The 56651-nt window shown below is 65.1% G+C and carries 53 protein-coding genes and 1 pseudogene (2 of these 54 only partly in view); 30 read left to right on the forward strand and 24 right to left on the reverse strand.

Features of this window, described 5'->3' with window-relative positions; translation table 11 throughout:
- Positions 1-1643, forward strand: partial view of a RelA/SpoT family protein gene (locus tag HZS63_RS10195; RefSeq protein WP_246316289.1) — the 3' portion only. 583 nt of this gene lie to the left of the window's left edge; only the last 1643 of its 2226 coding nucleotides appear in the window; its start codon lies off the left edge, out of view; it ends in the stop codon at positions 1641-1643.
- Here HZS63_RS10195 and greB read toward each other — a convergent pair.
- On the reverse strand, positions 1618-2178 hold the full coding sequence (gene greB, locus HZS63_RS10200; protein WP_180683933.1) for a transcription elongation factor GreB: 561 nt from the start codon (positions 2176-2178) through the stop codon (positions 1618-1620). The genes HZS63_RS10195 and greB overlap by 26 nt on opposite strands.
- Positions 2179-2292: 114 nt before the next feature.
- Here greB and HZS63_RS10205 point away from each other — a divergent pair, with 114 nt between their 5' ends.
- Both HZS63_RS10205 and HZS63_RS10210 read left to right on the forward strand, forming a co-directional pair.
- Positions 2293-3120 (forward strand): proteasome-type protease, encoded by an 828-nt coding sequence (locus HZS63_RS10205; RefSeq protein ID WP_180683934.1) that lies wholly within the window; start codon positions 2293-2295, stop codon positions 3118-3120.
- Between the two features lie 11 nt (positions 3121-3131).
- The gene (locus HZS63_RS10210) at positions 3132-3989 is read left to right on the forward strand and encodes an alpha/beta fold hydrolase (protein ID WP_180683935.1); all 858 of its coding nucleotides are present in this window, start codon (positions 3132-3134) and stop codon (positions 3987-3989) included.
- Here the strand turns inward: HZS63_RS10210 and HZS63_RS10215 are convergent.
- From HZS63_RS10215 to HZS63_RS10225, 3 genes are all read right to left on the reverse strand, one after another.
- Entirely contained in the window at positions 3976-5262 is a 1287-nt protein-coding gene (locus HZS63_RS10215; protein ID WP_180683936.1) for an MFS transporter, read from the reverse strand. The two genes, HZS63_RS10210 and HZS63_RS10215, sit on opposite strands and share 14 nt — an antisense overlap.
- Before the next feature lie 16 nt (positions 5263-5278).
- Entirely contained in the window at positions 5279-6109 is an 831-nt protein-coding gene (locus HZS63_RS10220; protein WP_180683937.1) for an undecaprenyl-diphosphate phosphatase, read from the reverse strand.
- 126 nt (positions 6110-6235) lie between these two features.
- Complete coding sequence (locus HZS63_RS10225) at positions 6236-6592, reverse strand: hypothetical protein (protein ID WP_180683938.1); 357 nt, start codon at positions 6590-6592, stop codon at positions 6236-6238.
- 164 nt (positions 6593-6756) lie between these two features.
- On the opposite strand from HZS63_RS10225, the gene HZS63_RS10230 reads away from it, so the two are divergent.
- From HZS63_RS10230 to HZS63_RS10240, 4 genes are read left to right on the forward strand one after another with little or no spacing between them, the layout of a single operon-like run.
- Entirely contained in the window at positions 6757-8124 is a 1368-nt protein-coding gene (locus HZS63_RS10230) for a M48 family metalloprotease (protein ID WP_180683939.1), read from the forward strand.
- The gene (locus tag HZS63_RS14145) at positions 8121-8252 is read left to right on the forward strand and encodes a hypothetical protein (RefSeq protein ID WP_281364040.1); all 132 of its coding nucleotides are present in this window, start codon (positions 8121-8123) and stop codon (positions 8250-8252) included. The genes HZS63_RS10230 and HZS63_RS14145 overlap by 4 nt, the downstream gene beginning before the upstream one ends.
- Before the next feature lie 25 nt (positions 8253-8277).
- Positions 8278-10101 carry a glutamine--tRNA ligase/YqeY domain fusion protein gene (locus HZS63_RS10235; RefSeq protein WP_180683940.1) on the forward strand — a complete coding sequence of 608 codons (1824 nt, stop codon included), beginning with the start codon at positions 8278-8280 and terminating at the stop codon, positions 10099-10101.
- A 42-nt stretch (positions 10102-10143) separates the two neighbouring features.
- On the forward strand, positions 10144-10731 hold the full coding sequence (locus HZS63_RS10240) for a plasmid pRiA4b ORF-3 family protein (protein WP_180683941.1): 588 nt from the start codon (positions 10144-10146) through the stop codon (positions 10729-10731).
- 155 nt (positions 10732-10886) lie between these two features.
- Here HZS63_RS10240 and HZS63_RS10245 read toward each other — a convergent pair whose 3' ends face one another.
- Entirely contained in the window at positions 10887-11174 is a 288-nt protein-coding gene (locus HZS63_RS10245) for a hypothetical protein (RefSeq protein WP_180683942.1), read from the reverse strand.
- 153 nt (positions 11175-11327) lie between these two features.
- Between HZS63_RS10245 and HZS63_RS10250 the strand changes: the two genes are divergently transcribed.
- Positions 11328-12860, forward strand: coding sequence for a protein adenylyltransferase SelO (locus HZS63_RS10250; RefSeq protein ID WP_180683943.1), 1533 nt, complete (start codon positions 11328-11330; stop codon positions 12858-12860).
- 111 nt (positions 12861-12971) lie between these two features.
- Here the strand turns inward: HZS63_RS10250 and HZS63_RS10255 are convergent, their stop codons facing one another.
- The 5 genes from HZS63_RS10255 to HZS63_RS10275 are packed head-to-tail and all read right to left on the reverse strand — an operon-like array spanning position 12972 to position 17598.
- Positions 12972-13931, reverse strand: a complete 960-nt coding sequence (locus HZS63_RS10255) for a branched-chain amino acid ABC transporter permease (RefSeq protein WP_180683944.1) — start codon at positions 13929-13931, stop codon at positions 12972-12974.
- A gap of 5 nt (positions 13932-13936) precedes the next feature.
- Positions 13937-14821 (reverse strand): branched-chain amino acid ABC transporter permease, encoded by an 885-nt coding sequence (locus HZS63_RS10260; protein WP_180683945.1) that lies wholly within the window; start codon positions 14819-14821, stop codon positions 13937-13939.
- A 33-nt stretch (positions 14822-14854) separates the two neighbouring features.
- The gene (locus HZS63_RS10265) at positions 14855-16072 is read right to left on the reverse strand and encodes an ABC transporter substrate-binding protein (protein WP_180683985.1); all 1218 of its coding nucleotides are present in this window, start codon (positions 16070-16072) and stop codon (positions 14855-14857) included.
- A 46-nt stretch (positions 16073-16118) separates the two neighbouring features.
- Entirely contained in the window at positions 16119-16829 is a 711-nt protein-coding gene (locus tag HZS63_RS10270; protein ID WP_180683946.1) for an ABC transporter ATP-binding protein, read from the reverse strand.
- Complete coding sequence (locus HZS63_RS10275) at positions 16822-17598, reverse strand: ABC transporter ATP-binding protein (protein ID WP_180683947.1); 777 nt, start codon at positions 17596-17598, stop codon at positions 16822-16824. Before HZS63_RS10275 ends, HZS63_RS10270 begins: the two co-directional genes overlap by 8 nt.
- A 160-nt stretch (positions 17599-17758) precedes the next feature.
- On the opposite strand from HZS63_RS10275, the gene HZS63_RS10280 reads away from it, so the two are divergent.
- The 5 genes from HZS63_RS10280 to aroQ are packed head-to-tail and all read left to right on the forward strand — an operon-like array spanning position 17759 to position 20506.
- Entirely contained in the window at positions 17759-18229 is a 471-nt protein-coding gene (locus HZS63_RS10280) for a YeeE/YedE family protein (RefSeq protein WP_180683948.1), read from the forward strand.
- Positions 18226-18654 (forward strand): DUF6691 family protein, encoded by a 429-nt coding sequence (locus tag HZS63_RS10285; protein WP_180683949.1) that lies wholly within the window; start codon positions 18226-18228, stop codon positions 18652-18654. The genes HZS63_RS10280 and HZS63_RS10285 overlap by 4 nt, the downstream gene beginning before the upstream one ends.
- Before the next feature lie 16 nt (positions 18655-18670).
- On the forward strand, positions 18671-19153 hold the full coding sequence (locus tag HZS63_RS10290; protein WP_180683950.1) for a tellurite resistance TerB family protein: 483 nt from the start codon (positions 18671-18673) through the stop codon (positions 19151-19153).
- Between the two features lie 4 nt (positions 19154-19157).
- Positions 19158-20054, forward strand: a complete 897-nt coding sequence (locus HZS63_RS10295) for a DMT family transporter (protein WP_180683951.1) — start codon at positions 19158-19160, stop codon at positions 20052-20054.
- Positions 20051-20506 (forward strand): type II 3-dehydroquinate dehydratase, encoded by a 456-nt coding sequence (gene aroQ, locus HZS63_RS10300; protein ID WP_180683952.1) that lies wholly within the window; start codon positions 20051-20053, stop codon positions 20504-20506. The genes HZS63_RS10295 and aroQ overlap by 4 nt, the downstream gene beginning before the upstream one ends.
- Here aroQ and HZS63_RS10305 read toward each other — a convergent pair.
- The 3 genes from HZS63_RS10305 to HZS63_RS10315 are packed head-to-tail and all read right to left on the reverse strand — an operon-like array spanning position 20466 to position 23284.
- Positions 20466-21662, reverse strand: a complete 1197-nt coding sequence (locus tag HZS63_RS10305) for an MFS transporter (RefSeq protein WP_180683953.1) — start codon at positions 21660-21662, stop codon at positions 20466-20468. The two genes, aroQ and HZS63_RS10305, sit on opposite strands and share 41 nt — an antisense overlap.
- A gap of 26 nt (positions 21663-21688) precedes the next feature.
- Positions 21689-22786 carry a chorismate synthase gene (aroC, locus tag HZS63_RS10310; protein ID WP_180683954.1) on the reverse strand — a complete coding sequence of 366 codons (1098 nt, stop codon included), beginning with the start codon at positions 22784-22786 and terminating at the stop codon, positions 21689-21691.
- Positions 22787-22825: 39 nt separating this feature from the next.
- Positions 22826-23284 (reverse strand): CBS domain-containing protein, encoded by a 459-nt coding sequence (locus tag HZS63_RS10315; protein WP_180683955.1) that lies wholly within the window; start codon positions 23282-23284, stop codon positions 22826-22828.
- An 82-nt stretch (positions 23285-23366) separates the two neighbouring features.
- Here HZS63_RS10315 and HZS63_RS10320 point away from each other — a divergent pair, with 82 nt between their 5' ends.
- Genes HZS63_RS10320 through amt form a run of 4 tightly spaced genes read left to right on the forward strand, consistent with a single transcriptional unit; the run spans position 23367 to position 30235 of the window.
- A complete protein-coding gene (locus HZS63_RS10320) occupies positions 23367-24668 on the forward strand; it encodes an O-acetylhomoserine aminocarboxypropyltransferase (protein WP_180683956.1) in 1302 nt (433 codons plus the stop codon).
- 2 nt (positions 24669-24670) lie between these two features.
- Positions 24671-25477, forward strand: a complete 807-nt coding sequence (locus HZS63_RS10325) for an alpha/beta fold hydrolase (RefSeq protein WP_180683957.1) — start codon at positions 24671-24673, stop codon at positions 25475-25477.
- 4 nt (positions 25478-25481) lie between these two features.
- Positions 25482-26786 carry a cytochrome P450 gene (locus HZS63_RS10330; RefSeq protein ID WP_425505950.1) on the forward strand — a complete coding sequence of 435 codons (1305 nt, stop codon included), beginning with the start codon at positions 25482-25484 and terminating at the stop codon, positions 26784-26786.
- A gap of 47 nt (positions 26787-26833) precedes the next feature.
- Positions 26834-30235, forward strand: coding sequence for an ammonium transporter (gene amt / locus HZS63_RS10335; protein WP_180683958.1), 3402 nt, complete (start codon positions 26834-26836; stop codon positions 30233-30235).
- Here the strand turns inward: amt and HZS63_RS10340 are convergent.
- Positions 30222-31508: a YihY family inner membrane protein gene (locus HZS63_RS10340; RefSeq protein WP_180683959.1), complete on the reverse strand. Its 1287-nt coding sequence runs from the start codon at positions 31506-31508 to the stop codon at positions 30222-30224. The two genes, amt and HZS63_RS10340, sit on opposite strands and share 14 nt — an antisense overlap.
- Before the next feature lie 31 nt (positions 31509-31539).
- Here HZS63_RS10340 and HZS63_RS10345 point away from each other — a divergent pair, with 31 nt between their 5' ends.
- The 4 genes from HZS63_RS10345 to HZS63_RS10360 all read left to right on the forward strand — a co-directional run bounded on the left by HZS63_RS10345 (position 31540) and on the right by HZS63_RS10360 (position 35233).
- Positions 31540-31989 carry a DUF2069 domain-containing protein gene (locus HZS63_RS10345; protein ID WP_180683960.1) on the forward strand — a complete coding sequence of 150 codons (450 nt, stop codon included), beginning with the start codon at positions 31540-31542 and terminating at the stop codon, positions 31987-31989.
- Positions 31986-33410, forward strand: a complete 1425-nt coding sequence (locus tag HZS63_RS10350; RefSeq protein WP_180683961.1) for an FAD-binding oxidoreductase — start codon at positions 31986-31988, stop codon at positions 33408-33410. Before HZS63_RS10345 ends, HZS63_RS10350 begins: the two co-directional genes overlap by 4 nt.
- A gap of 85 nt (positions 33411-33495) precedes the next feature.
- Positions 33496-34326, forward strand: coding sequence for a thymidylate synthase (locus tag HZS63_RS10355; protein WP_343039979.1), 831 nt, complete (start codon positions 33496-33498; stop codon positions 34324-34326).
- Between the two features lie 13 nt (positions 34327-34339).
- Complete coding sequence (locus HZS63_RS10360) at positions 34340-35233, forward strand: DMT family transporter (protein ID WP_180683962.1); 894 nt, start codon at positions 34340-34342, stop codon at positions 35231-35233.
- A 13-nt stretch (positions 35234-35246) separates the two neighbouring features.
- On the opposite strand, the gene HZS63_RS10365 is transcribed toward HZS63_RS10360, so the two are convergent.
- The 8 genes from HZS63_RS10365 to HZS63_RS10400 all read right to left on the reverse strand — a co-directional run bounded on the left by HZS63_RS10365 (position 35247) and on the right by HZS63_RS10400 (position 43052).
- Positions 35247-35618 (reverse strand): cupin domain-containing protein, encoded by a 372-nt coding sequence (locus HZS63_RS10365; protein WP_180683963.1) that lies wholly within the window; start codon positions 35616-35618, stop codon positions 35247-35249.
- A gap of 10 nt (positions 35619-35628) precedes the next feature.
- Positions 35629-36195 carry a dCTP deaminase gene (gene dcd, locus HZS63_RS10370; RefSeq protein ID WP_180683964.1) on the reverse strand — a complete coding sequence of 189 codons (567 nt, stop codon included), beginning with the start codon at positions 36193-36195 and terminating at the stop codon, positions 35629-35631.
- Positions 36196-36234: 39 nt separating this feature from the next.
- The gene (locus HZS63_RS10375; RefSeq protein ID WP_180683965.1) at positions 36235-37281 is read right to left on the reverse strand and encodes an adenosine deaminase; all 1047 of its coding nucleotides are present in this window, start codon (positions 37279-37281) and stop codon (positions 36235-36237) included.
- Between the two features lies 1 nt (position 37282).
- A complete protein-coding gene (locus HZS63_RS10380) occupies positions 37283-38257 on the reverse strand; it encodes an aromatic ring-hydroxylating dioxygenase subunit alpha (RefSeq protein WP_180683966.1) in 975 nt (324 codons plus the stop codon).
- A 91-nt stretch (positions 38258-38348) separates the two neighbouring features.
- Positions 38349-39491, reverse strand: coding sequence for a BMP family ABC transporter substrate-binding protein (locus HZS63_RS10385; protein WP_180683967.1), 1143 nt, complete (start codon positions 39489-39491; stop codon positions 38349-38351).
- Between the two features lie 41 nt (positions 39492-39532).
- Positions 39533-40453 carry an ABC transporter permease gene (locus tag HZS63_RS10390; protein WP_180683968.1) on the reverse strand — a complete coding sequence of 307 codons (921 nt, stop codon included), beginning with the start codon at positions 40451-40453 and terminating at the stop codon, positions 39533-39535.
- A 3-nt stretch (positions 40454-40456) separates the two neighbouring features.
- The gene (locus tag HZS63_RS10395) at positions 40457-41521 is read right to left on the reverse strand and encodes an ABC transporter permease (protein WP_180683969.1); all 1065 of its coding nucleotides are present in this window, start codon (positions 41519-41521) and stop codon (positions 40457-40459) included.
- Entirely contained in the window at positions 41508-43052 is a 1545-nt protein-coding gene (locus tag HZS63_RS10400; RefSeq protein ID WP_180683970.1) for an ABC transporter ATP-binding protein, read from the reverse strand. The genes HZS63_RS10395 and HZS63_RS10400 overlap by 14 nt, the downstream gene beginning before the upstream one ends.
- 120 nt (positions 43053-43172) lie before the next feature.
- On the opposite strand from HZS63_RS10400, the gene xdhA reads away from it, so the two are divergent.
- Positions 43173-44735, forward strand: a complete 1563-nt coding sequence (gene xdhA / locus HZS63_RS10405; protein ID WP_180683971.1) for a xanthine dehydrogenase small subunit — start codon at positions 43173-43175, stop codon at positions 44733-44735.
- Positions 44732-47044, forward strand: a complete 2313-nt coding sequence (gene xdhB, locus HZS63_RS10410) for a xanthine dehydrogenase molybdopterin binding subunit (RefSeq protein WP_180683972.1) — start codon at positions 44732-44734, stop codon at positions 47042-47044. Before xdhA ends, xdhB begins: the two co-directional genes overlap by 4 nt.
- A gap of 54 nt (positions 47045-47098) precedes the next feature.
- On the opposite strand, the gene acs is transcribed toward xdhB, so the two are convergent.
- Positions 47099-49093: an acetate--CoA ligase gene (gene acs, locus HZS63_RS10415; protein ID WP_180683973.1), complete on the reverse strand. Its 1995-nt coding sequence runs from the start codon at positions 49091-49093 to the stop codon at positions 47099-47101.
- A 147-nt stretch (positions 49094-49240) separates the two neighbouring features.
- Between acs and HZS63_RS10420 the strand changes: the two genes are divergently transcribed.
- Positions 49241-50131 (forward strand): ion transporter, encoded by an 891-nt coding sequence (locus HZS63_RS10420; protein WP_180683974.1) that lies wholly within the window; start codon positions 49241-49243, stop codon positions 50129-50131.
- Positions 50128-51678, forward strand: a complete 1551-nt coding sequence (locus HZS63_RS10425; protein ID WP_180683975.1) for a fumarate hydratase — start codon at positions 50128-50130, stop codon at positions 51676-51678. The genes HZS63_RS10420 and HZS63_RS10425 overlap by 4 nt, the downstream gene beginning before the upstream one ends.
- A 63-nt stretch (positions 51679-51741) precedes the next feature.
- Here HZS63_RS10425 and HZS63_RS10430 read toward each other — a convergent pair whose 3' ends face one another.
- Positions 51742-52365 carry a DUF6806 family protein gene (locus HZS63_RS10430; RefSeq protein WP_180683976.1) on the reverse strand — a complete coding sequence of 208 codons (624 nt, stop codon included), beginning with the start codon at positions 52363-52365 and terminating at the stop codon, positions 51742-51744.
- 304 nt (positions 52366-52669) lie between these two features.
- On the opposite strand from HZS63_RS10430, the gene HZS63_RS10435 reads away from it, so the two are divergent.
- The 5 genes and pseudogenes from HZS63_RS10435 to HZS63_RS10455 all read left to right on the forward strand — a co-directional run.
- Entirely contained in the window at positions 52670-53875 is a 1206-nt protein-coding gene (locus HZS63_RS10435; RefSeq protein ID WP_017677008.1) for a tyrosine-type recombinase/integrase, read from the forward strand.
- Positions 53872-54991: pseudogene (locus HZS63_RS10440) on the forward strand (PDDEXK nuclease domain-containing protein). The gene HZS63_RS10435 and the pseudogene HZS63_RS10440 overlap by 4 nt, the downstream one beginning before the upstream one ends.
- Positions 54992-55316: 325 nt before the next feature.
- Positions 55317-55823: a RadC family protein gene (gene radC / locus HZS63_RS10445; RefSeq protein ID WP_017677010.1), complete on the forward strand. Its 507-nt coding sequence runs from the start codon at positions 55317-55319 to the stop codon at positions 55821-55823.
- Between the two features lie 281 nt (positions 55824-56104).
- Positions 56105-56455, forward strand: a complete 351-nt coding sequence (locus HZS63_RS10450; RefSeq protein ID WP_017677011.1) for a DUF2958 domain-containing protein — start codon at positions 56105-56107, stop codon at positions 56453-56455.
- A gap of 65 nt (positions 56456-56520) precedes the next feature.
- Positions 56521-56651, forward strand: the beginning of a protein-coding gene (locus tag HZS63_RS10455) for a hypothetical protein (RefSeq protein ID WP_017677012.1). Its footprint extends 148 nt past the window's final position; 131 of the gene's 279 nt are visible here — the first part of the coding sequence; it begins with the start codon at positions 56521-56523; its stop codon lies off the right edge, out of view.

The raw sequence follows: 56651 nt of genomic DNA on the forward strand, positions 1-56651 counted from the left end.
TGGCCTTCAAACACCTGCACCCCTGGCGTTACAAAGCCCTGTCCAAAGCCCTGGAAAAATCGCGCAGCCGCCGCAAAGACCTGATTGCTCGCGTGCAAGGCGAAGTGGAATCGGCCTTTCGCCGGCACGGAATCGAGGTGCGCATCCTCGGCCGCGAAAAGACGCTGTATTCCGTGTACCGCAAGATGGACCAGAAACACCTGTCCTTTGCGCAGGTGACCGACATCTACGGTTTCCGCATCATCCTGCCCGACCTGCTGGACTGCTACCAGGCGCTGGGCATTTTGCATCAGCTCTACAAGCCGCTGCCGGGCAAGTTCCGCGACTACATCGCCATTCCGAAGATGAATGGCTATCAGTCGCTGCACACCACGCTGGTGGGACCGTTCGGCACCAACATCGAGTTCCAGCTCCGCACCCACACCATGGATGTGGTGGCCGAGTCCGGCGTGGCCGCGCACTGGCTCTACAAAGCGAGCGATCCGAACAGCCCCGCCTCGCAAGACCTCAACACCCAGTGGTTGCAGTCGCTGCTCGACATCCAGCAGGAAACCCATGACGCCGCTGAATTCTGGGATCACGTCAAGATCGACCTTTTCCCCGACTCGGTTTATGTGTTCACGCCCAAGAGCCGGATCATGGCCCTGCCGCGTGGGGCCACGGCGGTCGATTTCGCTTATGCCATTCACAGTGACGTGGGCAACCGCGCCATCGGGGCCAAGATCAACGGCGAACAAGCGCCGCTGCGCAGCGAACTCAACAATGGGGACGTGGTGGAAATCATCACTTCGCCCCATGCGCGACCCAACCCGAGTTGGCTCGGCTTTGTCAAGACCGGACGGGCCCGCTCGAAGATACGGCACCACCTCAAGACGCTGGCCGAGGAAGAGTCCCTCGCTCTTGGTGAGCGGCTGCTGCGTCAGGCCCTGCGCGCCGAGGGCATCGCGGCGCTCCCGCCCGACGACGAGGCCCACCAGGAAGTCTGGGAAAAGCTGCTGCGCTTCACCGGCAACCGGCACCGCGGCGAATTGCTGACCGACATCGGGCTGGGCCGGCGCATCGCCAGTATGGTGAGCAAAAAGCTGGCCTCTTTGCTCAGCGAAATGGGGCAAAAACCCGATCTGCTGCTCATCAGCCAGGAGCGTTTCGGCGCGGCCACCGAAGACCAGCCGAGCCAAGGCGTGGTCACGCTCGATGGCAGCGAAGGCACTTCCGTCCAGTACGCCACCTGCTGCCACCCCATCCCCGGCGACCGCATCATCGGCTACCTGGGCAAGGGTGAAGGGCTGGTGGTCCACACCGACGACTGCCCTCACGGCGTCAAGCTGCTGCATCGCGATGCGGAGCGTTTTATCGAGGTGGAATGGTCCGAGGAGCCGACCCGCTCGTTCGAATCCGCCGTGGTGGTCACAGTGAACAACGGCAAGGGTGTCCTGGCCAAGGTGGCCGCCGCGCTGGCCAGCGCCGAAGCCGACATCAACCACATCTACATGGGCGACGAGCCAGCCCAATCCACCACCGAGCTGCGTTTCGTGCTCGCGGTGCGTGACCGCGCCCACCTGGCTCAAGTGTTGCGTCAGCTCAAACGCACGCCTTCGGTGATCCGTGCCCAGCGCGTCAGGCCGACGCGGCCGGGTAGCTGACCTCCAGTATCTCCAACGTCTCCCAGCCGGTAGGGGTGAGCAGGCGCACCTCGTCGCCCTCGCGTGCCTTGAGCAAGGCCTGTGCCACCGGCGACACCCAGCTCACCTGCCCCTGGGTGGTATCGGCCTCGTCGATGCCAAGGATGGTGACCGTGGTTTCGCTGCCGTCCTCACGCGCAAACCTGACCGTGGCACCGAAGAACACCTGGTCCTTGCCGTGGTGTTGCGAAGGGTCCACCACCACGGCGGCATCGAGTCGCTTGGTCAGGAAGCGGATGCGGCGGTCGATTTCGCGCAGGCGCTTCTTGCCGTACAGATAGTCGCCGTTTTCGGAGCGGTCGCCGTTGCTCGCCGCCCAATGCACCACCTCGACCACGCGCGGGCGCTCCACATCCAGCAGATGCAGCAGTTCCGCCCGCAGGCGGTCATGGCCGGCCTGGGTCATGTAGTTCTTGCCCCCGGCCGGCAGGGCCGGGCCATCGGGCACATCGTCGTCTTCGGGGGTATCGGTTTCTCGGGTGAATGCTTTGCTCATGGGTTGCGTGTGGCTGCCGTCAGGGTGTCCAGAGGGGTCGATTGTCCAATATCGTTCAGGACTCTGGGGCCGGGTCTGCTAGCATCGGTGTCCCCATATTCGCCTGTCCCCGCCATGACCTACTGCGTCGCCGTGAAACTCAAGGCCGGCATGGTCTTTCTGTCCGATTCCCGCACCAACGCTGGATTGGACCAGATCAGCACCTTCCGCAAGATGATCGTTTACGAAAAGCCGGGCGACCGCTTCATGTGCCTGCTGTCGGCCGGCAACCTCAGCATCTCGCAGTCGATCCGCGAAATCCTGCAGGTCGAACAGCTCAAGGACGCCGACAGCGGCGAACCCATCACGATCTGGAATGCCAAAAGCATGTTCGACGCGGCGCGGGTACTCGGTTCGGCCGTGCGCCATGTGTACCAGCGCGACGGCGAATCGCTCAAACGCGCGGGGGTCGAGTTCAACGTGAGCATGATCTTTGGCGGTCAGATCGCCGGTGAAGGCATGCGCCTGTTCCAGGTTTATTCACCGGGCAACTTCATCGAGGCCACACCCGAAACGCCTTTCTTCCAGATCGGAGAGAGCAAATACGGCAAGCCAGTGCTCGACCGCGTGATCACCCCCGAGACGCCGCTGGACGAAGCCGCCAAGTGCGTGCTCATCTCCATGGACTCGACGCTGAAGTCCAACCTCTCGGTCGGCCTGCCGTTGGACATGGCGGTCTACCAGACTGACAGCCTGCGCAGCGACCGCATCGTCTGCATCGACCATCACAACCCCTATTTCCGTATGCTGCGCGAGACCTGGGGCCAACGCTTGCGCGAGGTGTTCGACAGCATCGACCATCCCGCCTGGGACGGCCGCCCGACCGATGCCCCGCTCATGGAAGGCAGCAGCCGCCACGCCCCGCTCAAGAAAATCACCAGCCCGCAGGAAAAACTGATCTGATGCCCGCGCCCATGACTCCCTCCAACACCCCCGCGATCGTTTTTTCCCACGGCAACAGCTTCCCCGGCGCCACCTACCGCGTGATCTTCGAAGCCCTGCGCGCACGCGGCTACCGGGTCGAGGCGGTGGACAAATACGGCCATGATCCGGCCTACCCGGTCACCAGCAATTGGCCGCACCTGGTGCAGCAACTGGCCGATTTCGTGGTCAACCAATGCGCGGGCCACACCGGCCCCCTGTTCCTGGTTGGCCATTCCCTCGGAGGCTTTCTCAGCCTGATGTGCGCCGCCAAACACCCCGAACTCGCCGGCATGAAGGTCCGTGGCGTGGTGATGCTCGACTCGCCCGTGCTGGGTGGCTGGCGTGCCCGCGCACTGCAAGCGGCCAAGCACACCCGGCTCATCGGAGCCCTGTCACCCGGACAGGTGAGTCGCAAGCGGCGCAACACCTGGGCCAATGCAGAGGAGGCCATGGCCCACTTCGCCCGCAAGAAGAGCTTTGCGCGCTGGGACCCGCGCGTGCTGCGCGACTACATCGAACACGGCACGCACGACGTGGCCACGGCCACCGGCACCAAGCGTGTGCTGAGCTTCGACCGCGACATCGAAACGCGCATCTACAACACCCTGCCCCACAACCTGGACCGCCTGCTGCGCCGCCACCCGCTGCAGTGCCCGGTGGCTTTTATCGGGGGGACCGAATCGGCCGAAATGCGCCAGGTAGGCATGGCGATGACGCATCGACTGGTGGGCAAGACGCCGAGCGAACGCCTGCAAATGATCGAAGGCACGCACCTGTTCCCCATGGAACGGCCCGAGGAGACCGCCATGGCCATCGACCGGGCCCTGCGCAGCTTCATGGCCGATTGAGATCGGCTGGCGGGGCCTCTGCGCCAGGCTCCTCGGTTTTGGCGTCGGCCACCGGTGTCCGAGGGTCCAGTTGCAGCACGGCTTGCGAGCCGGTACCCATCATCACGAAGTCGAACTTCTCGGCCTCGGGCACCGGGGCGGCTGCGCGGATGCGCTTGACCGCGTACAGCGACAGCAACGTCAACACCAGCGCAAAGTACAGCATCAGGCTTTCGGGCTGCAAAACATCCATGAAGATGCCGGCCAGAGTCGGTCCCAGCGCAGCCCCGATGCCATGCACCAGCAGCAAACCGCCGGTGACCTCCAGCACGCGGGAGGAGTCCACCAGGTCGTTCACATGCGCCACACTCAGGCCATAGACGGTGAACACCAAGCCGCCGAATAGCAGACCGATGGCGATCACCACCCACTCCGCGTGGCGGGCCAGCACGAAGGCCAGCACGGCCAACACGGCGCTGAGCACCATCACCCACAGCAACACGTGGCGTCGGTCGTGCCGGTCGGAGTAATGCCCCACCGGCCATTGGAAGATGGCTCCTCCCAGAATGGTGGCCGCCATGAACGCGGCCACGCCCGCTTCGGAAAACCCCACGCCCTGGGCAAAGACGGCCCCCATGCCATAGAACGCCCCGTTGATGAGCCCGGAACCCACCGCTCCAGCCACCCCCAATGGCGAGGTCTGGTACAGATAGCGCAGGCTCAGCCGGGGAGCTTCCACCGGCTCTGGCTCGTCCACCGGCGTCAGCGTGATCGGCAACAGCGCAAAAGAAAACATGATCGACACCAGCACGAACGGCACGAAGCCCAGCGTGTCGCCCACCAGAATCAGCCACTGGCCCAGCGCCAACGCCACGAAGTTCACCGACATGTACACCGCGAACACCCGCCCCCGGTGCTGTGTGGGCGCGACGGTGTTGAGCCAGCTCTCCACCACGATATACAGCCCCACCAGGCAAATGCCAGTGATGAAACGCAACGCCCCCCAGAACCACGGATCCACCCACAGCGCGTGCAGAATGGGCATGGTGGACGCCAGTGATGCCATGGCCGCGAAGGCCCGGATGTGCCCCACGCGGCGGATGATTATGGGGCACACGAAGGTGCCGAACACGAAACCCACGAAATAGGCCGACATGACCAGCCCGAGCACCACGCCCGAAAAGTCGGCCATGCCGCCGCGCAGCCCCACCACGGAAAACAGCAGGCCCACGCCCACCACCAGCAAACCCACGCCGCTGAGCAGCGACGACAACGGCAACAGCAATCGGTTCATCACCGTGGGAACCGTTTCAGGGCGTCCAGTTCACCCACCCACTGTAAGCGGTGACCAAAATCAGCAGCCCGAACCCGATGCGGTACCAGGCAAACGGCACGAAGGTGTGGCTGGCCACATAACGCATCAGCCACTTCACACACACCCAGGCCGACGCCCACGACACCACCAGGCCCACAGCGAAGAAGGGCAAGTCTTCCACACTGAGCAGGGCACGGTGCTTGAACAAGTCGTAAGCTGCGGCCCCAAACAACATGGGAATGGCGAGGAAGAAGCTGAATTCGGTGGCGGCCCGGCGTGAAAAGCCCAGTGCCATGGCCCCAATGATGGTGGCCCCCGAGCGGCTCACGCCAGGCACCAGCGCCAGGCACTGGATCAGGCCCACGGCCAAGGCATCGCGCCAGCGCACCGTGTCCACATCGTCGATCCGCTGGGCGGGTTGCCTGACCTGACGAGCCTCCACCCACAGCATCACCACCCCACCGGCAATGAAGCTGGTTGCCACCACCAGGGGGTTGAACAACACGCCTTTGATCACGTCGATGAACAGCACACCCGCCAGCGCCGCCGGGAAGAAGCCGAGCAAAATGTTGCCCGTGAAGCGCTGAGCGCGCGCCTCGTGCGGCAAGTCCACCACCGTCTGCAGCAGCCGCTGCATATAGAGCGAGACGATGGCGAGGATGGCCCCGGTCTGAATCACCACCTCGAAAACCTTGATTTTTTCTCCTTCCAGCCCGAGCAGCGTGGAAGTGAGGATCAGGTGTCCCGTAGATGAAATGGGCAGAAATTCGGTCAGGCCCTCCACCACGCCCATGACGGCGGCCTTGAGCAGCAACACAATATCCATGAGGTCTGGCGCGCAAACAAAAAGCACAGGCACCGGCCTGTGCAGGAGCTAAAACCCCGATCGTAGCTGAAGGGCGTCCACACCCTTACCCGACCAACGCTAGACAGTTGCCGCGCAGGCTCCGGCTCAGCGCCAATGCGGGCGGTTGGGCGGCGCGCTTTGCACCACCGTCACCGGCGCGCTGCCGTGGTAATGATGATGGTGCACATGCGTGACTTGCTGGTTCCGCGATTTGTTGTGCTTGGCATGCCGGTGCCCAGGCGGCACCCAACCGTGGTGATGGACAGGCGCCACCACCACTGGCCGTGGGCTATGCACCACCACCGGGTACTGCACCACCACGGGCGGCACATTGCTCACCCCCACATGCACGCCGGGCTGGTGCACACCAATGGACCAATACACATTGCCCGCTTGCGCCAAACCGGCAGCACTCAGTACGATGCCAGCAGCAGCCGAACGCAGTCCATAGATTCGTTTCATGGCGTCATCCTTTCCAAATCACATGCGGTCGTCAGAACCGATGGCTTCATTACAGGTCCAAAACCCTGTTACCTGCTTACCAGACGTGTGAAGAACGTATCGAACCGTAACCGTGGCATCAGACCTGCCTGCCGCCACATCACGCCAAGACGAAAATTCCATCCATGAAACACGCAGCCACCCCCTACCAGCCCCTGCACGAGCAGTTGTCAGCCGCCTTGGGCCGCCAGCGGCTCAGCCGCCGCCAGGCCTTGTGGCTGCTGGGCGCCAGCGTGTCCGCCACCAGCCTAGGAGCCTTGCAGGGATGTGCGCAATCCCCCGTGACGGGGGAACGCATTCTGGTGGGCATGAGCGAAAGCCAGGAACGCGCGGCCGACGCCCAGTACGCCCCGCACCAGTTCTCTGAAGACCTGGGGGCGATACAGGACGACGCCGTCAACCGCTATGTGAGCACGGTCGGCGCCGTCATCCACCAGCACACGCACCGGCCCCAGATGCCCTACAGCTACCGGGTGCTGAATGCCAACTACGTGAACGCCTACACCTTCCCCGCCGGGTCCATGGGCGTGACGCGCGGCATTCTGGTCAACTTGCAAGACGAAGCCGAGCTGGCTGCCCTGCTCGGCCATGAAATGGGACATGTGAACGCCCGCCATGCCGCCCAGCGCAGCGGCCAAGGCCTGCTGGCCAGCGTCGCCCTGATGGGCATGGCCATGATGGTGGACGACAAGTGGGCCGATGTGGCATTGGTGGGCGGGCAGATTGGCGCCAGCGCGCTGCTGGCCTCCTATTCGCGGGACAACGAGCGCGAAGCCGATGCGCTGGGCCAGGAATACCTGGTGCGCGCGGGCTACCCCGCCAACGGCATGACGCACCTGCACCAGCTGCTCGTGGCGCAGGAAAAACAAGCCCCCAGCCTGCTGCAAACCATGTTCAGCTCCCATCCCATGAGCACCGAACGGGTGGCCACGGCCGAACGTTTGGCCCAAACGCAATACGCCCACACCCTCAACCGCCCGAACCGGCGCGAACGCTTCATGGACGAAACGGCCAGCTTGCGGCGCCTCAAACCCACCATCGAAGCCTGCCAGCAAGGTGAAATGGCCATGAGCCGCAAGCAACTGCCCGCCGCGCAAACGGCGTTTGCCAAAGCCATCCAGGCCACCCCGCAGGACTATGCCGCCAACCTGCGCATGGCCCAGTGCTTGCAAGCCATGGGCAAAACGCAAGAAGCCCGCAGCTACGCCCTGAACGCTCAAAACATCTACCCCCAGGAGGCTCAGGCTCACAAAGTGGCAGGTGTGCTGGCCTTGCAGCTGAGGCAACCCCAACAAGCCTATGAGCACCTGACCCAATTTGACCGGCAGCTGCCGGGCAACCCCGGCATCACCTTTCTGCGCGGGGTGGCGCTGGAAGGCATGGGCAACCGACGCGAAGCCGCCGTGCTGTACCAGCGCTTCCTGCAAACCAACATCCAAGGCCAAGCCGCGCAATACGCGGCCAGCCGCTTGCAGGCATGGGGGGTTCGGTGAACACCCCGCAACACACGACCGGGCACGGGGCACTCCTCATCACCCGGGTGTGGGGCCAGGGCTTTTTATGGCACTTCGATGTGGAAAGGCGCCAGCGCGACATGGTGCTGCGCCCACGCCTGAACTGAAGGAGGCCACCCCTAAAATGGCGGGATGAACTCCCCCGCCGATTCGAACGACAACCCTCACAAACCGAGCAACTTCCTGCGCCAGATCATCGAAAAGGACCTGGCGCAAGGCACTTATGCCACCCGCAAGTGGGGCGGCAGCCCGGGAGACGCCGCCCATCACGACGCCGGCGTGCCCGACCCGGCCAAGATCCGCACGCGCTTTCCCCCCGAGCCCAACGGCTATCTGCACGTGGGCCACGCCAAGAGCATCTGCCTGAACTTCGGTTTGGCGCGCGAGTACGGCGGCGTCTGCCACATGCGTTTCGACGACACCAACCCCGAGAAGGAGGAGCAAGAGTATGTGGACTCCATCCTGGATGCGGTGCAATGGCTGGGTTTCAACTGGGAATCCCACTTCAACGGCAAAACCGAAAGCCACCTGTACTACGCCAGCGACTATTTCGATTTCATGTACCGCGCGGCGGAGTATTTGATCGAAGCCGGCCATGCCTACGTGGACGAGCAGACGGCAGAGGAAATGCGCATCAACCGGGGCGACTTCGGCAAGCCCGGCGTGAACAGCCCTTTCCGCGACCGCTCCCCGGCCGAAAACCTGGCGCGCTTTCGCGACATGCGCGACGGCAAACTGGCCGATGGCGCCGCCGTGCTGCGCGCCAAGATCGACATGGCCAGCCCCAACATCAACCTGCGCGACCCGGCCATTTACCGCATACGCCGCGCCACGCACCACAACACGGGCGACAAATGGTGCATCTACCCGATGTACACCTTTGCCCACCCGATTGAAGACGCGCTGGAACAAATCACCCACAGCATTTGCACACTGGAATTCGAAGACCAGCGCCCCTTCTACGACTGGCTGCTGGAGCGGCTGATGGAAGGCGGCTTGCTGAAGGCCCCGCCACCGCGCCAGTACGAATTTGCCCGCCTGAACCTGACCTACGTGATCACCAGCAAGCGCAAGCTTGCGCAACTGGTGAATGAAGGCAAGGTCAGCGGCTGGGACGACCCCCGCATGCCCACCATCGTCGGCCTGCGCCGCCGCGGCTACACACCCGAAGCCATTCAACTGTTTGCCGAACGCATCGGCGTGACCAAGAGCGAGAGCTGGATCGACTACAGCACCCTGGAAGGCTGCCTGCGCGAAGATCTGGAGCACAAGGCCCACCGTGGTATGGCCGTGCTGGACCCCGTCAAGCTGGTGCTCACCAACTGGGCCGAAGCCTTTGGCAGCGACGCCTACACCGAGGAATGCACCCAGCCTGCCCTGCCCCCCTCGGCCATCGCCGAGGGGCAGACCCCACCGCCTGAGCGCCGCTTCAAGATGGGCAAAGAAGTGTGGATCGAGCGCGAAGACTTTGAGGAAGTGCCGCCCAAGGGCTACAAGCGCCTGTTCCCGGGCAACGTGGTGCGCCTCAAAGGCGGCTATGTGATCGAATGCACCGGCTGCGCCCGCGACGCCAACGGCCAAGTGACCGAGGTGCACGCCAAGGTGATCCCCGGTACCAAGAGCGGCACCCCCGGCGCCGACAGCGTGAAAGCCAAGGCTGCCATCACCTGGGTGGGCGTAAATGACGGCGTACCGGCCGAAGTACGCCTGTATGACCGCCTGTTCACCGAAGCGCAGCCCGATGCGGGCGGCAAGAACTTCCTGGATGCGCTGAACCCCAACAGCCTGAAGGTGGTCACGGCCTACGTCGAGCCCTCACTGGCCGCCGCCAAGCCTGACCAGAAGTTCCAGTTCGAGCGGCACGGCTACTTTGTGGCCGACCGGGTGGAGCACGGGGTGGATGGAAAGGTCGTGTTCAACCGGGTGACGGGGTTGAAGGATTCGTGGGGAAAGTAGATCTGATTCCACTAGGCTACTTTGCGACGGGTCGATGACACCATGCCACCAACGCACAATGCCTATCTCTTGCGGATTGAGCTCAAGAACCTCAAGCCGACCATCTACCGCGAGGTGCTGGTGCAGCCAGACATCACCCTGCGCGCCTTGCACAAGGTGATTCAGGCCGCCATGGGGTGGGAAAACGCACATCTGTATGCCTTTGCCCTGCCGCTTCGGGCCACCGAATCGTTCTGGAAAATCCCCAACCTGCGCAAATGGCAACAACCCGACCCTGGAGCTTGGAGCAAGCCCATGGGCAACGACGCCAAGGTCAAGCTCTGTGAACTGCTGACCACACCCAAACAACGCCTGCTGTACCTCTACGACTTTGGTGATGAGTGGTTGCACACGGTGACGTTGATGGCTTTCAGCAACGCCCATACGCCCCTGCCCCATTTGCTCAAGGCGCAGAATGGATGCCCTCCTGAGGATTGCGGCGGCCCGCCCGGCGCCGCGTATTGGGCTGCCGCCTGGTACGACGCCACGCACGAAGACCATGAAACGGCCCGCGACATGTTCGGTGAGCAAGAGCCCGGCTCCCTGAACTTTGCGGCGCTGCAAACTGCGGTGGCCAAGCTGAGGAAGTAGCGCCTGTATACCGCAACAGCCTCATGCTCTGGGGTTCAGTTTCTCGCGGCTCCTGCTTCCCCAGGCTGCTGCGGCCAGAGCACCCGGTCGTACATCGACACCAAACTGCCGTGGCTCAGCCCCCAGCCACAGCAGCGAACCCGGCAACACGGCACTCAGTCGTCCCAGGTGACGACCGGGCCCAGCTTGCGTTCGGCCAGGAACACGGCTTCGCGCAGCGTGAGCGCTGTGCCACCATCCAGCCAGGGCGAATCCAGTCGGGGCAGGTGGTAGCGAATGTAGTAACACTCGGCCTCGCGGTCTTGCGCGATTTCGGGTGGGTCGTCCGGGTCATGGGTGCCGTACAAGGTGTGATGGCGAACGATGCGTACCGGGCAGGTGGTGACTCCAGCGAAAAACCAATGCCCCTGCTTGACGGCAGGCAACTCATCGACTGTGACCATGGCGTGTGCTCCGTGCAAAGGACAACACAAATGCAGATTCATCGTAAGCCCAGACACAGCCACGAGCAATGCGGGCAAGCCCGCAATACATAACCCGCAGTACATAACCCTTGCCTCGGCAGGTGCTTGCCAAGACAGGAGAATCCCTAGTGTATGACTGTCCTCAGCACCCAGACATCCAGCTTGCACTTCCCGTTCGACCACAGCTTCGCACGCGAACTGCCGGGGCTTTACCTGCCCTGGCAACCACAGCCCGCCCCGGCGCCGCGCTGGCTGCGCTTCAACCACGAACTGGCGCGCGAACTGGGGCTGGACGCCGATCGGCTGGCCAGCGACGAAGGGCTGGCGGTGTTCTCCGGGCAGGTGGTGCCGCCTGGTGCGCAGCCGATCGCCCTGGCCTACGCCGGGCATCAATTCGGTGGTTTTTCGCCCCAACTGGGCGACGGGCGCGCCCTGCTGTTGGGCGAGGTGCTGGACCCGCTGGGTCGGCGACACGACATCGGCTTCAAAGGCTCCGGTCCCACCCCGTTTTCGCGTGGGGGAGACGGCAAGGCCGCCGTGGGACCGGTGCTGCGCGAATACCTGATCAGCGAGGCCATGCATGCGCTCGGCATCCCCACCACACGCACGCTGGCCGCAGTGGCCACGGGTGAAACGGTGCGCCGCGAGCGCCTCTTGCCCGGCGCCATTCTCACCCGCACGGCCGCCAGCCACCTGCGGGTGGGCACCTTCCAGTTCCTGGCTGCCCGGGGCGATGTGAGTGGACTACGCCGGCTCCTGCGCTACACCATTGCCCGGCACGACCCGGCGCTGATGGACACACCCGAGCCCGCGCTGGCATTGCTGAGGGCCGTCATGGAACGGCAGGCCGCCCTCGTGGCGCGCTGGATGGGTGTAGGCTTCATCCACGGCGTGATGAACACCGACAACATGACCCTGTCGGGCGAAACCATCGACTACGGCCCTTGTGCGTTCATGGAGGCGCACGATCCGGACACCGTGTTCAGCTCCATCGATGACCACGGCCGATACGCCTATGCCAACCAGCCCGGCATCGCCCAGTGGAACCTGGCTCGTTTGGCCGAAGCACTGCTGCCCGTGATGAACCTTCCTGAAGCGCAGGCCGTGGAGCGTGCCACAGCATTGGTCAACGAATATCCGGCCATCTACCGGGCCTGCTGGCTGACCGAATGCCGCCGCAAGCTGGGCCTGGTCGATACGGCCGATGCGTCCGGTGACCAAGCGCTGGCGAACGACTACCTGCAACTGCTGCACCGATGGCAGGTCGATCACACCCTGGGGTTTCGATTGCTTTCGACCGTGTTACGCACAGGTTCGTCGGGTGCGACCCCCGCCTTGGCCGAGCACTTCGGCGCCGGCACCCCGGCGCTGGAAGCCTGGCTGGAACGCTGGCGGTGCCGGCTTGCGCAGCAACCGGGCCGTGCCGACGAAGCCGCCGACCGCATGGACGCCGCCAATCCGCTGGTGATCCCGCGCAACCACTTGGTGGAAGCGGCGCTGGACGCCGCCAGCACCGACGCCAACCTGCGCCCGTTCGAAGCGCTGCTGACCGCCATACGCCAGCCTTTTGACGCCACCCGGACCGGCACCCGGACCGGCACCATTTGGACCCAGCCCGGCTCGCCCGAGCAGACCCGTGGTTATCGAACTTTCTGCGGCACCTGAACCTGTTATTGGCTCACCACTGCGCCACATCCAGCCCCATGCAGTTCGTGCAACGCTGGCTCGCGCTCAGCCGCAAATCGTGAACATATGTGACTTGCGGGGCCAATTCTCTCAAAGCGGCTTCTTGATCCAATGGGCGATTTCGCCGATCACGCCGCGGCGGAACGCCAGCACACACACCACAAACACCAAACCCTGTACCACCGTCACCCACGCGCCAAGATGGGCTAGATAGTTCTGCATGGAAACGATCACCGCTGCCCCCACCACCGGGCCAAACAGCGTACCCATGCCCCCCACCAGCGTCATCAGCACCACTTCGCCCGACATCGTCCAGTGCACATCGGTCAGCGAGGCGAGTTGGAACACCAGCACCTTGGTTGCCCCGGCGGTACCGGACAAAGCGCCGGAGATCACGAAAGCCACCAACTTGAAGGTATCGGTGTCGTAACCCAGCGACGTGGCCCGGTCCTGGTGCTCACGGATAGCCTTGAGAATCTGGCCGAACGGCGAATGCACCACTCGCCACACCAGCAAAAAGCCCAAGAGAAAGATCGCCATCACGAACAGGTACATGTTCATGGTGTCGGCCAAGTCAATGAAACCAAACAGCTGACCACGTGGCACGGCCTGGATGCCGTCTTCACCACCGGTGAACGGGGCTTGCAACGAAAAGAAGAAGATCATCTGCGCCAGGGCCAAGGTGATCATGGCAAAGTAGATACCTTGCCGACGGATGGCCAGCAGCCCTACCACCACCGACAGCACGGCCGCGGTGAGGGTGCCCGCGATCACGCACAGCTCGGGGCTCCAACCCCAGACCTTGGCCGCATGGGCCGACACATAGCCGGCCGAGCCCAAGAACATGGCATGCCCAAACGACAGCAGACCACCAAAACCCAGTAGCAGGTTGAAGGCACAGGCAAACAGCGCAAAGCACATCACCTTCATCATGAAGACGGGGTACACCACCATTGGCGCCAGCGACAGCACCACCACCATGATGGCAAAGGCTACCCACTGATGCTTGTAGGACTTGGTCAAGAGAGAGGCAGAGATCGGGTGCGACATGGGCTTCACTTCTGGGTACCGAACAGACCGGCGGGTTTGAGGAGGAGCACAAGGGTCATGATCACGAAGATGACCGTGTTGGATGCCTCGGGGTAGAAGACCTTGGTAAGGCCCTCGATCAGGCCCAGACCGAAACCGGTGACGATGGCGCCCATGATCGAGCCCATGCCACCAATCACCACCACGGCAAACACAACGATGATGAGATCGGCCCCCATGGTGGGGTTGACCTGGTAGATGGGCGCGGCCATCACGCCGGCCAGTGCAGCCAGCCCGACACCAAAGCCATATGTGAGTGTGATCATGCGCGGCACGTTGATGCCGAAGGCCTGCACCAGACTGGGGTTCTCTGTGGCGGCCCGCAGGTAAGCGCCCAGCTTGGTGCGCTCGATCACGTACCACGTGGCCAGACAAACCACCACCGAAGCCACGATCACCCACGCCCGGTACTTAGGCAGGAACATGAAGCCGAGGTCGAACGCCCCCATGAAAACTTCGGGCGCTGGGTACGGCATGCCCGATGAGCCGTAAGCGTTGCGGAACAGCCCCTGGATGATGAGGGCCAGACCGAAGGTGAGCAACAAGCCGTAAAGGTGGTCGAGCTTGTAGAGCCGCTTGAGCATGGTGCGTTCAATCACCATACCCGTGAACCCAACCACCAGCGGTGCGACCAGCAGAGCAACCCAGTAGCTCATGTTCAAGTGCGTCAGCCCCAGGTAGGCGACAAACGCCCCCAGCATGTACTGCGCACCGTGGGTGAAGTTGATGATGTTGAGCAGGCCGAAGATCACGGCCAGACCCAGCGACAGCAGCGCATAGAACGACCCATTGATGAGCCCGATCAGTAACTGCCCGAACAAGGCCTGGGAGGGAATACCAAATATTTCCATGGTGATGTATCGGCCTGCTTGTAAATCGTCGGTTTACTGGACCAGCGAGCAACCGCCTTCGTTGAGCGGACGGAACGCTTCTTCGGCAGGAATCGTCGAGACCAACTTGTAGTAGTCCCACGGCCCTTTGGACTCGGACGGCTTCTTCACCTCAAACAGGTAGGCCGGGTGGATCTTGCGGCCGTCTTGGCGCACCTGCCCTTTGCCGAACAGAGGATCGTCGGTAGGCAGTTCCTTCATCTTTGCAACGACTTTGGTACCCTCGTCGGTTTTGGCCGCGTCCACTGCCTTCAGGTAGTGCAGCACACCGGCATACACTCCTGCATGGTCAGAAGAGGGCATCTTGCCGCCATGCCTCGCGGCAAAACGCTTGGACCACTCGCGGGTCTGATCGTTGAGGTCCCAATAGAAGGTTTCGGTCAACAACAAACCTTGTGCATTGTTCAACCCCAACGCATGTATGTCGGGCAGGAACACCAGCAAACCGGCCAAGTTCTGTCCCCCTCTCACCACTCCGAACTCGGCCGCTTGCTTGATGGAGTTGATGGTGTCGCCGCCCGCGTTGGCCAAGCCAATAATCTTGGCACGTGAGGCCTGCGCTTGCAGCAGGAAGGATGAGAAATCTTGGGACGGAAACGGAGTGCGGACCTTGCCCACCACTCGGCCGCCATGCTTGGTCACAACCGCTTCGGTGTCGCGCTCCAGCGCATGGCCGAAGGCATAGTCAGCGGTTAGAAAGAACCACGTGTCGCCCCCGTTTTTGACGATCGCCTTGCCGGTGCCGTTGGCCAGCATCCAGGTGTCGTAGAGCCAGTGCACGGTATTGGCGTTGCACGATCGGCCCGTCAGATCGGCGGTAGCCGAGCCCGTGTTCACATGCACCTTGTTCTTGTCCTTGCTGATCTGGGCGATGGCCAGACCCACCGAAGAGGTGGGCACGTCCACGATCATGTCCACCTTGTCGGTGTCGTACCACTGTCGTGCGATGTTGGAGCCGACGTCAGGCTTGTTCTGGTGATCGGCGCTCACCACCTCCACCTTCAGGCTGCTGTTGGTGGCTTTGAGGTAATCTTCCACCGCCATGCGTGCCGCGACAACCGAGCCTGACCCACCGATATCGGAGTACAGGCCCGACATGTCACTGAGCACGCCAATCTTGACGATACCATCGGAAATCTGCGCCTGCGCCTGCGCCGTGATGCCGAATGCGCAGGCTGCCATGGCAGCGGCGGCGAGTAGCTTGCTTTTCATCGTGAGGTCTCCTGTCTTGGTGGATGGTGGGGAGCGAAAACGAGTGTCAGACACCCAGGTATTCATGCAGCATGGGCATCTTGGCTTGCAACTCTGAGGATGAGAAGCTCTCCATGACGCGGCCATGCTCCATGACGTAAAAACGGTCAGCCAGCGGGGCGGCGAAGCGGAAGTTCTGCTCCACCATGATGATGGTGAAGCCCTTGGCTTTGAGCGCCAGGATCATGCGGGCTAACGCCTGCACGATCACCGGGGCCAACCCCTCGGAAATCTCGTCGAGCAGCAGCAAGCGAGCGCCGGTGCGCAAGATGCGGGCCACCGCCAGCATCTGCTGCTCACCGCCCGACAGGCGGGTACCCGGGCTGTTGCGCCGTTCGGCGAGGTTGGGGAACATCTCGTAGATTTCATGCAGCGGCATACCGCCGCTGCTGATCTGGGGCGGCAGTAGCAGGTTTTCTTCACAAGTCAGCGACGCAAAAATGCCGCGCTCCTCCGGGCAATAGCCGATACCCAGCCGCGCGATCTGGTGCGGCGCCAAGCCTATCGCTTCGCGGCCGTTGATCGTGATGGAACCGATCCGCTTGTCCACCAGACCCACGATGGACTTGACGGTGGTGGTGCGGCCGGCACCGTTGCGGCCCAGCAGCGTAACCACTTCGCCCTTGTTCACGCTCAGGTCGACCCCGTGCAGGATGTGTGATTCGCCATACCAGGCGTGCAAGTTGGTGATACGCAGGAATTCGATGGGCTCAGCCATGAGCGCCCTCCAGTGCGTTGTCGGTGCTGCCCATGTATGCCTCGAGCACCTGTGGGTCTCTGGAGACCACTTCGTACGGCCCTTCGGCGATGACCTGGCCCCGTTGCAACACGCTGATGGTGTCTGCAATGCTGGAGACGACGTTCATGTTGTGTTCCACCATGAGGATGGTGCGGTTGGCGCTGACCTTTTTGATGAGTTGGGTGACGCGGTCCACGTCCTCGTGGCCCATGCCCTGCGTGGGCTCATCGAGAAGCATGAGCTCGGGGTTCATGGCGAGCGTGGTGGCAATTTCCAGCGCACGCTTGCGGCCATAGGCCAGCTCCACCGCGGTGATGTGGGCAAACTCGCCTAAGCCCACCTCCTCCAGAATGGCCATAGCCTTGTCATTGAGACGGTCGAGGATGCGCTCGGAGCGCCAGAAATGCAGCGACACGCCCGTGGATCGCTGCAGCGCGATGCGCACGTTCTCCATCACCGACAGATTGGGAAAAGTCGCCGAGATCTGGAACGATCGCACCAAGCCACGCCGGGCCACCTGGGCCGGCTTTTCCTTGGTGATGTCCTGGCCTTTGAAAAGGATCTGCCCGTGCGTCGGGATCAGGAATTTGGTCAGCAGGTTGAAAACCGTGGTTTTGCCGGCCCCGTTGGGGCCAATCAGCGCGTGAATTTGGCCGCGACGCACACCAAGGTTGACGTTGTTGACCGCGACAAACCCCTTGAACTCTTTGACGAGATCACGGGTCTCCAGGATGTAATCATTGGACATGTTTCAGCTTGGGTGCCTGCAAATGACGACCGCCGGCGCGGCCTTGCGTGATATTCTGCTTGGGCCTGGCGCTGCAAAACGTCATGGTTTACCCGGCATCACTGTCCCCGATGCGTCTAAACGCTTCGGCCCCAGCCAATAGCCACACAATTCTTCACCCATGGATTTTTCTTCGTTCTTCCCTCTAGGCTGGCAGCATTACCTGGGCGGCGGCTTGCTGATCGGCGCCGGAACAGCTCTGCTGTTCGTGTTCACCGGCCGCGTAGGCGGCATGAGTTCGGTGTTCACCACCACCTGGTCGTACGTGGTGCGGCGACCCTACTTTCAGCAAAGCCGGTTCACCGAGTCGCGCGGCTGGCGGCTGGTCTATGCCGCTGGACTGATCGTGGGCGCCCTCATCTGGTGGCTGGGCTTCACCGACGGCACCCCGCTGGGCACGGAAGTGCCCGCGTGGCAACTGCTGGTGGGCGGCTTTTTCGTGGGCTATGGCGCACGGCTCGGCAATGGCTGCACCTCCGGCCACGGCATCTGCGGGCTGGGTTCGCTGCAATGGCCTTCGCTGTTGGCGGTGCTCACCTTCATGACCACGGCCTTCCTGACGGCCAACCTGGTGGCGAGGTGGCAGGCATGAGCAGGCCTTCTTCACGCTGGGTCAGCAGAGTGGCCACGCTGGTGGCGGGGGCCCTGTTCGGCTTTGGCCTGGCGCTTTCGGGCATGGTGCGGCCCGAGGTGGTGCTGAGCTTTCTGCGGTTTTCGGACTTCGGCCTGATGCTGGTGATGGGTGGTGCCGTGGCCGTGGTAATGGTGGCTTTCTGGACCGCGCCCAAGCTGTGCCAGGCCCCTTTGCTGGGCGGCGTGTTCCAGCGCCACCCCAGCGTCTGGAACCGCGACACGCTGGTGGGGGCCGCCTTGTTTGGCGTCGGCTGGGGGCTATCGGGCGTGTGCCCGGGGCCGGCCATTGCCGGATTGGGCACCGGCAACCTGGACCTGCTGTGGGCCTTCGCCGGCATTGCCCTGGGGGCATGGGTGCAGGGCTGGCGCGCCGACGCGCGCTGAGCGCTACCATCACCCCATGCTGCGAACCCTCAAGGACTTTTTCAACCAGTTGGCCCGTCAACTGGAAGAACCTGCCACAGGCACACCGGGCAGCCCGCCCGACCACGCCCTGGAACTGGCCACCGCCGTGCTGCTGGTGGACGTGATGCGTGCCGAGCCCACCATGGGTGACGCTGAACGCGACGCGGTGCTGCTGGCGCTGCGCCGCAAATTCCACCTGGCGGACGACGAACTGGCCCGCCTGCTGGATCTGGCCCATGAAACGGCCCGCGCCAGTCACGACTACTACCGTTTCACCGCCGCGCTGAACGAACGCTTCAGCCAGGCCCAGAAAATCCAGGTGGTGGAAGCCATGTGGGAGGTGGCTTACGCCGACGGCACCGTCACCGCGCTGGAAAACCACATCATCAGCAAGGTGGCCGGGCTGCTGCACGTGACGCACGGCGAATACATCGCTGCCAAGCTGCGGGCCAAGGAAAGCGCCGGCCTGGCCGGTTGAACCCATGCCTGCCGCACTGGCTGCCGAATTCGTCGTGCTTGCTGCGCTGTGGGGGGCATCGTTCCTGTTCATGCTCCTGGGTGCCGCTGAATTCGGCCCCTGGGCGACGGCGGGGCTGCGCGTGGCGGTGGCCAGTGCGGTCCTGCTGCCCGTGCTCGTCATGGCTGGGCACTGGCCCACCCTGCGGCGCCATGCGCGCGCCATTCTGCTGATCGGGCTGCTCAATTCCGCGATCCCGTTCGCGCTCTATGCCTATGCGCTGCTCTCCATTTCCACCGGGGTGTCGGCCATCCTGAACGCCACCACGCCGCTGTTCGGCGCACTGGTGGCCTGGCTCTGGCTGAACGACTCACCGGGGCGCAGCCGTGCGCTGGGACTGGCCATCGGCTTTGCGGGGGTGGTGTTGCTGTCCTGGCCCAAAGCCGATTTCTCTGCCGGGGGCACGGGCTGGGCGGTGCTGGCCTGCCTGGGCGCCACGCTCAGCTACGGCCTGGCCGCCAGTTGCACCAAACGCTACCTCACCGGCGTACACCCGCTGGCCACGGCCACCGGCAGCCAGATCGGTGCCACACTGGGTTTGGCACTGCCGACGATCTGGTTCTGGCCCAGCCAGAACCCGGGGGTGATGGCCTGGGGCGCTGTCGTGGCGGTGGGCGTGCTATGCACAGCGGTGGCCTACATCCTGTATTTCCGCCTGATCGAAAAGGCCGGCCCCAGCAAAACACTGACCGTGACCTTCCTGATCCCGGTGTTCGCCATTGGCTACGGCGCGCTGTTGCTCGACGAAGCCATCACCGGGCCCATGGTGGTGGGTGGCGCCGTGATCCTGGCCGGCGTGGCACTGGCCACGGGCTGGGCGCGTTGGCCGCAGCGCGACCATGACGCACAATCACGCCCATGAAGAAAATCCTCGTCCTCAACGGCCCCAACCTCAACCTGCTGGGTACGCGCGAACCCGAACAGTACGGCCACACCACCCTGGCAGACGTGGAAGCCCTGTGCCAGGAGGCCGGCAAGCGCCTGGGCTATGCGGTGGAGTGCTTCCAGAGCAATTGGGAAGGTGCGCTGATCGACAAGATCCACGAATACGGCCGCCTGCACAAGGCCGGCGAGGCCCTGGGCTGCGTGTTCAACCCCGGTGCCTACACCCACACCTCGGTGGCGCTGCACGACGCCATCAAGGGCGTGGACGGCCTACCCGTGATCGAATGCCACATCTCCAACGTGCACGCGCGCGAAGCCTTTCGCCACCACTCGTGGATCTCGCCTGCCGCCGCCGGCATCGTGATCGGCTTCGGGGTGGACGGCTACCTCATCGCCCTCGAAGGGTTGGTGCGGAAGTACGGGCGGTAATCCAGGCTGCGGCGGTGGCCAGCACGGCCACCCCCACCGACACCCAGAACACGGCATCCAGCCCCCACTCGCTGCTGACCCAGCCGCCCAGCAAGCCGGCCACCACCCCCGAAACCCCATAACCCACGACCGAGTACAAAGCCTGCCCCCGGGCCTGGGTACGCCCGGGGAAATGCTGGCTGACCCAGGCGATGCACACCGAATGGTGTGCAGCAAACGTGATGGCATGGGTAGCCTGCGCGAGGAACAGCAGCCAGAGCCAGTGCGGCAACGCCGCCGTGACCAGCATGCGCAGCACCAGCACGGCGCTGGCCAGCAACAGCCAGCCGCGCAGCGGCAACAGCGGCATCCATCGGCCTTGCGTGAGGAACCAAGCGATCTCCACCACCACGCCAAACGCCCAGAGCAGCCCAATTGTGGTCTTGCTGTAACCCAGCTCGTGCAAATACAGCGAAAAAAAGATGTAGATGAAGATGTGCGTGAGCACATGCAGGAACAAAGAGATGAAAAACCAGCGCACGGGTTTACCGGCAAGCACGCTACGCACGCGCACAGGCTCGCCGGCGTGGGCATGACCGGACTCGCGCGTCGAGGGCATGAGCCACACACTCACCACCACGGCCAGCAGGGTCAGCGCCGTCCAGGCTGGGAAGCTGCCCATGCCATGGCGCTCGAACCACGCGCCGGCCAGCAGCACCGTGGCCAGAAAACCCAGAGAACCCCACACCCTCACCCGCCCATAGCGGCGCACGTCGATCCCACCCTCGGTGCTGACCCGCTGGGCCAGCACGGTCTCGCTCAGCGGCATCATGCCGCTGGTGTGGGTGAACATGAGTAGCAGCACACCGAACAAGCCCACCACGCCCCATTCCACCCACAGTGCCAGCGAAGCCAGCAAAGCCGCCATGGCACAGTAGCGCAACAGCCAGACACGGTGGCCGGTGTGGTCGCTCAGCCAGGCCCAGAGGTAAGGCGCGAACAGGCGCGTGGCCGAAGGCAGCGACGTCAACACCCCGATGGCGAGCAGGCCCAGGCCGATCTCGTTCAGCCACAGCGGCAGGTAGGGGTTGAAAAAACCGACATGGGCGAAATAGCTCGCCGACAGGGCCGCGAAGGGCCACAGCGAGGATGTCGCCAGCGAAACGGTGGGACGCACGCGCAAGCGCCAGTGGGCAAATCGACTCAACGCGCCGATGCGGCGATCGGCCCGGGCGTGACGAGCACATCCCCGCACTGGGCGCGATGGCGCAACGCATGGTCCATCACCACCAGCGCCAGCAGGGCTTCAGCGATCGGTGTGGCGCGGATGCCCACGCACGGGTCGTGCCGGCCCTTGGTGATGACCTCGGTCGGGAGGCCCTGGGTGTCGATGGTCTCGCGTGGCACCAGGATGGAGCTGGTGGGCTTGATGGCGATGGAGACCTCCAGGTCCTGCCCGGTGCTGATGCCGCCCAGCACGCCACCGGCCTTGTTGCCCACGAAACCGCCGGGCGTGAGCGAATCGCCATGGGTGCTGCCTTTGTCGGCCACACTGGCAAAACCGGCGCCGATCTCGACGCCCTTGACCGCATTCAGCCCCATCATGGCGTAGGCGATGTCGGCGTCCAGCTTGTCGTAGAGCGGCTGGCCCAAGCCTACAGGGACGTTCTGCGCCGTCACGCGCAGGCGGGCCCCGCAGGAGTCGCCGCTCTTGCGCAGCTCGGCCATGTAGGCTTCGAGCGCCGATACATCGGCCACGGGCGCGAAGAAGGGGTTGCGGGGCACGTGGTCCCAGCTCTCGAAGGGAATCTCCACCTCGCCGATGGCGGTCATGCAGCCACGGAAGGTGGTGCCGTACTTTTCCTTCAGCCATTTCTTGGCCACGGCTCCGGCCGCCACGGTGGGCGCCGTCAGGCGGGCCGAGGAGCGGCCACCGCCACGCGGGTCGCGAATGCCGTATTTCTGCCAGTAGGTGTAGTCGGCGTGACCGGGGCGGAAGGTCTGGACGATGTCGCCGTAGTCCTTGCTGCGCTGGTCGGTGTTCTGGATGAGCAGGCAGATGGGCGTGCCCGTGGTCTTGCCCTGGTACACGCCGCTGAGGATCTGCACCTGATCGGGCTCGTTGCGCTGGGTCACGAACTTGCTGGTGCCGGGGCGGCGGCGGTCCAGGTCGCCCTGGATGTCGGCCTCGCTCAGTGCCATGCCTGGCGGACAGCCGTCGATCACGCAGCCGATGGCGGGGCCGTGGGACTCACCGAAGTTGGTGACGCAAAACAGGGTGCCGAAGGTGTTGCCGCTCATGGATGGGGATTATCCCAGAGCGGCCAGGCCCGGCCGGGCTCATGCCTTGGGCGCGGACTCCTCTTCCTCGGGCCAGTCGCGAATGTAAGCCTTGAGCATCTTGTTTTCGAAATTCTGGCTGTCCACCACGGCCTTGGCCACGTCGTAGAAGCTGATCACGCCCATGAGCATCTTGTTGTCCATGACCGGCATGTAACGGGTGTGTTTTTCCAGCATCATGGGGCGGACCTGCTCCAGATCGGTTTCCGAGGTGCAGGTCATGGGGTGATCGTCCATGACGCTGCGCACCGTGCCGTTGCCGACGCTGCCTCCGTTCTTGGCGATGGTGTGCAACACCTCGCGGAAGGTGAGCATGCCCACGAGATCGCCGTGCTCCATGACGGCCAGAGAGCCGATATCAAACTCAGCCATGGTTTCCACGGCACGGACCAGGGACTCGTCGGGAGAGACGGTGTAGAGCGTGCCACCTTTGAGGCGCAGGATGTCGCTGACCTTCATGGATTCTCCTCTGTCGCCGCAGTGGCGAATATGGTTACAAATATAGCCCACAATTGCACCTGACGACACCAGAGGAGACACCATGTCCGGCTACGCCGATCCCGGCTTCGACACGCTGGCGCTGCACGCGGGCGCCGCCCCCGATCCCACCACCGGCGCGCGCGCCGTGCCCATTCACCTGACCACGTCGTTCGTGTTCGAATCGAGCGACCACGCGGCCGCCCTGTTCAACCTGGAGCGATCAGGCCATGTGTACAGCCGCATCAGCAACCCCACCAACGCGGTGCTGGAGCAGCGCGTCGCGGCACTGGAAGGCGGCATTGGCGGCATCGCGGTGGCCAGCGGCCAGGCGGCGCTGCACCTGAGCATCGCCACACTCATGGGCGCGGGTTCGCACATCGTGGCATCCACAGCACTGTACGGCGGCAGCCAGAACCTGCTGCACTACACGCTGCGGCGCTTCGGCATCGAAACCACCTTCGTGAAGCCCGGCGACATCGACGGCTGGCGCGCTGCCATTCGGCCCAACACCAAGCTGCTTTTCGGTGAAACCGTGGGCAACCCCGGGCTGGACGTGCTGGACATTCCCACCGTGGCGCAGCTGGCCCACGACAACGGCGTGCCGCTGCTGGTGGACAGCACCCTGACCACGCCCTGGCTGATAAAGCCGCTGGACCTCGGCGCCGACATCGTCTACCACTCGGCCACCAAGTTCCTGAGCGGCCACGGCACGGTGGTCGGCGGCATCGTGGTGGACGGCGGCAGCTTCGACTGGGACAAGTCCGGCAAGTTCGCCGAACTCACTGCGCCCTACGACGGTTTCCATCACATGGTGTTCAGCGAGGAGTCCACCGTCGGCGCCTTCATGTTGCGTGCCCGCCGCGAGGGCCTGCGCGACTTCGGCGCCTGCATGAGCCCACACACCGCCTGGCTGATCCTGCAGGGCATCGAAACGCTGCCGCTGCGCATGGCGCGCCACATGAGCAACACGGAAAAGGTGGTGCAGTTCCTGGCCAGCCACCCCTTCGTGAGCCGCGTGGGCCACCCGCTGCTGGAGACCCACCCCAGCCACGCGCTCGCGCAGAAGCTGCTGCCACGCGGGGCGGGCAGCGTGTTCAGCTTCGACATGAAGGGCAGCCGCGAGCAGGGCAAGGCCTTCATCGAGGCGCTCAAAATCTTCAGCCACCTGGCCAATGTGGGCGACTGCCGCAGCCTGGTCATCCACCCCGCCAGCACCACCCATTTCCGCATGACCGACGAGGCATTGGCCAGCGCCGGCATCGGCCCGGGCACGATTCGGCTGTCCATCGGTCTGGAAGACCCGGACGACCTGATCGACGACTTGAAGCGGGCGCTCAAAGCCGCCGAGAAAGCGGGGGCCTGACCATGATCATCGACGTTCACGGCGCCCCACTCTACGCCTACACCGGCGGCAAACCCTTCGACCCGGCCAAGCCCACGGTCGTGTTCATCCACGGCGTGCTCAACGACCACAGCGTGTGGATTCTGCAGAGCCGCTACCTGGCCCATCACGGCTGGAACGTGCTGGCCATCGATCTGCCCGGCCACGGCAAGAGCGGTGGTGAACCCCCCGCTTCCGTGCAGGACGCTTCGCGCGCCGTGCTGGGCTTGCTCGACGCGCTCAAGATCGAGAAAGCCGCGCTGGTGGGCCACAGCTTCGGCTCGCTGATCGCGCTGCAGACCGCCGCCGACGCGCCCAAGCGCGTGAGCCACCTGGTGATGGTGGGCACGGCCTACCCCATGAAGGTGTCCCCCGCGCTGCTGGACAGCTCGCTCAACCAGCCCATGAAGGCCATCGACATGGTCAACGTGTTCAGCCACTCCACCCTCGCGCCGCCCCCTTCGGCCCTGGGGCCCGGCACCTGGCTGCTGGGTGGCTCCAAGGCGCTGATGCGACGCGTGCTGGCCAGCAACCCCCGGGTCAATGTGTTCCACCGCGGCTTCGTGGCCTGCGACAGCTACGACCAAGGCGAGCAGGCCATGGAGCGGGTCCAGTGCCCGACGCTGTTCATTCTGGGCACGCACGACCAGATGACGCCGCCGAAGGCCGCCAAGACCCTCAGCAGCCGCGCGAAACACGGCCAGACGGTGCTGCTGCGCGCCGGCCACTCACTCATGACCGAAGACCCCGACGGCGTGCTCATGGCGCTGTGTCGCTTCCTCCAACCCTGAGACCATGACCGAAACCCGCCTTCCCATCAGCGCTGCGGCCATCACGCCACCCATGTCGGCCGAGCGGGCACAAGCCATCGCGGCCAACTTCGATCTGCGCCGCCTGCCACAGGACTTCCTCGACAACCCCTTTCCCGTGTACGCGGCCCTGCGGGAGCGTGAGCCCATCCGCCAGATGCCCGACGGCAGCTGGTTCCTCACACGCTACGCCGACCTGGTGGCGGTGTACCGCGACGCCGCCACCTTCAGCTCCGACAAGCAGGTGGAATTCGCACCCAAGTACGGAAAAGACTCGCCGCTGTACGAGCACCACACCCACAGCCTGGTATTCAACGACCCGCCGCTGCACACCCGGGTGCGCAAGCTCATCATGGGGGCGCTGACGCGCCGCGCCATCGCCGACATGGAGCCCGGCCTGGTGCGGCTGGTGGACAGCCTGCTCGACCGCATCGAAGCCCAGGGCGGCGGCGACCTGATCGAGGATTTCGCCAGCGCCATTCCGGTGGAGATCATCGGCAACCTGCTGGGCGTGCCGCACGACGAGCGCGAACCGCTGCGCGGCTGGTCGCTGGCGATTCTGGGCGCGCTGGAGCCGGTGCTCACGCCTGAGCAGGAAGCCCTGGGCAACCGCAGCGTCTTGGAAATGCTGGACTACCTGCGCGGCCTGGTGGCGCACCGCCGCCAGCACCCCGGCGACCCCGAGCACGACGTGCTCACCCGCCTGATCCAGGGCGAAAGCAGCGGCGACAAACTCAGTGAAGTCGAACTCCTGCAGAACTGCATCTTCCTGCTGAATGCCGGGCATGAAACCACCACCAACCTGATCGGCAATGCGCTGGTGAGCCTGCAGGAGTGGCCCGATCAGAAAACCTGGCTGCAGCAGCGCCTGCACGAGCAGCGCGACGATGCCGAGGCCCAGGAACAGACCCTCGCGGTGGCGGTGGACGAGTTCCTGCGCTTTGAATCGTCGAACCAGCTGGGCAACCGGCGGGCACTCAAGGCCTGCGAGGTGGGAGGCGTGGCCCTGCCCGAGGGCGCGCTGGTGACGCTGTGCATCGGCGCGGCCAACCGCGACCCAGCCCAGTTCGAGCAGCCTGAGGTGCTGGACCTGGCGCGCCAGAACAACAAGCACCTGGCCTTCGGCTTTGGCGTGCACCAGTGCGCCGGCCTGAGCCTGGCCCGGCTCGAGGGCCGTATCGCGATTGGGCGTTTTTTGCGGCGCTTTCCCGACTACGCGCTCACCGCAGCGCCGACCCGGGGCGGGCGGGCGCGCTTCCGGGGTTTTCTGGCGGCACCATTCCGGACGTGACACCCCCGGGCCGGGGGTGGCCCGCGAATTGCTTTGTCTAGGGCGTCATGCTCGCCCTCACCTCTCTCGATCTGCTCTGGATGTTGCTGTGTGCCGGCCTGGTGTTCGTCATGCAGGCCGGTTTTCTGTGTCTGGAGTCCGGGCTCACCCGCAACAAGAATTCCATCAACGTCGCTGCCAAGAACCTGTCGGATTTCGTGGTCGCGGCCATGGTGTTCTGGCTGGTCGGCTTCGGGCTGATGTTTGGCCCGTCGTGGTCGGGCTGGCTCGGACTGGGGCTGTTTGGCGCGCTGGACCAGATCGGCACCGACGGCTCGTTGCTGGCCTTTGTGCTGTTCCAGATCATGTTCTGTGCCACCGCCGCCACCATCGTGTCCGGGGCGGTGGCCGAGCGCATGCGCTTCGGCGCTTACCTGGCCATGTCGGCCATGGTGTCGCTGCTCATCTACCCCGTGTTCGGCCACTGGGCCTGGGGCGGCGTGCTGGACGGCCATGATGGCTGGCTGGGCGCTCTGGGCTTTGTGGACTTTGCCGGCTCCACCGTGGTTCACAGCGTGGGCGGCTGGGTGGCGCTGGTGGCGGTGCTGATGGTGGGCCCGCGGAGCGGCCGCTTTCCCGACGCCGGCGAGCCCGCCGTGATTCCCGCCGGCAACCTGCCCATGGCCATGCTGGGCGGGCTGCTGCTCTACCTGGGCTGGATCGGCTTCAACGGCGGCAGCCTGCTGGCCTTCAACGACGCGGTGCCCGGCGTGATCGTCAACACCACACTGGCCGCGGTGGCGGGCAGCGCCATCGGCCTGGTGGCGGGCCGCATGTGGCACGGTTATTACGAGATCCTGTACCTGATCAACGGCCTGATCGCCGGCCTGGTGGCCATCACGGCCGGGGCCCACGCGTTCACGCCCATGGCATCCATCCTGGTCGGTGCAGTGGGGGCCTTGCTGATGGCCTGGGCCCAGGAAAAGCTGCTGCAATACCGCATCGACGATGCCGTGGGCGCCATCCCCGCGCACCTGGTGGCCGGCATCTGGGGCACGCTGGCGGTGGGCCTCATGGGCGACCTGCTGGCGCTCGACACCGGCAACACCCGCTTGCAACAGGTGGGCGTGCAGACCCTGGGCATCGTGGTGTGCGGGGTATGGTGCGTGCTCACCACCTGGCTGTTCCTGCGGCCCTGGCGCAAACGCGGTGGCCTGCGCGTGACCGAGGAAGAAGAGCGCACCGGCCTGAACGTGGCCGAGCACGGCGCCCGCACCGAACTGCTCGACCTGCTCGAGGCCATGGAAAGCCAGCGCGAGTCGGGCGACCTGAGCCGTCGCGTGCCGGTGGAGGACTTCACCGAGGTCGGCCAGGTGGCCCAGGCCTACAACCGGGTCATCGCGGCGCTGGAGCAGGCCACCCAGCGCACCCTGTCCATCGTGCGCGACATGCGCGACGGCATCATCACCTTCACGCGCGATGGCATCCTCACCAGCCTGAACCCGGGCGCGGAAAAACTGCTGGGAGTCGCCGCACACCAGGGCGTGGGCCAGCCCCTGGCCGAGGTGCTGAAGCTGGCGGGCCATGCCCACCGGCTCCCTCCCGAAGAGCTGTGCCGCCCGGGCGCCAAACTCGAGTTGCGCATGATCCGTCCCGGTGGGCACAAGGCCTATTACGAGGTGTCGGTGAGCGAAAACCACCAGGATGCCGAGTTGCGCTTCACCGGCACCCTGCGCGACATCACCGACCGCAAGACCGTTGAATCGCAGTTGCACCAGGAACGCGATCTGGCCCAGGTCACGCTGGCCTCGATCGGGGACGGCGTCATCACCACCGACGAGGCCGGCGTCATCCAGTACATCAACCCGGTGGCGGCCCGTCTGACCGGCTGGCCGGCGCACCACGCCAAAGGCCAGCTCATCACCACGGTGTACAACCTGCAGGACGAACACACCCGCCAGGCTCTGCCCAACCCGGTGCGCGAAGTGCTCAAGCACAACCGGTTGATGCCGCGGCGCGAACACGCCTTGCTGCTGCGTCGCGACGCCGACAGCGTACCGGTGCTGGACACAGCGGCCCCGATCCGCTCGCGGGAGGGCTTCATCATTGGCGCCGTGCTGGTGTTCCACGACGTCACGGTCACCCTGAATCTGGCGCGCGAACTCAGCCACCAAGCCACCCACGACGCGCTCACCGGCATGCCCAACCGGCGCGAGTTCGAGCGCCGCCTGCAGGAGCTGATCCAGCGCAGCGGCGACCCACAGGCCCACCACGTGGTCTGCTACCTGGACCTGGACCAGTTCAAGGTGGTCAATGACACCTGCGGCCATGTGGCCGGTGACGAACTGCTGCGCCAGGTCACGCAACTCATGCGCGGCATGCTGCGCGCCGCCGACACGCTGGCCCGCCTGGGTGGGGACGAATTCGGGCTGATCCTGCAAAACTGCCCCATGGATCGGGCGATGCAGGTCGCGGAAAACTTGCGCGAGGCCATAGCCGATTTCCGGTTTGGCTGGGAGGGCCGTTCATTCTCCATTGGCGTGTCGGTTGGACTGGTGGGCATCGACCGCAACGAACACGACCTCTCCCGCATCCTGGCCAGCGCCGACGCCGCCTGCTACGCCGCCAAAGAGGCCGGGCGCAACCGGCTGCACGTTTATCAGGTGGACGATACCCACATGCTGGAGCGTCAGGGGCAAATGCAGTGGGTCACACGGCTGCAATCGGCCCTCGACCAGGACCGGCTGCGGCTCTACGTGCAACCCATTCTGCCGCTGCACCCGCAACCCGGCGACCAGATGCATTACGAGGTGTTGGTGCGGTTGGAGGAGGACGGCAAACTCATCCTGCCCGGCGCTTTCCTGCCGGCGGCCGAGCGCTATGGCCTGATGGCACGCATCGACCAGTGGGTGGTGAACAACACCCTGGCCTGGGTCGGCGACCACCTGCGCCGCCAGGGCCGCTTCGACGGGCTGCTGTGCCTGAACCTTTCTGGTGCATCGCTGTCGGACGAGCGCTTCCGGCAGAACCTGCGCGCCACGTTGGAGCAGATCCAGCTGCCCCCCGATACGGTGTGCTTCGAAATCACCGAAACCGCCGCCGTGGCCAACCTGTCCAAAGTGGTGCATTTCATTGGCGAGGTCAAGCAACTGGGTTGTCTGTTTGCGCTCGACGACTTTGGCAGCGGCCTGTCGTCCTTCGCCTACCTCAAAAACCTGCCGGTGGACTACCTGAAGATCGACGGCAGCTTCGTCAAGGACATCGAGACCGACCCGATCGACCTGGCCATGGTGCAGGCCATCAACGCCATCGGCCATGTGATGGGGCTCAAGACCATTGCCGAATACGTGTCCAGCGAAGCGATCCTGGAAAGAATTCGGGAAATCGGGGTGGACTACGGTCAAGGCTACCACCTGGGCGAGCCCATCCCGCTGACGGAGTTGGGCGTCACCAGGCTCATGCCCCGCTGAGCGGCGCTGACCGGGATGTGGCAGCCGAATCGAGCCATTCGGCCAGTGGGGTACTGGCCCACCGGCTGCTGCGCCACACCGCCTCGGTGGAGGGTTCGGCCGGCAGCAGCAAGCGCTCGATCAAGGGGGCAGCGGGCGTGGTGGCGGGGTCGATCAACAGCACATAGCGCGCCTGGCCTTCGGCCAGTTTGCCCACCCAGTCCAGCTCGACCAGGGTATCGAGCGGGGACTCGAGTTGCAGGTCATCGACCTTCAGGCGCTTGGCCAGCGCCTCCAGCGGCAATCCGCGCCCGCCCTGGCGCCGGTCGGCGCAGAGCTCCGCCAGCACTTCGATGGCCAGTTGAAACGCCCAGCCCGGCGTATCGCCCCGCCGCGCCACCCCGGCCATGAGACTGGGCAGATAAGCCGTGACCACCGCCCCCAACAACACGATCACCCACACCAGGTAGAGCCAGATCAACAAAATGGGCAGGGTGGCGAACGTGCCATAGACCACCGAATAGGTGGGAATCGAGGTCAGGTACCAGGCCAGCAACCGCTTGGCCAGGTCGAACGCCACAGCCACGAACAGCGCGCCCCACAGGGCATGGCTCCAGCGCACGTAAGCATTGGGTACGTATCGGTACAGCGCCGCGACGGCGAGCAGGATGGCCCCGAACTCCATGAGATCGAAAAACGCCATGAACAGCGGGTGTGTGGCCCCGACCCATCCCCGCGAAGCCGAGAGGGCATAGGAACTCAGCGTCAGACTCAGACCCGCCAGCAATGGCCCCAGGGTCAGCAACGCCCAGTACACCAGCACCCGCTGGGCGAATGGGCGCAGCCGGCGCACCCGCCAGATATCGTTGAGCTTGCGGTCGATCGTGAGGATGAGCGCCAGCGCCGACACCAGCAACACCAGCGCACCGGTCCAGCCCATCTGCCCGGCCTTGCCCGTAAACTGCAACAGGTAGGTGGACACCTGACGGGCAATGTGCTCCGGGATCAGCCCTTGGAACAGCCAGTCGTGCAACGCCTGTTCCATGCGCGAGAACATCGGAAAGGCCGTGAATATGGCCAGCGCAACGGTAAACAGCGGCACCAGCGAAATGGTGGTGGTGAAAGTGAGGCTGCCGGCCGTCACGCCCAGGCGGTCTTCGCGAAAACGCTCCCACAAGGTCAATGCCGTGTTGCGCCAGGGGAAGGACATCAGCTCCTGCCACAGCCCCTCGATGCGCGTCCGCAGCACGCGAACCCACCACGAATCGGCTGTCAGAAAGTCTTTGCCCCACATGCCGGTATCATGCCATCGACTGCGCAAAGCCATGAACCACACCTCCACGCCCACACCCGGCTCCTCTGCCGCCGCCTCGCCACCGGCCCTGCCCTCCGCCGCCGCTTCATGGACGCGGCTGCTGGCCGTCTCCAGCCTGCTGGCCCTGATTGCGCTCGGGCTGGCCTGGGAACTGTGGCTGGCACCTTTGCGGGAAGGCGGTTCTTGGTGGGCCATCAAGGTGCTGCCGCTCACCCTGCCGCTGGCCGGGCTGCTGAAACACCGCATGTACACCTACCGCTGGCTCAGCCTGTTGGTGTGGCTCTACTTCACCGAAGGCGTGGTGCGCGCCACCACCGAAAGCGGCCTCTCGGCCGCGCTGGCCTGGAGCCAGGTGGTGTTGTGCGTGCTGCTGTTTGTGGCCTGCGCCCTGCACGTGCGGTTGCGCCTGAAGGCCGCGCGCGCCGCAGCAGGCTTCCAGCCCCCCGACGCCGCCTCATGAACAACGCCGACCTGCTCGACACACTGCGCAGTGCCGTGGGCGCAGCCCATGTGCTCACGCACGACGATCCAGGCACCGACCTGACCGCCTTCGAACAGGATTGGCGCCAACGCCACCGGGGCCGGGCTCTGGCGGTGGTCCGCCCTGGCTCCACCGCCGAAGTGGCCCAGGTGGTGCGGGCCTGTGCCCAGGCCGACGTGAGCCTGGTGCCCCAAGGGGGCAACACCGGCTTGGTGGTGGGCGGTGTGCCTGACGCCAGCGGCACCCAGGTCGTGCTCAGTTTGCAGCGCCTCAACGCCATCCGCGCCCTGGACCGGGACAACCTCACCCTCACGGCCGAGGCGGGCTGCGTGCTGCAGGTCGCCCAGCAAGCCGCCGCGGCCGCTGGCCTGTGGCTGCCGCTGAGCCTGGCGGCCGAAGGCAGCTGCACCCTGGGCGGCAACCTGGCGACCAATGCCGGTGGCACCCAGGTGCTGCGCTTTGGCAACGCGCGCGACCTGTGCCTGGGGCTCGAAGTCGTCACCGCGCAAGGCGAGGTGTGGAACGGCCTGAGCGGCCTGCGCAAGGACAACACCGGCTACGACCTGCGCCACCTGTTCATCGGCAGCGAAGGCACGCTGGGCGTGATCACCGCCGCCACGCTCAAGCTGTTTCCGCGCCCGGCGGCACAGCTCACCGCCTGGGCCGCCGTGCCGTCGATGGAGGCCGCCGTCACTTTGCTGGGGCTGGCGCAGCGCCATCTGGGGCCCGGCCTCACCGGCTTCGAGGTCATGGGCCGGTTTGCCCTGCAACTGGTGGACCGGCATTTCCCGGCGCTGCGCGTGCCACTGTGGCGCGACACGGCCTATGCCGTGCTGCTGGAAAACAGCGACAACGAAAGCGAGGCCCACGCACGTGCCCGCTTCGAGGCCTTGCTCGAAGCGGCTCTGGACGATGGCTGCATCACCGATGCGATCGTCGCCGCAAGCCTGGCCCAGGCACGCAATCTGTGGCACATCCGCGAAAGCATTCCGCTGGCCCAAGCCCAAGAAGGCCTGAACATCAAGCACGACATCAGCCTGCCCATCTCCCGCATCCCTGCTTTTTGCGCGGAAACCGACGCGCTGCTGGCCCGTGACATCCCTGGCGTGCGGCTGGTCAACTTCGGCCACCTGGGTGACGGCAACCTGCACTACAACGTCCAGTGCCCCGAAGGGGCCGACGGCACCGCTTTTCTGCGCGATCAGGAGGCTCGTGTGAATACCCTGGTGTTCGACGCCGTCCAGCGCTTCGGCGGCTCCATCAGCGCGGAGCACGGCATTGGTGGTCTCAAACGAGACACACTCCCCCGGTACAAAGACCCGACCGCCCTGCGGCTCATGCGTGCCATCAAGGCCGCGCTGGACCCACAGGGCGTCATGAATCCCGGACGGGTGCTGTGAACCGCCGGCATCGCGCTCAGCGGGGCAATGTCGAGTGCTGGATCATGGCGAGCGACCTAAAATCATTCCTTTTGGAAGCCCAAACGTGAACCGCCCCGTCCGCCGCCAGTACGAAGACTTCATGCGCCACGTATACACCCATGGCGTGGCCAAGGGCGACCGCACCGGCACCGGCACGCGCAGCGTGTTCGGTCACCAGATGCGCTTCGACCTGAACGAAGGCTTCCCGCTGGTCACCACCAAGAAGGTGCACCTCAAGAGCATCATCCTGGAACTGCTGTGGTTTCTGCGCGGCGACCGCAACGTGAAGTGGCTGCAGGAACGCGGCTGCACCATCTGGGACGAATGGGCGCGTGAAGACGGCGACCTCGGCCCGGTCTATGGCGTGCAGTGGCGCAGCTGGCCCACGCCGGATGGCGGCCACATCGACCAGATCGCCGACGTGGTCGAGCAGCTCAAGACCAATCCCGACTCGCGCCGCATCATCGTCAGTGCCTGGAACGTGGCCGACCTGCCCAAGATGGCACTCGCGCCCTGCCACGCCTTCTTCCAGTTCTACGTGGCCCCGGCCTCCGAGTCAGGGGGCAAGGGTCGGCTCAGCTGCCAGCTCTATCAGCGCAGCGCCGACATCTTTCTCGGCGTGCCCTTCAACATCGCCAGCTACGCGCTGCTCACCCACATGCTGGCGCAGCAGTGCGACCTGGACGTGGGCGACTTCATTTGGACCGGGGGCGACTGCCACATCTACAACAACCACTTCGAGCAGGTGGAGCTGCAGCTCAGCCGCGAACCCTATCCCTACCCGGTCTTGCGCATCAAGCGGCGGCCGGAATCGATCTTCGATTACGCCTACGAAGATTTCGAGGTGCTGGACTATCAGCACCATCCGGCCATCAAGGCGCCGGTGGCCGTCTGAGACGCGTCCACCGATGCTGACCCGCAGCCAGGCCTTCGGGCTCGCGGCCCTCACCCTGATGTGGGGCGTGAACTGGCCGGTGATGAAGCTCTCGCTGCAGGAGCTCTCGCCGCTGTACTTCCGCGCCGTGACCATGACGGGCGGTGCGCTCTGGCTATTCGCGTTCTACCGCCAGCGCGGGGTGCGCCTGCGGCCCGCAGGCAGCGAATGGCGCAGCATCGTCACGCTGGGGCTGCCCAACATGCTGGGCTGGCACACGCTGGCGATTTTCGGGGTGGCGGCACTGGCCTCCGGCCGGGCGGCCATCCTGGGTTTCACCATGCCGGTGTGGACGGTGTTGCTCGGCGCGCTGTTCTTCGGTCAGCACCTCACCCGCCGTTCCGCCTTGGCCACCCTGGCCGTGGCGGCCGCCGTGGTGCTGCTGCTGGCCGACGAACTCGGCGCCATGGCGGGCCGACCGGTCGGCGTGCTCGTGATGCTGGGCGCCGCCATGAGCTGGGCCATTGGCACGCTGATGATGCGCCGCGCCACCCTCACCCTGCCGGTGGAGGCCCTGACGGTGTGGATGATGGCGCTGACCTCGATCGTCCTGTGGGCGATGGCCTTCACCTTCGAACCCTGGCCGCAGTGGAACTTCAGCCTGCGCATGTGGGGCCTGCTGGCCTATGGCGTGTTCATGAACTATGGGATCGCCCAGATCATCTGGTTCTCGCTGGCACGGCACCTGCCCCCGGCCACCAGCGCCATGAGCGTGATGATGGTGCCGCTGGTGGGGACCGCCAGCGCCACGGTGATCGCGGGCGAATGGCCACGCTGGCAGGACGGCGTGGCCGTGGTGTGCGTGATGGCCGCTATCGCAGCCGTGCTGCTGCCGTCCGGGGCTTGGCGCTCCCTGTGGCGGCGTTGAGGCACGCAGGGCCCTACTCGACGATCACGTACACCTTGACCACCGTCTCCAACACCTCGAACGAGCCGGTGAAACCGGGCGGGATGTGGATGGACTGACCGGGGCCCGCTTCCTCGTGGCTGCCGTCGAAACGGCGCACCCGGCAACGGCCTTCCAGCACGGTGAACACCTCGCGCTCGGTCGGCCCGAAGGCGATTGCCCAGTGGCCGGGTTCGCAGCGCCAGATGCCCGTGCTGAAGGTTTCGGCCCGGCCCAGTGGCGCATCTACCAGGTTCCAGGTCTCGCGCAGCGGGTTGCCCGCGATGCGCCGGTCCGGGTGCGGATGCGAAATATCCGGCACCCCATCCACCGGATGGCCGAACGACAGCAGATCGTGAGCCGACATGGGCTTCTCCTCAAGCACGGGGCAGCGTCACGCCGTGCTGCCCCTGGTATTTGCCGCCGCGGTCCTTGTAGGACACGTCGCACACCTCATCGCTCTCGAAAAACAACACCTGTGCGCAGCCCTCGCCCGCGTAGATCTTGGCCGGCAGCGGCGTGGTGTTGCTGAACTCCAGCGTCACATAGCCTTCCCACTCGGGCTCGAACGGGGTCACGTTCACAATGATGCCGCAACGCGCGTAGGTGCTCTTGCCCAGGCAGATGGTGAGCACGTTGCGCGGAATGCGGAAGTACTCGACCGTGCGCGCCAGCGCGAAGCTGTTGGGCGGGATGATGCAGTGGTCACCGTGGAAATCGACGAAGCTCTTCTGGTCGAAATTCTTCGGGTCCACCACGGTGCTGTGGATGTTGGTGAACACCTTGAATTCGGGCGCACAGCGGATGTCATAACCGTAGCTGCTGGTGCCGTAGCTGATGATCTTCTTGCCGTCGGCCTCGCGGATCTGGCCCGGCTCGAACGGCTCGATCATGCCGTGCTGTTCGGCCATGCGGCGGATCCACTTGTCGCTTTTGATGGTCATGCATGCGCTCCTGTTGCGGGGCGATTTTACGGGCAGGGCTCAGTCGTGTTCGCGCAGGTCCTCGAAGAAGGTCTTGAGCTGGTGCTCCCACGAGCGCTTGGTGGCGGCGTCGGCAAAGCTGGCTTCGAAACTGTTGAATGCCAACTGGTAGGCTTCGCGCGGCCCCAACTCCAGCGCCTCGAAGAGTTGGACGAAGTTGTCGTTCAGATAGCCCCCGAAGTAGGCCGGATCGTCGGAATTGACGGTGACGCACAGTCCGGCATCGAGCAGCTGCTTGAGGTTGTGCTGCGCCAGCGTGGGAAACACACACAGCTTGACGTTCGACAGCGGGCAGACCGTCAACGGCACGCGCTCCTGCGCCAGCCGCTGCATCAGGGCCGGGTCGTGGATGGCCTGCACGCCGTGGTCGATGCGCTCGACCTGCAGCACGTCCAGCGCACTCCAGACGTAGGCCGGTGGCCCCTCTTCCCCGGCATGGGCCACCACATGCAGGCCCAGTTCGCGACTGCGGGCGAACACGCGCGCGAACTTCTCTGGCGGATGCCCCAGTTCGCTCGAATCCAGCCCCACCCCGATGAAATGGTGCCGGTAGGGCAACGCCGCTTCCAGCGTGGCAAAGGCATCTTCCTCGCTGAGGTGGCGCAGGAAACACAGGATGAGCTTCGCGCTGATGCCGAACTCCTGGTGTGCCCGCTGGCAGGCGTGGTGCAGGCCCTGAATCACCGTGCCCATGGGCACGCCGCGCGCCGTGTGGGTCTGGGGGTCGAAGAAGATTTCGGTGTGCACCACGTTCTCGGCGGCCGCCTTTTGCAGGTAGGCCCAGGCCATGTCGAAGAAATCTTCTTCCTTCAACAGCACGCTGGCGCCGGCGTAGTAGATGTCCAAAAAACTTTGCAGGTCGGTGAAGGCATAGGCAGCCCGCAGCGCCTCCACGCTCTCGTAAGGCAGCTTCACGCCGTTGCGCTCGGCAAGCTGGAAGATCAACTCCGGCTCCAGCGAGCCTTCGATGTGGATGTGCAGTTCAGCCTTGGGCATGCGGCGCAACACCGAAGGCAGACGCTGGGGGGTGATGTGGGGCAGATGCATCTCAACACACTCCAAAGGTGATGCCGCAGCGCTTGAGGTAGCGGCGGTAGGCGGCGCTGAGCCGGTCGGCGGCGCTGTGCACTTCCCCGCCGCTCAGCGGCAGGCGCTTGGGGCTCTGGGACTCGAGCACGGGCTGGTCCTGCGAGAAGATGGTGACCTGGAAATCGCGCAGCACCTCATCCGGCGTCGTCTCATCGGTCGTGTACTGGGCAAACCACAGGCGGCAGGACTCCTCTGTGGTCGGGCAGGCCCAGATGGTGTAGCTGTCCTGCGGGCCGCCGGCATCGCCTTGTTTGGTCAACAACGCGCTGTAGGGGCTGAGCACCTCGTAGCGGTAGGTGACCCAGTCTCCATCTTGCGCGGCGGCGGTGGCGCGGGGCTGCCACGCCTTGTAGCGCTCGATCACCGGGCGCCCGTCTAGCGTTTCGGTCACGTCGTAAGCGGGCACCTCGGGGTGTCCGGCATCACCCAGCCAGCCGCGATGCACGAAGGCGAAATGCGAGGTGTCGAGGAAGTTCTCCACCGCGCGCGGCGCGCTGGTGGCCACGTCGAAAGGGCCGTAGATCAGGCGTCGGCTGGGCAGATCGTCTAGGCGCGGAATACCCGGCAAGGCGGAGTCGTTGCCCTCGGCGGGTGCCGCCAGCCGGACCCACACCAGGCCGTGCGCCAGCTGCACCTCATGACGGCAAGCGGCGTGCACGACGGCAGGCTGGAATTCGGGCAAGGCGGGAATCGCCGCGCAGCGGCCTTGCGCGTCGAAACGCCAGCCGTGGTAAGGGCACTGCAGGGTGCCGTCGACCACCGTGCCCAGAGACAGTCGGGCACCCCGGTGCGGGCAACGATCGGCCAATGCCGCCACCGCCCCACCCGGCTCGCGCCACAACACCAGCGGCTCACCCAGCAGGGACTGGGCCAGCGGTTGCAGCCCCACCTCGGCTTCCAGGGCCACCGGCCACCAGCCTTCTCGTTCTTTCATGTGCCACTCCACGAAAACGCAAAGGCCGCCACAAGGAGGCGTGGCGGCCTGGCTACACGCTGGGGCCCAGCCCCGGCTACCGGTGCCGGTGTCAGTTGCCCGTGGGCACCCGGCCTTCGATGCCGCGCACGAAGAAGTTCACGCCGTCTTTCCAGGCGCGGTCGGCCTGCACGCCCGCCGCCAGCACTTCACGGCCGGTGTTGTCGAAAATCGGGCCCGTGAAGGGCTCGAACGTACCGGCTTTCATGCCGGCCTTGATTTCCTCGACCTTGGCCTTGGCTTCGGCGGGCACGAAATCGGCGATCTTGATGAGGTCGTTCAGGTCCTCCTTCACGCCCCAGACGGTGCGCTTGGTTTCCCAGGTGCCGTTGCGCAGTTCCTCGATCGACTTCACGTAATAGGGCGTCCAATTCACGATGGCCGAAGCCAGGTGGGCGTTGGGCGCGAAAGCGCTCATGTCGCTGTCCCAGCCGAAGGCGAACTTGCCGTTGCGCTCGGCGGTCTGCAGCACCGCGGTCGAGTCGGTGTTCTGCAGCAGCACGTCGGCCCCTTGGTTGATCAGGGCCTGGGCGGCTTCGCTCTCCTTGGGCGGGTCGAACCAGCTGCTCACCCACACCACGCGCACCTTCACGTCGGGCCTCACAGACTGGGCTCCCAGCGTGAAGGCATTGATGTTGCGCAGCACTTCAGGAATGGGGAAAGAACCGACGAAGCCCAGCGTGCCGGTCTGGGTCATGTGCCCGGCGATCACGCCGGCCATGTAGGTGTCCTGGTAGAAGCTGGCGTCGTAGACGCGCATGTTGGGCGCGGTCTTGTAGCCCGTGGCGTGTTCGAATTTCACGTTGGGGAAATCCTCGGCCACCTTCAGCATGGTTTCCATGTAACCGAAGGAGGTGCCGAAAATGATCTGGTTGCCCTGCTGGGCCAGATCGCGGAACACCCGCTCGGCGTCGGCCCCGTAAGGCACGCTCTCGACGTAGGTGGTCTGCACCAGATCCCCAAAATGGGCTTGCACACCGCGGCGGCCCAGGTCGTGGGCATAGCTCCAACCGGCGTCACCCACCGGGCCGATATAGACCCAGGCGGCCTTGGTGACCTGAGGGGCTTCGGCCCCCGCTGGTGCGGGCGCGGGCGCAGCGGCTTCTTCTTTCTTGCCGCAGCCGACAAGGGCGACCCCAGCCAGCGCGGCGATCGCGGCCGCCTTGATGAGTGAACGTTTGCTCAGATCGGTCATGTTTGCCTCTTGGTTGACAGGTTGGGGAGAACGGAAAAGGGTCAGGCACCGGGATGGAACGGCTTGCCCAGCGAAGCTGGCATGTTAGTACGAATCCACACCGGATTGCGCGAAATCAGCACCAGCACCACCACCGTGGCGAGGTAGGGCAGCATGCTCAGGAATTCGGCACTGATCTGCACACCACGCCCCTGGAGGTAGAACTGCGCCATCGTCACGGCGCCGAACAGGTAGGCGCCGAGCAATATGCGTGCCGGCCTCCAGGTGGCGAAGGTGGTCAAGGCCAGGGCGATCCAGCCACGCCCGGCCGTCATGCCCTCGGTCCACAACGGGGTGTACTGGGTGGAGAGGTAGGCACCAGCGAGTCCACACAGGCTGCCGCCGGCCACCACGGCCAGCCAGCGAATGAAACGCACCGGGTAGCCCAGCGCATGGGCCGAATCGGGGTTCTCGCCGACACTGCGAAGCACCAACCCGGCGCGGCTGCGGTACAGGAACCAGATCATGCCAGCGGCCAATGCCAGCCCGACCCAAACCATGCCGTCCAGCCGCGCCATGCCAGGGCCGATCACGGGGATATCGGACCAGATCGAGGGGGCACTGACCATCTTGCTCGAGAGGTTTTCGCGCGTGTAGGCCACGCCAGCAAACGCCGAAAAACCCACCCCAAACAGCGACAGCGCCAGCCCGGTCGCGTACTGGTTGGTGTTGAGCCAGATCACCAGCACGCCGAAGATGGCCGCCAGAGCCGCCCCCGCCAGCATGCCGGCCCCCAGGCCCGCCAGGCCGCTGCCGGTATGCACCACCATGGCGAATCCGGCCAGGGCCGCGCACAGCATCATGCCCTCGGCGCCCAGGTTGACGATGCCCGCCTTCTCGTTGAGCAGCAGGCCCAGCGCTGCGATCGCCAGCACGGTGCCGGCGTTCAGCGACGTGGCCACATTCAGAAAGAACACTTCCATGCGTCAGCCTCCCCGCCGCTTCAACACCACCCGGTAGTGGATCAGCGTGTCGCAGGCGAGCAGCGCGAACAGCAGCAGCCCCTGGAACACCCCGTTGATGGACTTGGGCAGCCCCAGGCGCGATTGCGCCAGCTCCCCGCCGATGTAGAACATGCTCATGAGGATCGCAGACAACACGATGCCCACCGGATGCAGGCGCCCCACGAACGCCACGATGATGGCGGCAAAACCGTAGCCGACCGGAATGTGGGGCGTCAGTTGCCCGATCGGACCGGCTACCTCCAGCGCACCGGCCAGGCCTGCGGCCCCGCCGGACACCAGCAACGCCACCCACAAGGCCTTGCGCGAGGAAAACCCCGCGTAGCGGGCTGCCGCCGGCGCCAGCCCGCCCACCTGCTGGGCATACCCGGCGTAGGTGCGGAACATGAACAGCCACATCAGCGCCACACCCACCAGGCCGATGATCACCCCGATGTTGACCCGCAAGCCATCGAACAGGCGAGGCATCATCGCGGCGCGGTCGAAGCGCGGGGTTTGCGGCATGTTGAATCCCATCGGGTCTTTCCAGGGGCCGAACACCAGGTAGTTGAGGATCTGGATCGCCACATAGACCAGCATCAGGCTGACCAGGATCTCATTGGCGTTGAAGCGGTCGCGCAGCAGCGCCGTGACCCCGGCCCACAACATACCCCCGACCACCCCGCCGAGCAGCACGGCCGGCACCAGCCAGATGCCCCAACTGCGGTCGGCCGACAACGCCACACCCGCCGCAAAGATGGCGCCGATCACGAACTGCCCCTCGGCCCCGATGTTCCACACGTTGGAGCGGAAGCACAGCGCCAGCCCGAGCGCGATGATGAGCAGCGGCGTGGCCTTGAGCGCCAGCTCCGACCAGGCATAGGGGGACTTGATCGGCTCCCAGAAGAAAATCTGCAAGCCCCGCACCGGGTCCTTGCCCAGCACGGTGAAAAGGATCACGCCGATCACCACGGTGATGGCCAACGCCAGCAACGGCGAGGCGTAGGTCCACAGTGGCGATGCCTGTGGACGGGGTTCAAGCCGCAGCATGGGCCACCTCCGGTTGGGGCGCCTCCCACAGCCCCGACATCCATTCCCCGACCCGCTCCACCGTCGCCTCGGACCGCGGCACCGAAGGCGACAGGCGCCCCTTGGCAATCACATACAGGCGGTCGGAGATCTCGAACAGTTCCTCCAGCTCCTCGCTGACCACCAGCACCGCGCAACCGGCGTCGCGCAAGGCCAGGATTTCGCTGCGGATCTGCGCCGCGGCCCCCACGTCCACACCCCAGGTGGGCTGACTGACGATGAGCACGGTGGGTCTGGCCTCGATTTCGCGGCCCACGATGAACTTCTGCAGGTTGCCCCCCGACAGCGACCGGGCCACCGCCCCCGGGCCGTTGGCCTTGACCTTGAAGCGCGCAATGATCGCTGCGGCCTGCTGCTCCAGCTTGCCCAGCTTGATCCAGCCCAGGGGGCCAATGGCGTCGCGCCGCGTCAGCAGCAGGTTCTGGGCCAGGCTGAGCGTGGGTACGGCCCCTCGGCCCAGCCGCTCTTCCGGCACGAAATGCAGCCCACGCTTGCGCCGCCCTCCAGGCCCCTGGCGGGACACATCGGCCCCCGCCAGACGGATGCTGCCCACAGGCGCGCGCGGGTTTTCTCCCGACAGGCAGGCCAGCAACTCCGCCTGCCCGTTGCCCGACACGCCGGCAATACCGACCACCTCGCCGGCACGCACCTCCAGGCTGATGCCTCGAAGCTCCGTGCCAAAGGGATCGTCGCTGCGCAGGTTCAGGCCTTGCACGGCCAGCATGACGTCGCCTGCCTGCTGGGGCCGGTGCGCCAGCTTCGGGGGTTCGGCTCCGATCATCAGCCGGCTGAGCGAGGCATTGCTTTCTTGCCTTGGATCGCACACACCCATGACCTTGCCCCCGCGCATCACGGTGCAGGTATCGCACAACTCGCGGATCTCGTGCAGCTTGTGGCTGATGTAAAGAATGCTGCACCCTTCCTCGGCGAGCTGGCGCAGCACCACGAACAGCTTCTCCACTGCCTGAGGCGTGAGCACCGAAGTGGGCTCGTCGAGGATCAGCAATTGTGGGCTGGCCAGCAAGGCGCGGATGATCTCGACGCGCTGCATCTCACCGACGCTGAGGGAGTGCACCGGACGCTCGGGATCGACGTCAAGCCCGTACTCGCGCGCTTTCAGCCCTATGCTCTCGCTGACCTCGCGCAGACTCAACGACTGGTCCAGCCCCAGCCACACGTTTTCCGCCACGGTGAGGGTGTCGAACAGGCTGAAATGCTGGAACACCATGGCAATGCCCAGGGCACGCGCTTCCTGGGGGTTGCGGATGTGCACGGCCTTGCCGTTGAAGAGCATGGCCCCGTCGTCGGGCTTGACGGAGCCGTAGATGATTTTCATGAGCGTGGACTTACCGGCCCCGTTCTCGCCCAGCACGGCGTGGATGCTGCCGGGCGCCACGGTGAGCGAAACGTCGTCGTTGGCCACCACACCCGGGTAGCGCTTGGTGATACGGGTGAGTTGTAGCCGGGGTGGGTGGTGCGTGGGAGGGGTCATGCAACGGTGGGCTTTTTGAATCTTGTCGAAACGCTGCCGGTCTTTCATACCACTTCCCGCATGAAAGGCATACCATGACGAATATGTTGCTGTCTCAAGAAAAACGCTAACCTGTTGCGCATGAAGACCTCTGTCCCGACCGCTGCGGCCGAAAGCACTCTGCAATTCGTCAGGCGCGGCACCGTGGTGTCGCTCCCGAATGTATCACCCACTCGCACCCTCTTGCAGGTGTTGCGCGAAGACCTCGGCCTGACCGGCACCAAGGAAGGCTGCAACGAAGGCGATTGCGGGGCCTGCACCGTGGTACTGGCCGAACGCGAAGGCCGGGGCCTGCGTTACCGCGCCGTCAACAGCTGCATCCGCATGGCCCATTCGGTGCACGGCCAGGCGGTCTGGACGGCGGAAGACCTCAACGCCGATCCGCTGATCGACCTTCAGGGCGCTCCCCTGCATCCGGCGCAGCAGGCCATGGTGGACAACCACGGCTCCCAGTGCGGCTTTTGCACACCGGGTTTCGTCATGAGCCTCTTCGGCCTGTACCAGAACCGGGTTCGGGCTGGCGAAACCATCACACGCGAGGTGGCGCAGGCCGACCTGTCGGGTAACCTCTGCCGCTGCACGGGCTACCGCCCCATCCTCGACGCCGCCCAACGCATGGCCGGTCTGCCTGCGGCCAAGGTTCAGGAACGGGCCGTGCGCCGCTTGCTGGACCAGATACCCCCACCGGCCACACGATCGGGCCACTACATGGCTCCCGACACCCTGGAAGCTTTGCTGCGGGCCCGTCGCGAACACCCTCATGCCCAGATCGTGGCCGGCTGCACCGACGTGGGCCTGTGGGTCAACAAAGGGCATCGGCAGTTCGGGCAGGTGCTGGACGTGACCCAGGCCGCCGAGTTGCGCCGCATCGAACGCTACCCCTACCACATCGCCATCGGGGCCGGGGTGCGCCTGTCCGACGCTTACGCCGCTCTGGTGAAAGACCGCCCCGCCCTGGCCACGTTCGCCGAGCGCTTCGCCGGTCTGCCGGTGCGCCAGTCCGGTACCTTGGTGGGCAACGTGGCCAACGGCTCCCCGATCGGCGACTCCATGCCGCTGCTGATCGCCTTGGGCGCCAGTGTGGTGTTGATGCGCTGGAGCGGCCAAGGGGCGCGGGGCCGCATCGCCCACCGCGAACTGGCCCTGGAGGACTTTTACACCGGCTACCACCAGAACCAACTCGCCCCCGACGAGATCGTGGCCTGGGTCAAGGTGCCCAAGGCGCGTCGCGCCTACACCCCTGAGCAACACAGCGGCGAGTGGACGAGGGTGTACAAGGTCTCGAAACGCTTCGACGACGACATCTCCGCCGTGTGCCTGGCCATGAGCCTGCAGATCGAGCGCGGGCGAGTGGTGCAGGCGCGCTTGGGGGCTGGCGGTGTGGCGGCCACGCCCGCCCGGGCCTGGCAGACCGAAGCGGCCTTGAACGGTCAGCCCTGGCAGGCTGAAACGGTGCGCGCCGCCATACGCACCCTCAGCCACGAATTCGCCCCCATTTCCGACATGCGCGCCAGCGCCGACTACCGCCGCACCGTGCTGGGCAACCTGTTGTGGCGCGGCTGGCTCGAAAGCCAGTCCTCCTCGGTCTGGCCCCTCACCCTGGAGCATCCATTTCCCTATCCCACTGGGGAGGCACAGCCATGAGCGCCACCGCCTGCGGCACCTCACTGCCCCACGAAAGCGCCATCGCGCAAATCACCGGCCGCGCCACCTACGTGGACGACATGCCTGAACTGCAAGGCACGCTGTATGCCGCCCCCATCCTCTCGCCGGTGGCGCATGGCCGCCTGCGCGGGGTGGACGCCCGGACCGCCTTGACCCTGCCCGGCGTGCGCGACGTGGTGCTCGCCCGCGACATTCCCGGCGACCCCATTCTCGCCGCCTTCGCGCACGACGAACCGGTGTTCGCGCTCGACACCGTGCAGCACGTCGGCCAGGTCATAGGCCTGGTACTGGCCGACGACGTGATGACCGCGCGACGCGCCGCGCGGCGCGTCGCGCTCGACATCGAAGCCCTGCCCGCCGTGCTCACCGCGCGCGAGGCACACGCCCGCCAGAGCTACGTGCTCCCTCCCGTACACGTGACGCGCGGCGACGCGGCCCGCGCCTTGAAGCAGGCGCCGCACACCCTGAGCGGATCGTTCGAAGTGGGGGGTCAGGAGCACTTCTACCTGGAAGGGCAGATCGCCTACGCGGTGCCGCACGAGCAGCAGCAATGGGTGATTTACAGCAGCACCCAGCATCCGGGCGAGGTGCAGCACTGGGTGGCCCATGCGCTGGGCCTGCACAACCACCGCGTGCGCGTGGAATGCCGGCGCATGGGCGGCGGCTTCGGCGGCAAGGAAACCCAAGCCGGTCACTTGGCCGTCTGGGCGGCCATCGCGGCCCACAAGACAGGGCGCCCCGTCAAGCTGCGGCTCGACCGTGACGACGACTTCCTCATCACCGGCAAACGCCACCCCTTTGCCTACGACTACACCGTGGGCTTCGACAGCGAAGGCCGCCTGCTGGGGTTGGACCTGACGCTGCTGGCCAACTGCGGCTTTTCGGCCGACCTGTCGGGCCCCGTGGCCGATCGCGCCGTCTTCCACTGCGACAACGCCTACTTCCTGGAACACGTGGCCATCCACAGCTTCCGCTGCCGAACCAACCTGCAGAGTTTCACGGCATTCCGGGGCTTCGGGGGACCACAGGGTGTCATCGCCATCGAAACCATACTCGGCGACATCGCCCGCCACCTGGGGCTGGACCCGCTGGCCGTTCGCCTGCGCAACCTGTACAGCCATGCCCCCGGCAGCCCCGGACTCACCGCCAGCGGCAAGCGCGACACCACGCACTACCAGATGCAGGTGGAAGACAACATCCTGGAGCCGCTGATCACCCGCCTGGCCCACACCAGCCGCTACCAGCAACGCCGCCACGAGATCGCTGCCTGGAACGTGGACAGCCCCGTGATCAAGCGCGGGCTGGCGCTCACGCCGGTGAAGTTTGGCATCAGCTTCACGGCCACGCTGTTCAATCAGGCCGGCGCGCTGGTGCACGTCTACACCGACGGCAGCGTGATGGTGAACCACGGCGGCACCGAGATGGGCCAGGGCCTGCACACCAAGGTGGCTCAGATCGTGGCCGACGAGCTGGGCGTGCCCTTCGAACGGGTGCTGGTGTCCGCCAGCGATACCGCCCGGGTGCCCAACGCGAGCGCCACCGCCGCTTCCAGCGGTACCGACCTCAACGGCCGCGCGGCGCAGTTTGCGGCGCGCAACGTGCGGCACAATCTGGCCGCCTTCGTCTGCGGGCTGGACGGCTGCGGCGCGGGCGAGGTGGAATTCCGCCACGGCCAGGTCATCACCCCCCAGGCGACGCGCGACTTCACCGAGATGGTGGGCATGGCCTACGCCAACCGCATCCAGCTGTGGAGCGACGGCTTTTACCGCACGCCCAAAATCCATTACGACAAGACCACCCTCACCGGGCGGCCCTTCTACTACTTTGCCTACGGCGCTGCGTGCGCCGAGGTGGCCATCGACACCCTCACCGGCGAAACCCGCGTGCTGGCGGTGGACATCCTGCACGACGTGGGGCACAGCATCAACCCGGCCATCGACATCGGACAGATCGAGGGCGGTTTCGTGCAGGGCATGGGCTGGCTGACGACCGAAGAGCTGGTGTGGAACGCTCAAGGTCAACTGACCACCCACGCGCCCAGCACCTACAAAATCCCCGCCACCGGCGACATTCCCGCCCGCCTGAAGGTGGATTTGTGGCCGGAACCGAACCGCGAGGACAACGTGTTCGGCAGCAAGGCGGTGGGCGAGCCGCCGTTCATGCTGGCCATCAGCGTGTGGGAGGCCATCCGTGACGCGGTGGCGCAGGCACGAGGAGACGGCGAGCCAGTACAGATGGATGCACCGGCCACACCGGAACGGGTGCTGCGGGCCTTGTCGGCGGACTGAAACACCGCCTCCGCCCCCTGGAGTGCCTCCAGGGGACGAGGCGCATCCCTGCCGTCAGTTGGACTTGGCCAACTGTTCCAGGATGTGTGGATTCTCCAGCGTAGAGGTGTCCTGGGTCACGGCTTCGCCCTTGGCGAGCGAGCGCAGCAGGCGGCGCATGATCTTGCCGGAGCGGGTTTTGGGCAGGTTTTCGCCGAAACGGATTTCCTTGGGCTTGGCGATCGGACCGATCTCCTTGGCCACCCAGTTGCGCAGCTCGTTGGCAATCGCCTTGGCTTCGTCACCGGTTGGGATCGGGCGCTTGAGCACCACGAAGGCGACGATGGCCTCGCCGGTCACGTCGTCCGGGCGGCCAACCACGGCGGCCTCGGCCACCAGATCGGTCTTGCCCACCAGCGCGGATTCGATTTCCATGGTGCCCATGCGGTGGCCGGACACGTTCAGCACATCGTCGATGCGGCCGGTGATGCGGAAATAACCGCGGTCCTCGGAACGCACGGCACCATCGCCAGCAAGATAGTAGCCCTTGAGTTCTTCGGGGAAGTAGCTCTTCTTGAAGCGCTCCGGGTCACCCCAGATGGTGCGAATCATGGACGGCCACGGCTTTTTGATCACCAGGATGCCGCCCTGCCCGTTGGGCATGTCGTTACCCTGCTCGTCCACGATGGCGGCGAAGATGCCCGGCAGCGGCAGGGTACAGGAGCCCGGCACCAGCGGCGTAGCGCCCGGCAACGGGGTGATCATGTGGCCACCGGTTTCGGTCTGCCAGAAGGTGTCCACAATCGGGCAGCGCTCGCCGCCGACGTGTTTGTAGTACCACATCCAGGCTTCGGGGTTGATCGGCTCACCCACCGAGCCCAGGATGCGCAGGCTCGAGAGGTTCCAGTTCTTCGGATGCACCTTCTCATCGGTGTCGGCCGCCTTGATCAGCGAACGGATGGCGGTCGGCGCGGTGTAGAAGATGGTGCACTTGTGCTTTTCGATCATCTGCCAGAAGCGGCCGGCGTTCGGGTAGGTGGGCACGCCCTCGAACACGATCTGCGTGGCGCCCGCGGCCAGCGGACCGTAGGCGACGTAGGTGTGACCGGTGATCCAGCCGATGTCTGCCGTGCACCAGAAGACGTCGTCGTCCTTCAGGTCGAAGGTCCACAGCATGGTCTGCTTGGCCCACAGCAGGTAGCCGCCGGTGCTGTGCTGCACGCCCTTGGGCTTGCCGGTGGAGCCAGAGGTGTAGAGCACGAACAGCGGGTGCTCCGCCCCCACCATTTCGGCCGGGCACTCGGTCGGCTGCTGGGCCATTTCCTCGTGCATGAAGCTGTCGCGGCCAGCCACCATGTTGACGGCGGTTTTCGTGCGCTGGAACACGATCACGCTCTTGACGGTTTCGCAGCCGCCCATGGCCAGGGCTTCGTCTACGATCGCCTTCAGCGGCAACTCCTTGCCGCCACGCATCTGATAGTTGGCAGTGATCACGGCCACGGCACCGGCATCCTGCACACGGTCGCGCAGCGCCCCGGCCGAGAAGCCGCCGAACACCACGCTGTGCGTGGCACCGATGCGGGCGCAAGCCTGCATGGCCACCACGCCCTCCACCGTCATGGGCATGTAGATGACCACGCGGTCGCCCTTTTTCACGCCCTTGGCCTTGAGCACGTTGGCGAACTGGCTCACCTTGGCCAGCAGTTCCTTGTAGGTCACGCGGGTCACGGCACCGTCATCGGCCTCGAAGATGATGGCGGTCTTGTTCTCGCGCGGGGTGCCCATGTGACGATCCAGGCAGTTGTAGGAGGCGTTGAGCTCCCCATCCTGGAACCACTTGTAGAACGGCTTGTTCGACTCGTCGAGCACCTGGGTGAAAGGTTTGTGCCAGGCCAGCAGTTCCTGGGCGCGCCGGCCCCAAAAGCCCTCGAAGTCCTGCTCCGCTTCGGCACACAAGGCTTTGTAGGCGTCCATCCCGGCAATGCGGGCGGCCTTGACAGTGGCCTCGCTGGGCTCGAACACGCGATTTTCCACCAGAGTGGACTGGATGGCGGTCGAAGTGTCGGACATGAAAAGCTCTCCTCAGGGTCTATGAACGATGAACAACCGTCGAATGTGCGCAATGTCTCTGACGAGGCTCTTACACCCGCGGTCACACCCACAGACCTACAATAGCGGGTTGACCTTTTTCTTCAACCTTCGGCCTGACCCACGACCATGCTGACGGAGTCCTCCGGCACGCCAGGCGCGTTGCGCCACAAGATCGACTCGTTTCTGAACCAAGGCTGGGTTCAGCACACCATTCTCGCACTGATCATCATCAACGCGGTGCTGCTCGGCCTGGAAACCTCCCACAGCTTCATGGCCCATTCGGGCCACTGGCTGAAGGCGGCGGACAAGGCCATCCTCTCGGTGTTCGTGATCGAAATCGCCGCCCGGCTGTACGTGCATCGCCTCGCTTTCTTCCGCGACCCCTGGAGCGTGTTCGATTTCGCCGTGGTGGCCATCGCTCTGGTGCCAGCCAGCGGACCGTTCGCCGTGCTGCGCGCCCTGCGGGTGCTGCGGGTGCTGCGGGTGTTGACCATCGTGCCCTCCATGCGCCGGGTGGTCGGGGCGTTGCTGTCGGCCATTCCGGGGCTGTCATCCATTGCGCTGGTGCTGCTGCTGATCTTCTATGTGTTTGCGGTCATCGCCACCCATCTGTTTGGCCAGCATTTCCCCGAATGGTTCGGGCACCTGGGCCGCTCGCTCTACACCCTGTTCCAGGTCATGACGCTGGAGAGCTGGTCCATGGGCATCTCCCGTCCGGTGATGGAAGCCATCCCTTACGCCTGGGCCTTTTTCATCATCTTCATCTTGTTCGCCACGTTCACCATGCTCAACCTGTTCATCGCGATCATCGTCAACGCGATGCAGACCTTCCAGGAAAGCGAACACCAGGACACGATACAGACCGTGGAGCAGGTGGGACAATCCATCGAACACGAATTGCACGCCGAAATCCAGTCCCTGCGGCGGGAAATCGGTGAACTCCGGGTGCTGCTCAGCGAGCGCCTGCCCCAGGCCGGTAGGCCTGTTTCCCCTCCTTCCGAAGGAAGCCCCACATGACCGCCATCAAACAGGAAGACCTGATCCAGTCCATCGCCGACGCCTTTCAGTACATCAGCTTCTACCACCCGCTGGACTACATCCGGGCGCTGGGCGAGGCCTACGAGCGCGAACAGTCACCCGCCGCCAAAGACGCCATCGCGCAGATCCTGACCAACTCGCGCCTGAGCGCCGAAGGCCACCGCCCCATCTGCCAGGACACGGGTATCGCGGTCGTCTTCCTGAAGGTGGGCATGAACGTGACCTGGCCCGACGCGACCATGAGCGTGCAGGAGATGGTCAACGAAGGCGTGCGCCGCGCCTACCTGAACCCGGACAACCCGCTGCGCGCCTCGGTGCTGGCCGACCCGGCCGGCAGCCGCAAGAACACCAAGGACAACACCCCGGCCGTGGTGCACTACGAGATCGTGCCCGGCGACGGCATCGAGGTCATTTGCGCGGCCAAGGGCGGCGGCTCGGAAAACAAGTCCAAGATGGCGATGCTCAACCCGTCGGATTCCATCGTGGATTGGGTGCTCAAGACCGTGCCCACCATGGGTGCCGGCTGGTGCCCGCCGGGCATCCTGGGCATCGGCATCGGCGGCACGCCCGAGAAGGCCATGCTGCTGGCCAAGGAATCGCTGATGGCTCCGGTGGACATCCACGAGCTGATCGACAAGGCGAAGTCCGGCGCTGCCCTGACGCGTGTCGAGTCGCTGCGGCTGGAGCTGTACGAGAAGGTCAACGCCTTGGGCATCGGCGCGCAGGGTCTGGGGGGCTTGACGACCGTGGTGGACGTCAAGATCCTCGACTACCCGACGCATGCCGCGTCGCTGCCGGTGGCCATGATCCCCAACTGTGCGGCCACGCGCCACGTACACTTCCACCTGGACGGCAGCGGACCGGCCCGGCTCGACCCCCCGAAGCTGGAAGACTGGCCCGCCGTCACCTGGACGCCGGACACGAAGAGCGCCACCCGCGTCAACCTCGATACCCTGACCAAGGAGGAAGTGGCGTCCTGGAAGGTGGGCCAAAAGCTGCTGCTCAACGGCAAGATGCTGACCGGCCGCGACGCGGCGCACAAGCGCATCGCCGACATGCTGGCCAAGGGCGAGCCGCTGCCGGTGGACTTCACCAACCGCGTGATCTACTACGTGGGCCCGGTGGACCCGGTGCGCGACGAGGTGGTGGGCCCCGCCGGCCCCACCACCGCCACCCGCATGGACAAGTTCACCCGCATGATGCTGGAGAAGACCGGACTGATCGCGATGATCGGCAAGTCCGAGCGCGGCCCGGTGGCCATCGAGGCGATCAAGGACAACCGCTCCGCCTACCTGATGGCGGTGGGTGGCGCAGCCTATCTGGTGGCCAAGGCGATCAAGAGCGCCAAGGTGGTGGGCTTTGCCGACCTGGGCATGGAGGCGATCTACGAATTCGAGGTGCGCGACATGCCGGTGACGGTGGCGGTGGATGCCACCGGCACCAGCGTGCACGAGACCGGCCCGGCGGAATGGAAGCAGCGCATCGCCAGCGGCGAATTCAAAGGCATTGCCGTGGCGGCAGGCTGAGACCGCTACACAGAAAAGCCCGAGCCCAAGCGCCTCAGGCAGACAGGGTTTGGGCGTTCCCTCTCAATGCAGATGACGCGGCTTGCGCGGCCCGCCGTGCCCACCGGCGGGTCCGGAACCCCGCGGCGGGCGCCCGAGCTGCATGGAATTGACCAGAGCATCGAATCGGTTGGTGAACAACCGATCGATCGCGCCCACCACCTCGCCAAGTTCCGAAGCGTCGAAATGGCGCTCCATGAGGTGGACCACGTCCTGCACCAGCATGTCGCGCTGCACCTGCATGATGGCGGCGGGTGTGGGGCCGACAAAACACATCACGAAGTCGTCACGCGCTTCCTGGTCCGGGCCGGCCTCCTCCTCGTCGAATTCGATGTCGTAGAACGAAACCTCGATCGGCGCACCTGCCGAAGCGATGTCGTTCAGCCCCATGCAGGCCTCCTCGATGGCCAGGCGAAAGTCCTCGTCACCCTCCAGCGTCCAGCACATCTGCAACAGGCGCTCTTTGGGGTCGAAGCGGATGCCAGGCTCGTCTTCGTAGTGGCTGGGGGCGGCATCGACGAGCGAACGCGCACCGACGTACTGCCACAGCGGCTTGAGGGCTTCCTGGATGTGGGCGTAGTCCACGTCGTCACGCAGGCGAATGTCACCGTGGACATGGATCTCAAAAGGCGGGGGTTGATGGCTCATGGTGTTGCTCGCAATGATGCGCCTCAGGCGCGTTCCTGCCCTTTTCGACAGGTTGCGATTGTAAGTCTTGGTGCCCCGAGCCGGAATCGAACCGGCACGCCGCCTTTCAGCCAGCGGCGGATTTTAAGCCAGAGCATGGCATCCGCACCGGGCTAACGCTGGACTTGGATGTGGCTTGCTGTAGCAGGTTTTCCGCCAGACCAATGCCTTCGATCATATCCCGGTGCGCGATGCAAACCGCCCCGGTTCTCCTCCGCCTGGCTCCTAGCCGGCCCCTGGAATCGGGGCCTTTCAGGAGCACCTCATGGCAAAGATCAAACTCACCAAGTCCGTCGTTGACACGGCGCAGGCGCAAACCTGCGACGTGGAACTCCGGGATACGCTCGTTCCGGGCTTCTTGTGCAAGGTTACACCAACCGGCCGCAAGGTATTCATGGTCCAGTACCGCACGAACTCCGGCGTGCGGCGCAAGCCGGCAATCGGCCAGTTCGGCGAGCTGACGGTCGAACAGGCCCGATCGCTGGCGCAAGACTGGCTGGCCGAAGTCCGGCGCGGGGGCGATCCCGGACTCGACAAGGCCGAAGCCCGCAAGGCGCCAACGGTCAAGGAGCTGTGCGGCCGGTTCATGGACGACCACTCCAAGCCGCACAACAAGCCCAGCACGCAGGCCGGCTACCAGTACCAGATTGACAGCTTCGTCATCCCGGCCTTTGGCAGCAAGAAGGTTCATGAAGTCACGCGCAACGACATCACCGCGCTGATGAAGCGCATGGAGAAGTCGCCCACCCAGGCCAACCGCGTGCTGTCGCTCGTCCGAAAGATGTTCAACCTGGCCGAACTGTGGGGCTACCGGCCCGATGGCTCCAATCCCTGCCGCCATGTGCCCAAGTACCCGGAAAAGGGTTCGACCCGGCTCATTACCGACGACCAGATGACCAAGCTGTTCGCCTATCTGGAGAAGGCCGAGGCCGAGGGCTTGGAGCATCCCATCCACCTGCTGGCCGTCCGGCTGCAATTCGAGTTCGCGGCGCGCATGTCGGAAATCCTGCTGTTGCAATGGGATTGGCTCGACCTGCCCAACGGCCGGGTGGTCTGGCCGGACAGCAAGACCGGCGATATGTCCAAGCCCCTGAGCGCCGAGGCTCGCCGCCTTTTGGAGAGTGCTCCCCACTATGGCGATTCGCCCTACGTTTGCCCCGCGATCCTCGATCACAAGAAGCCGCTAAGCCCCCACTCCTACTATCAGGCGTGGCGGCGCATCCTTGACCGTGCCGGTGTGCCAAAGGTGGGCACCCACGGCATCCGCCACCGCTCGGCGACGGACATTGCCAATTCGGGCGTGCCGCTCAAGGTCGGCATGGCGCTGACAGCGCACAAGACCGTGGCGATGTTCATGCGCTATGTCCACACCGAGGACGATCCTGTGCGCCAGGCGGCCGAGCTGGTGGCGACCCGGCGCCAGACCATCACGAAGGCGCGGCAACGCCCGCCCCAGGAGGCCACGGCATGAGCGCCCGGACGCCGAAAGCAGTAAAAGGCGCTGCCGTGCCTGCCGGCTACGCCGGCATCCACGGCGGCATCGTGGAACTGCTCGATGCCGCCCGCCAGGCGGCGGCGCGCAGCGTCAATGCGCTGATGACGGCCAGCTATTGGGAGATTGGCCGCCGCATCGTGGAGGCCGAGCAACAGGGCAAGCGGCGCGCAGGGTACGGCGAACAGTTGATTGCCCGGCTGTCCGCCGACCTGACCGCGCGCTTCGGGCGCGGGTTCAGCCCGGACAACCTGGAGAACATGCGGCGGTTCTTCGCCGCCTATCCCCGGCCGGTGATTTCCGAGGCGCTGTCTCGGAAATCGGGGGACGGGCTGCCCGCCGAGAAATCCGAGACAGTGTCTCGGAAATTGGCCCTGGGCGAGCTGGCGCAGGTGTTCACGCTGCCGTGGTCGGCCTACGTGCGGCTGCTGTCGGTCAAGGACGAGCACGCCCGCCGGTTCTACGAGGCCGAGGCGCTGCGCGGTGGCTGGAGCGTGCGCCAGCTTGACCGGCAGATCGGCAGCCAGTTCTACGAGCGCGGCGCCGAAGCCGGAGGATGCCGTCAGGCCGGATGATGCGATCAAAGACCCGTATGTGCTGGAGTTCCTGAATCTCAAGGACGAGTATTCGGAATCCGATCTGGAAGCAGCCCTGATCCAGCGGCTGGAGGATTTTCTGCTGGAGCTGGGCGAAGGCTTCACCTTCGTCGGGCGGCAGCGGCGCTTGCGCATCGACCAGACGTGGTATCGGGTGGATCTGCTGTTCTTCCACCGGCGGCTGCGCTGCCTGGTCATCATCGACTTGAAGCTGGGCAGCCTGACCCATGCGGACGTGGGCCAGATGCACATGTATTGCAACTACGCCAAGGAGCATTGGGCCTATCCCGATGAGAACCCGCCTGTGGGTTTGATCCTCTGCGCCGACAAGGGCCACGCGCTGGCGCGGTATGCCTTGGAGGGCTTGCCAACGAAGGTGATGGCGGCGAACTACCGCACCGTGCTGCCGGATGCCGAGCTGTTGCAGAAGGAGCTGGAAACCACGCGGCGCCTGCTGGAGTCGCGTGTGGCGAAGCAGCCCAGGAAGCTCCCGCAATAGCTGGGCGTCCCGGCGTGCCGCCGTCGGGTTCGCGGGCTGCGCCCCGCGCTTCGTGCCGAATCGCGGCCATTCGGCTTTGACCCCTGACGCCTCCGGCCCTCTCGGGCCTGCGCGCTCCGCTTGCCCCAAAAGCCGACTGTGTGCAGTGGGCGGATATGGGCGGTCTTGCTGTTCCCTTCACCGTATCACGGCGTTCTCGCCGTCAAGGGCGGCGCGCGCCATGCGCGCTTGCGTCCTGGCGGCCGTCTGCGACCCCTGACTGCTTGCGCTGCGCCGTGCTGGCGCCGGTTCCGGGCAATTCCGCCCGAGCAACCGGAGCACGATTATGTCGCAACTGACCCTCTCTCTCGATACCCCGCTGATGGTGCGCGATGGCCGTGGGCGCTATCGGCCGGCAGACGCCGACCAGATTCTGGAAGCCGCGCGCCAGGTCATCGAACAGAAGATGCAGCGTGGTGCCGAGTTCACTTCGCCGGTGGTGGTCAAGGACTACCTGCGCGCCAAGCTGGCCGGCTTCGAGCACGAAGTATTCGCGGTGTTGTTCCTCGACACGCGCCATCGGCTGATCGACTACGTGGAGATGTTCCACGGCACGATCGACGCCGCCGAGGTGCATCCGCGCGAGGTGGTCAAGCTGGCGCTGCGGCTCAATGCGGCGGCGGTCATCGTTTCGCACAACCATCCGAGCGGGAACCCCGAGCCGAGCGCGGCCGACAAGGCGATGACCGCGCAGCTTCGGCAGGCGCTCGCGCTGGTGGACGTTCGCACGCTGGATCACATCATCGTCGCCGGGAGCCGTACCACGTCATTCGCCGAACGCGGCCTGCTTTGATCCTTGGGGGCTTCGGCCCCCTTTTTGCTGCGCCCGGCAGCGCAACTCCGGCCCTCGCGGGCCTGCGCGTGCTGCGCACTTGCTGGAAACCGGGGTGCGTGGAGGTGTGAGGGAGGCGGTCTTGCTGTTCCCTTCATCGTGCCACGGCGTTCTCGCCGTCAAGGGCTGCGCGCCGATGGCGCTTGCGTCCTGGCGGCCGTCGTTGACCCCTGACTGCTTGCGCTGCGCCGTGCCCCGGAAGGGTCGGGCAATTCCGCCCGGCATCCTTTCAGGAGTTCACCATGAACAACGCACTCATCACTGACGAGCAGCGCATCGTGCTGCTGGCCAACGGCCGCGAATCGCTGGAGAACCCGGACTTCGATCCGGCCCCCGTGGTCAAGCTGTTCACGCCGGACGCCGGCGCGACCTGGCTGCTGACCGAGATTGATCCCGATGACCACGACCACGCCTTTGGTCTTTGCGACCTGGGCCTGGGGGCGCCGGAAATCGGCTGGGTCAGCCTGGGCGAACTGGCGACGGTGCGCGGCGGGCTGGGCCTGCCGATTGAGCGCGACCTGTCTTTCCGCGCCGAGAAGCGGTTGAGCGCCTATGCGCGCGATGCGCGCTTGGCCGGGCGGATCGCTGTCTGACCTGGCCGTGGGAGCGCTGCAAGGCGCTCCTTGTGCTTTCTCGACTATCGAAGGAGATCAATGCCATGAGCAGCCATCACGACTACATCATCGAAATCACAGCACAGCACGATGCGCTCAAGCCGTTCGCGCCGGAGAACGGCCAGCCCTTGCGCTTCAAGATCGGCGACGCGGTGATCTACACCAACGAATACGG

Origin of the sequence: Tepidicella baoligensis (genome assembly GCF_013432195.1) — a bacterium.
GTDB lineage: Bacteria > Pseudomonadota > Gammaproteobacteria > Burkholderiales > Burkholderiaceae_C > Tepidicella > Tepidicella baoligensis.

Excerpts from the sequence above, each read along its gene's own strand:
- HZS63_RS10375 (WP_180683965.1), bottom strand. The coding sequence starts at position 37,281 with ATGCATCTGCCCCACATCACCCCCCAGCGTCTGCCTTCGGTGTTGCGC.
- HZS63_RS10450 (WP_017677011.1), top strand. The coding sequence starts at position 56,105 with ATGAACAACGCACTCATCACTGACGAGCAGCGCATCGTGCTGCTGGCC.
- HZS63_RS10285 (WP_180683949.1), top strand. The coding sequence starts at position 18,226 with ATGAGCAGGCCTTCTTCACGCTGGGTCAGCAGAGTGGCCACGCTGGTG.
- aroQ (WP_180683952.1), top strand. The coding sequence starts at position 20,051 with ATGAAGAAAATCCTCGTCCTCAACGGCCCCAACCTCAACCTGCTGGGT.
- HZS63_RS10260 (WP_180683945.1), bottom strand. The coding sequence starts at position 14,821 with ATGGAAATATTTGGTATTCCCTCCCAGGCCTTGTTCGGGCAGTTACTG.
- HZS63_RS10280 (WP_180683948.1), top strand. The coding sequence starts at position 17,759 with ATGGATTTTTCTTCGTTCTTCCCTCTAGGCTGGCAGCATTACCTGGGC.
- HZS63_RS10220 (WP_180683937.1), bottom strand. The coding sequence starts at position 6,109 with ATGGATATTGTGTTGCTGCTCAAGGCCGCCGTCATGGGCGTGGTGGAG.
- HZS63_RS10330 (WP_425505950.1), top strand. The coding sequence starts at position 25,482 with ATGACCGAAACCCGCCTTCCCATCAGCGCTGCGGCCATCACGCCACCC.
- amt (WP_180683958.1), top strand. The coding sequence starts at position 26,834 with ATGCTCGCCCTCACCTCTCTCGATCTGCTCTGGATGTTGCTGTGTGCC.
- aroC (WP_180683954.1), bottom strand. The coding sequence starts at position 22,786 with ATGAGCGGCAACACCTTCGGCACCCTGTTTTGCGTCACCAACTTCGGT.
- HZS63_RS10320 (WP_180683956.1), top strand. The coding sequence starts at position 23,367 with ATGTCCGGCTACGCCGATCCCGGCTTCGACACGCTGGCGCTGCACGCG.
- HZS63_RS10230 (WP_180683939.1), top strand. The coding sequence starts at position 6,757 with ATGAAACACGCAGCCACCCCCTACCAGCCCCTGCACGAGCAGTTGTCA.
- HZS63_RS10350 (WP_180683961.1), top strand. The coding sequence starts at position 31,986 with ATGAACAACGCCGACCTGCTCGACACACTGCGCAGTGCCGTGGGCGCA.
- HZS63_RS10390 (WP_180683968.1), bottom strand. The coding sequence starts at position 40,453 with ATGGAAGTGTTCTTTCTGAATGTGGCCACGTCGCTGAACGCCGGCACC.
- HZS63_RS10210 (WP_180683935.1), top strand. The coding sequence starts at position 3,132 with ATGACTCCCTCCAACACCCCCGCGATCGTTTTTTCCCACGGCAACAGC.
- HZS63_RS10250 (WP_180683943.1), top strand. The coding sequence starts at position 11,328 with ATGACTGTCCTCAGCACCCAGACATCCAGCTTGCACTTCCCGTTCGAC.
- greB (WP_180683933.1), bottom strand. The coding sequence starts at position 2,178 with ATGAGCAAAGCATTCACCCGAGAAACCGATACCCCCGAAGACGACGAT.
- dcd (WP_180683964.1), bottom strand. The coding sequence starts at position 36,195 with ATGACCATCAAAAGCGACAAGTGGATCCGCCGCATGGCCGAACAGCAC.
- HZS63_RS10385 (WP_180683967.1), bottom strand. The coding sequence starts at position 39,491 with ATGACCGATCTGAGCAAACGTTCACTCATCAAGGCGGCCGCGATCGCC.
- HZS63_RS10315 (WP_180683955.1), bottom strand. The coding sequence starts at position 23,284 with ATGAAGGTCAGCGACATCCTGCGCCTCAAAGGTGGCACGCTCTACACC.
- HZS63_RS10360 (WP_180683962.1), top strand. The coding sequence starts at position 34,340 with ATGCTGACCCGCAGCCAGGCCTTCGGGCTCGCGGCCCTCACCCTGATG.
- HZS63_RS10240 (WP_180683941.1), top strand. The coding sequence starts at position 10,144 with ATGCCACCAACGCACAATGCCTATCTCTTGCGGATTGAGCTCAAGAAC.
- HZS63_RS10400 (WP_180683970.1), bottom strand. The coding sequence starts at position 43,052 with ATGACCCCTCCCACGCACCACCCACCCCGGCTACAACTCACCCGTATC.
- HZS63_RS10340 (WP_180683959.1), bottom strand. The coding sequence starts at position 31,508 with ATGTGGGGCAAAGACTTTCTGACAGCCGATTCGTGGTGGGTTCGCGTG.
- HZS63_RS10265 (WP_180683985.1), bottom strand. The coding sequence starts at position 16,072 with ATGAAAAGCAAGCTACTCGCCGCCGCTGCCATGGCAGCCTGCGCATTC.
- HZS63_RS10425 (WP_180683975.1), top strand. The coding sequence starts at position 50,128 with ATGACCGCCATCAAACAGGAAGACCTGATCCAGTCCATCGCCGACGCC.
- HZS63_RS10325 (WP_180683957.1), top strand. The coding sequence starts at position 24,671 with ATGATCATCGACGTTCACGGCGCCCCACTCTACGCCTACACCGGCGGC.
- acs (WP_180683973.1), bottom strand. The coding sequence starts at position 49,093 with ATGTCCGACACTTCGACCGCCATCCAGTCCACTCTGGTGGAAAATCGC.
- HZS63_RS10215 (WP_180683936.1), bottom strand. The coding sequence starts at position 5,262 with ATGAACCGATTGCTGTTGCCGTTGTCGTCGCTGCTCAGCGGCGTGGGT.
- HZS63_RS10255 (WP_180683944.1), bottom strand. The coding sequence starts at position 13,931 with ATGTCGCACCCGATCTCTGCCTCTCTCTTGACCAAGTCCTACAAGCAT.
- radC (WP_017677010.1), top strand. The coding sequence starts at position 55,317 with ATGTCGCAACTGACCCTCTCTCTCGATACCCCGCTGATGGTGCGCGAT.
- HZS63_RS10245 (WP_180683942.1), bottom strand. The coding sequence starts at position 11,174 with ATGGTCACAGTCGATGAGTTGCCTGCCGTCAAGCAGGGGCATTGGTTT.
- HZS63_RS10295 (WP_180683951.1), top strand. The coding sequence starts at position 19,158 with ATGCCTGCCGCACTGGCTGCCGAATTCGTCGTGCTTGCTGCGCTGTGG.
- HZS63_RS10430 (WP_180683976.1), bottom strand. The coding sequence starts at position 52,365 with ATGAGCCATCAACCCCCGCCTTTTGAGATCCATGTCCACGGTGACATT.
- HZS63_RS10380 (WP_180683966.1), bottom strand. The coding sequence starts at position 38,257 with ATGAAAGAACGAGAAGGCTGGTGGCCGGTGGCCCTGGAAGCCGAGGTG.
- HZS63_RS10290 (WP_180683950.1), top strand. The coding sequence starts at position 18,671 with ATGCTGCGAACCCTCAAGGACTTTTTCAACCAGTTGGCCCGTCAACTG.
- HZS63_RS10345 (WP_180683960.1), top strand. The coding sequence starts at position 31,540 with ATGAACCACACCTCCACGCCCACACCCGGCTCCTCTGCCGCCGCCTCG.
- HZS63_RS10235 (WP_180683940.1), top strand. The coding sequence starts at position 8,278 with ATGAACTCCCCCGCCGATTCGAACGACAACCCTCACAAACCGAGCAAC.
- xdhB (WP_180683972.1), top strand. The coding sequence starts at position 44,732 with ATGAGCGCCACCGCCTGCGGCACCTCACTGCCCCACGAAAGCGCCATC.
- HZS63_RS10395 (WP_180683969.1), bottom strand. The coding sequence starts at position 41,521 with ATGCTGCGGCTTGAACCCCGTCCACAGGCATCGCCACTGTGGACCTAC.
- HZS63_RS10225 (WP_180683938.1), bottom strand. The coding sequence starts at position 6,592 with ATGAAACGAATCTATGGACTGCGTTCGGCTGCTGCTGGCATCGTACTG.
- HZS63_RS10205 (WP_180683934.1), top strand. The coding sequence starts at position 2,293 with ATGACCTACTGCGTCGCCGTGAAACTCAAGGCCGGCATGGTCTTTCTG.
- HZS63_RS10270 (WP_180683946.1), bottom strand. The coding sequence starts at position 16,829 with ATGGCTGAGCCCATCGAATTCCTGCGTATCACCAACTTGCACGCCTGG.
- HZS63_RS10275 (WP_180683947.1), bottom strand. The coding sequence starts at position 17,598 with ATGTCCAATGATTACATCCTGGAGACCCGTGATCTCGTCAAAGAGTTC.
- HZS63_RS10365 (WP_180683963.1), bottom strand. The coding sequence starts at position 35,618 with ATGTCGGCTCACGATCTGCTGTCGTTCGGCCATCCGGTGGATGGGGTG.
- HZS63_RS10420 (WP_180683974.1), top strand. The coding sequence starts at position 49,241 with ATGCTGACGGAGTCCTCCGGCACGCCAGGCGCGTTGCGCCACAAGATC.
- HZS63_RS10435 (WP_017677008.1), top strand. The coding sequence starts at position 52,670 with ATGGCAAAGATCAAACTCACCAAGTCCGTCGTTGACACGGCGCAGGCG.
- xdhA (WP_180683971.1), top strand. The coding sequence starts at position 43,173 with ATGAAGACCTCTGTCCCGACCGCTGCGGCCGAAAGCACTCTGCAATTC.